This is a genomic window from Streptomyces sp. NPDC056600, assembly GCF_042792855.1.
Classification (GTDB): domain Bacteria; phylum Actinomycetota; class Actinomycetes; order Streptomycetales; family Streptomycetaceae; genus Streptomyces.
In genome coordinates, this window is the sequence record NZ_JBHTVQ010000015.1 from 1 (window position 1) to 55,322 (window position 55,322).

The window sequence follows — 55,322 nt, forward strand, 5'->3', positions numbered from 1 at the left end:
GCCGCGGCGGGACGTTCGGCCCTCTCGTCCGCCGCGGCAGGGCCGCAGGGCGGTGGGAGTCCCCGGCATGGGGCCGAGTGCGCGGGGCGGCGGGCGCACCAGCGCGACGCCGGCCCGCGCCGCGGCGGGTTCCGGTGCCGGGGATGTGGGAGCGGACCGGATGACCAGGACCACGGACGAGCCGGCCAGGACCGAGGTCCCCACCGGCTCGAGGTGGGACGGCGGAGCTCCGCGGCCGAGGAGCCGCGTGGGTTCGCGGGGCCGTCGCCGCGGGGCGGCACGGGACGGCGCGGCGGGGCGGCAGGGCGGCGGGGCCTGACGCCGACGCCCACGTCCGTCCGTCACCGCCGCCCTGGGTGGGCCGATGCCGCAGCCCGGGACGGGCCGTCACCGGCGCCCGGGACGGGCCGGGCCGTCACCGGGAACCGTCCGACACCGCACCCCAGGACGGTCGGGCACCGCTCCCCCGGGACCGCTGAGCACGCTGACCGGGGCGGTGCGGCACCGGCACCGGCGCCCGGGACGGTCGGGCACGCCGGCCCAGGGCGGACCCGACCTGCACCCGCACTCGCACTCGCACTCGCACCCGCATCTGCCGGGCAGCGCAGCCGGTGACGGCCCCGACTCCGGTGCCGGGGGCCGGAGTCGGGGCCGTGGCCGGAGGCGGGTCAGCCGTGGGGGACGACGGCGACGGGGCAGGGGACGTGGTGCAGGGCGGCGTGGGCGACGGGGCCCAGGTGGGCGCCCAGGCGCTGCCCGCCGCGGCGTCCCACCACCAGGAGCCCCGCGTCGTGGGCCTCGTGCACCAGCACCGACGCCGCCCGGCCCTCGACGACCGTCCAGGTCACCGGGACCTCCGGGTACTTGTCGCGCCAGGCGTGGGCCACCGCGGCCACCGTGTGCTCCGCGTCGGCCCGGGCCTGGGCGGCCGCCTCGGCCACCGGTCCCGTCGCCAGGCGTTCGGTGGCCGGGACCGCGATGACCAGCGAGGAGTCGGTCACGGCCCGCAGCGGGGTGCGGAAGGCGTGCACCACCCGCAGCCCGGTGCCGCGCAGCCGGGCCGCCTCGAAGGCGAACCCGACGGTCTCGTCGCACGGCTCGCCGGTGTCCAGCCCGAGCACCACCTCGCGGTAGGGCGTCCGCGGGATCTCCTCGGGCGCGATCCCGTCCGTGGCGGGCAGGTGGTCGTCACTCGTGCCGCGCCCTGCCCGGACCAGCACCACGGGCCCCTCGGCGCGGGCGACCACCCGTTGGGAGACGGAGCCCGTCACGAACCCGCCGAACGCGCCGAGGCCGAGCGACCCCAGGACCAGCAGGTCACTGCCGGCGACTGCCGAGGTGAGGGCGCCGACCGGGGAGTCGCACACCAGCCGCTCGGTGATCCGCAGTCCGGGGTGGGCGGCCCGCAGGCCGCGCGCCGCCTCCCCGAGGACCGTGCGGGCCCACTCGTACTCGCTGGTCCCGGTGGGTACGTCGGACCCGGGGCGGACGTGACGGTGCCAGGTGTGCAGCACGGTCAGGCCGGTCCCCCGGCGGCCGGCCTCCGCGGCCGCCCAGTGGGCGGCGGCCAGGCTCGCGGCCGATCCGTCGACCCCCACGGTGATGTCGTGCTGCATGACGCGTCCTCTCCAGGGCCGTTGCCTACTCTCGGTACCGCAACCGTGCTCCCGTGACGGGCCGCCGGCCGAGGGGCCGGGCGGCCCTCGAAGGGGTCTCTTCGGCCCCCGCCCGGGGACGGAAGGGCCCTGGCCGGCGACCCGGCGGCGGGCGCACGCTCCTGTCACCACCTCGACGAGGCCAAGGGAGCGAAGCTCATGACTGCCAAGGACACCGGTGTCCGTCACCTGACCGACGCCGTGCTGGTGCGTGCCGACGGCGCGGTGGACGAGGAGTCCCTCGCCTACGTCCGCGAGAAGGTGTCGGCCGCGCTGGGCCGGCCCGGACTGCCGGAGGCGGTCGGCGAGGTGCGCGTCGTCAGGGCGTCGGCGCACCATGTCGAGCGGCCCTGGTGGGCGGGGGCGGACCTGCAGGTGGGCGAGGACCTGGTCGTCGTCCACGTCCGTGAGGCGACCGTCCGGGAGCTGGCCGACCGTCTCCACGACAAGCTGCGCGCCCGGGTGGAACGCGCGGCGCACCGCGAGGAGCGGACCCGCCGGGCGGCCGTACCGCCGCCGTGGCGCGGGGGTCCGGGCCGCTGAACCGGACGCCGGCCTCGCGGTGCGCGGGCCGGGCGGGCGCAGGCCGAGGAGCGGGACCGGTACCGGCGGTCCCGCTCCTCGGCCATTCCCGCTCCCCGGCAGCTGTCCGCCCCAGGAGGGCCGAGGGTCCCGGGGCGGACAGGGACGTCCGGTCCCGGTCGGGGCCGTCCGGCACCGGGCCCCGAACTTCCTTACGCAGCACAGTGGTTGGCGGAAGCAGGGCCGCACGGCTCCGCTCCCCCGACGCCGCCGGACGTACCGGCGGCCCCGATCACGGAGGCGGACCACCATGACCCGACAGGACGCGCCGAGCAGGGCCAGGGCCGGCGCCGAGGCGGCGCCGTCGGATGCCGCGGTCGCCGTCGACCGGCTCGTCGAGGGAGGCCTGAAGGCCCTCGCCGACTACGAGTCGCTCACCCAGGAGCAGGTCGACCACATCGTCAGGAAGGCGTCCGTGGCCGCCCTGGACCAGCACACGGCGCTCGCCCGCCTGGCCGTCGAGGAGACCGGCCGCGGGGTGTTCGAGGACAAGGCCGTCAAGAACATGTTCGCCTGCGAGCACGTCACCCACAGCATGGGCGGCATGAAGACGGTCGGCGTCGTCGCCCGCGACGACATCGAGGACATGGTCGAGATCGCCGAGCCGGTGGGCGTGGTGGCAGCGGTCACCCCCGTCACCAACCCGACCTCCACCACGATCTTCAAGGCGTTGATGGCGCTGAAGACCCGCAACCCGGTGGTGTTCGCCTTCCACCCGTCCGCCCAGCGGTGCAGCACCGAGGCGGCGCGCGTGGTCCGCGACGCGGCCGTCGCGGCGGGGGCGCCGGAGAACTGCGTGCAGTGGATCGAGGAGCCGTCGGTCGAGGCGACCGGCGTCCTGATGAAGCACCCCGGTATCGCGCTGATCCTCGCCACCGGCGGCAACGCCATGGTGAAGGCCGCCTACTCGGCGGGCAAACCGGCGCTCGGCGTGGGCGCGGGCAACGTCCCGGCCTACGTGCACCGCAGCGCCAAGCTGGCGCGGGCGGTCAACGATCTCGTCCTGTCGAAGTCGTTCGACAACGGCATGATCTGCGCCTCCGAGCAGGCCGTGATCCTCGACGCGGAGATCTACGACGCGGCGCTCGCCGAGTTCCGCACCCTGCACGCCCACCTGGCGACCGCCGAGGAGAAGGCGAAGCTGGAGGCGTTCCTCTTCCCGGCGGGCCGCGCCCCGGGCGGCGGCTGCGAACCGAAGGTGAACGCCGCCGCGGTCGGGCAGAGCCCCGTGTGGATCGCCGAGCAGGCCGGTTTCGGCGTGCCGGAGGGCACCTCGCTCATCCTGGTGGAGGCCGCACGGGTCGGCCCGGACGAGCCGCTGACCCGGGAGAAGCTGTGCCCGGTGCTGGCCGTGCTGCGGGCCGAGGACGAGCGGCAGGGCTTCGGCCTGGCCGCCGACATGGTCGCCTTCCACGGCCAGGGCCACAGCGCCGTCGTCCACACCGAGGACCGCGCGGTCGCCGAGGCGTACGGCAGGCGGATGAAGACGGTCCGCGTCATCGTCAACTCCCCGTCCTCGCAAGGTGCGATCGGCGGCGTCTACAACGGCCTGCTGCCCTCGCTGACGCTGGGCTGCGGCTCCTGGGGGAGCACCTCGGTGTCGAACAACGTGTCCGCCCCGCAGCTGCTCAACGTCAAGCGGGTCTCCGCCCGCCGCAACAACCTGCAGTGGTTCAAGGTGCCGCCGAAGATCTACTTCGAGCCGCAGTCGATCCGGTACCTGGCCTCGATGCCGGACGTCCACCGCGTCACCGTCGTCACCGACGCGACGATGACCCGGCTCGGCTTCGTCGACCGGATCAGCCGGGTCCTGCGGCGGCGCCGTGAGCCGGTGGTGCTGCAGATCATCGACAACGTCCAGCCGGAGCCCAGCATCGACTCGGTGCGCGACGGCGCCCGCCTGATGGGCGACTTCCGCCCGGACACGATCATCGCGCTGGGCGGCGGCTCCCCGATGGACGCCGCGAAGGTGATGTGGTTGCTGTACGAGCAGCACGCGGCCGGTGTGGAGGTCGACTTCGCGGACATGCGGCAGAAGTTCTCCGACATCCGCAAGCGCGCGTTCCGCTTCCCGGAGCTGGGCCGGCTGGCCCGACTGGTGTGCGTGCCGACCACCTCGGGCACCGGCGCGGAGGTCACCCCGTTCGCCGTCATCTCCGACCCGGCCACCGGCAAGAAGTACCCGCTGGCCGACTACGCGCTCACCCCGAGCGTCGCCATCGTCGACCCGCTGCTCACCGCGGCGCTGCCGCCGGCGCTCGCCGCGGACAGCGGCTTCGACGCCCTCACCCACGCGATCGAGGCGTACGTCTCCGTCTACGCCAACGACTTCACCGACGGCCTCGCCCTGCACGCGATCAGGCTGATCTTCGGCAACATCGAGGCGGCGGTGAACGACCGCGCCGGGGCGCCGGAGGCCCGGGAGAAGATGCACAACGCCGGCACCATCGCGGGCATGGCCTTCGGCAACGCCTTCCTGGGCATCGTGCACGCCATGTCGCACACCCTCGGCGCCACCTTCCACATCGCGCACGGACGGACCAACGCGGTGCTGCTGCCGCACGTGATCCGGTACAACGGCACGGTGCCGGCGAAGCTCACCGGGTGGCCCAAGTACGAGAGCTACCGGGCGCCCGAGCGCTTCCAGGAGATCGCGCGGGCCCTCGGCCTGCCCACCGCCACCCCGGCCGAGGGCGTGGAGTCCCTGGCCGTCGCCGTCGAGCGGCTGCGCGAGGCCGTCGGCATCGAGCCCTCGTTCCGGGCGCTGGGCGTCGACGAGCAGGCGTTCCTGGCCGCCCTGCCGCAGCAGGCGCTGAACGCCTACGAGGACCAGTGCGCGCCGGCCAACCCGCGCATGCCGATGCTGGACGACATGCGGCGCCTCATGCGGGACGCGTACGACGGCTGACGGCCCCGGCCGGCTCCGGGACACGACGGAGGCCGGGCGGAACCTGTCACAGGGTCCGCCCGGCCTCCGTCGTGCCGTGGGGTGAGTCCCTGCAGGTCGGGCTCAGTCCGTCCCCTCTTCCGCGTCTTCCGCGCGGGCGGGCACGTCGGCCTCGGGGGACGGGAGCGGCAGACGGATGCCGTAGGCGCTGCGGCCGCCGACCAGTTCGCGGCCGGTGACCCGTTGCGGGGCGATGCGCAGGAACACCTCCTGTGGCCAAGGCACCCAGGAGGCGGGCCCGGTGCGGGTCAGGCGCTGGTGCTCGGCCGGGTCGGTCACGACGCTCGCCGTCCCGGTGACGACGACGCTCCAGCCGGAGTGGGCGGCCCCGTCGACCGCGTCGGCCTCGAAGGCGACGACCTCGCCGTCGACGGCCCGGACCAGCTCGGAGGCGGCCGAGGTACGCAGCAGGACGCCGCCGTGGTCGAGGGCGAAGTTGACGGGGAGCACGGAGGGGAGCGCCTGCCGGGTGTGCACGACACGGCCCACCGTGGCGGTCGCCAGCCGCCGCAGGCTCTCCTCGCGGTCCAGTTCGCGGAATCCGTCGTTTCGGTACATGCGTGCCGTGCCTCTCTCGGTGTCGGGCGTTCACGTGGCGGCGGGTGGCGGGCGGCGGTCGTCCGCCGGTCGGTGCGGGGCGTGGGGCCGTGGCGATCCGGGGGTGGGTCACGGCCCGACGGCCGCCCCCCTCCACCCCCCGTGTCCGTCCGCCCCCTGGCCCTCCGCCCCGTGTGCGTCCGTACCGTGTCGTCAGGGCCGGGCGGGTGTCAGAGCCGGCGCAGCCAGTCGTCGGCGACCCCGTGCACGGCCGCCGGTTCGGGCTTGATCCGGGTGTCGTCGGTCCGGTGGCCGAGTTCGTCGACGACGGCGACGACTCCGGCGATCTTCCGGGTCATCGACACGGCGGCCTCCGCCTCGCTGCGGCGTTCCGTCACGCCCCGCAGGGTGACGACGCCCTGGCTGACGGAGACCTCCACGCTCCGCGGCGACAGCCACAGCCCACGGCCCAGCACCTCGCGGAGGACCTCCTCGCGCAGGCCCTCGTCGGTGCGCAGGAAGACCCGCAGCAGGTCGTGCCGGGTGACGATGCCGACCAGCCGGTCCTCCTCGTCGATCACCGGCAGCCGGTCCACGTGCCGCCGCACCATGGTGCGGGCGGCCTGGACGACGCTGTCCTCGGCGTGCACGGTGACCGGCGAGGCGGTCATCAGACCGCCCGCGGTGCGCGCCCGGCCCTTGGCGGCGTACCGGCGCGCGGTCGGCGTCATCGAGGGGAGCCGGGGCTTCGGCGTCGGCGGTTCCCAGCCGTCGGGGGCCTGCGCCTGGTGGACCATCAGGTCCGTCCCGGAGACGACGCCGACCACGTGGTCCTCGTCGTCCACGACGGGCAGCCCGCTGATCCGGTGCTCGGCGAGCAGCCGGGCGACCTCCTTGAACGGGGTGTCGTGCCGGGCCCGGACGACGTCGGTGGTCATCACGGCACCGACCTTGGTCTGCTTCATGGCGCTTCCTCCTCGGTACAGCGGGCGCGGTACAGCGGGCGCGGGCACGACCCTGGCACCGGAGCGGCGCCGGACGTGTCGGCGGTGGGGCTCGGCGTTCCCGCCGGCGGGCGGGGACGGTGGTGGGGCGGCCGCCCGGGTGGGGCGGCCGAGGTGCGGAACGAGCGAGGTGCGGAACGTGCGAGGTGTGAAGGGCCGTGGGGCGCGCCCGTTCAGGCGTCGGGGACGACCACGACGGGGCAGTCGCCGTGTTGCAGGACCCGATGGGCGACGCGCCCGAGATGGGGCCCGAGGTGCTTGGGGTCACGGCGGCCGATGACCAGCAGTCCGGCCTCCTTCGAGGCGTCGAGCAGCACCTGGCCGGGCGGGCCCTCGGCGGTCCGCCGTTCCAGGTCGAGGTGCGGCGGCGCGTCGGTGAGGGCGGCCTCCAGTTCGGCCGCGGCCCGCGCGGCGTGCATGTGCTCCGGATCGCCGGTGAGCAGCGGGTGGTCGAGGGGGTCGTGCGAGGGGCAGCGCCAGGCGCGGACGGCGGTCAGCGGGACCCGGCGCCGGGCGGCCTCCTCGCAGGCGAAGCGCATCGCGGCGGTCGGCGCCTCGGCCGCGCCCACGACGATCCGGTCCCGGCCGGGACCTGGTGTCCGGCCTTCCGGACCGCGGACCACGACGACCGGGCAGCGCGCGCGGGTGGCGACGGTCAGGCTCACCGAGCCGAGCAGGGCGTGGGCGAGGGCGCCGCGGCCCCGCGTGCCGACGACCACGGCCGAGGACCGGCGGCCCTCGCGGAGCAGGACGTACTCGGGTTCCTCGGGCACCACGTCGGTGGTGACGTCGAGGTCCGCCCGGCGGTACCGGGCCCGCAGGGCGGCGGCGCGCAGGATGTCCTCGCCGCTCGCCTGGCCGGCCGGTCCGCCGAACTCGTCGGCGAGGGCGGGGCCTTCGTACCGCTCCCACCGGGAGGCGTGGACAAGCCGCAGCGGGACGCCGTGCAGGGCGGCCTCGTCGGCCGCCCAGTCGACGGCCCGCAGGCTGTGCTCGGAGCCGTCGACGCCGACGACCAGGGGCAGACGCACGGTGCTCATCCCTCCCGGGTGAGGTCGAAGACGATGCGGGCCTTGACGTCGCCGCGCAGGACCTCGTCGACGGCCTCGTTGACCGCGGCGAGCGGCCGGGTCTCGTGGACGACCCGGGTGCGGCCCGCGGCGTGCAGCCGGAAGACCTCGTCGAGGTCCTGGCGGGTGCCGACGATGGAGCCGATCACCGAGGTGCCGTTGAGGACGGTGTCGAAGATCGGGATCTCCAGGGTGCTGTGGGCCGGCAGGGCCACCATGACGAGCTTCCCGCCGCGCCGCAGCCCGGCGTTGACGGCCGCGAAGGCGGCCGGGTCCACGGCGAGGGCGAGAGCCGCGTGGGCCCCTCCGTGCCGCCTGAGTTCGGCGGCGACGTCCTGGGTGCGGGCGTCGACGACGATGTCCGCGCCCAGTTCACGGGCGAGTGCGAGCTTGTCGTCGGTGACGTCGATCGCGACGACGGTGGCGCCGGCGATCTTCGCGTACTGGACGGCGAGGTGGCCGAGGCCGCCCACCCCGGAGATCGCGACGAGTTGGGCGGGGCCGACGCCGGCGACCTTCAGCGCCTTGTAGGTGGTGACGCCCGCGCAGGTCAGCGGGGCGGCGTCGACGGCGCTGACGCCCTCGGGCACGCGCTGTGCGAAGTCGGCGCGGGCCAGCATCTTCTCGGCGTACCCGCCGTCGCAGCCGTAGCCGGTGTTGACCTGGCTCTCGCAGAGCGTCTCCCAGCCGGACAGGCAGTGCTCGCAGCGTCCGCAGGCGCTGCCCAGCCAGGGCACGGCGACCCGGTCGCCGACCGACAGGTGGGTGACGCCCTCGCCGAGCTTCTCGACCAGGCCGACGCCCTCGTGTCCGGGCACGAAGGGCGGTACCGGCTTGACCGGCCAGTCGCCGTGCGCGGCGTGGATGTCGGTGTGACACAGTCCGGACGCCTCGACGCGGATGCGGACCTGGCCCGGGCCGGGCTCGGGGTCGGGGCGCTCCTCGATGACGAGCGGGGCGCCGAACTCCTCGACCACTGCTGCCTTCATCGTTCTCTCTTCTCTCCTCGGCCGGCCTTCTCCTCGGCCGGCGCCGCGTCAGTCGTGGGCGACGACCGCGACGGGGGCGGTGGCATGGTGCATGACCGCCTGGGCGACGGACCCGATGTGGGTGCCGAGCGGGTTGCGGCGGACGCGGCGGCCGACGACGACCAGCGAGGCCTCGCGGGAGGCGTCGACCAGGTGGTCGGCGGGGCTGCCGAGACGGCACGCCTCGACGACCTCGGCCCGCGGGTACTTCTCCCGCCAGGGCCGCAGCGCCTCGGCGAGTTCGGCGGCGGCCTCACGGGCGAGCTCGTCACGGGGGCTGACGCCGGCCGCCAGGTCGTACACGGCGTAGGGCGGCAGGTACCAGCTGCTGCTGACGACCAGCGGGGTGTCGCGGCGCAGCGCCTCCTCGAAGGCGAACGCGATGAGCGTGCCGTCGGGGTGGCCGGCGTCGAGGCCGAGGACGACGGGCCGGAAGCGGGTCCCGGTGGACGGGGCGCCCTGGGCGTCCTCGACGTGTTCGTCGGCGGCCTTCTCCCCGGCGCGGACGAGGACGACGGGGACCTGGGCCCGGGACACCACGGCCCGGCCGACGGATCCGACCAGGAAGCCGCCGACACCGCTGAGCGCCCGGGAGCCGAGGACCAGCAGTTCGGCGTCGCGGGCGGCGTCCAGCAGGCCCTGGGCGGAGGCGTCGTCGACGTGCTGGACGCCGACCTCCAGGCCGGGGTGACGCTCCCTCAGCCGGGAGGCGGCCTCACGCGGTATGCGCTCGGTCCAGTGGCGGCGGGTCTCGGCGGTCACGAGCATGCCTTCGCCCATCGGTTGCGGCATCGACTGCCAGACGTGGACCAGCTGGACGGCGGAGCCCCGCAGCCGGGCCTCGCGGGCGGCCCAGTCGGCCGCGGCGCGGCTCTCGGCCGAGCCGTCGAATCCAACGATGATCGTGCCGGTCATGGCACCCACCTCCAGGGGGTGTTCGTCAACGGGCGGTACGGGCGGTGCTGGCTGTGCGGGTTCGGACGTCCGGCGCCGTCTTCGCGTCCGGCGCCGTCTTCGCGTCCGGCGCCGTCTTCGGGTGGCGCGGAGGGCGGCGGGACCGGGCGGGCCAGGCGGGCCGCCCGGTCGCTTCCGGTGGGTCGCTGTGCGGTCGGGGCCCCCGGTCAGTCGTGCGGGACGACGGCCACCGGCGCGGCGCCGTGGTGCAGCAGCGCCTGGACGACCGGGCCGATGTGGGCGCCGACCGCCGACCGGCGGATCCTGCGGCCGACGACGACCAGCGCCGCGTCGGCCGACGCCTCGATCAGGTGGGAGCCGGCTCCGCCGACCACGGCCTGCGCGATCACCTCGACCTCGGGGAACTTCTCCCGCCAGGGCGCCAGCACCTCGGCCAGCTCCTGCGGCGCCCGCGCGGCCAGGTCCTCGCGCAGCTCGGGCATGAGGTCGCCGCCGTAGTAGTAGGGGGGAACGGTCCGGCCGTGCACGACCCGCAGGGGCGCGCCGCCGCGGGAGGCGGCCTCGAAGGCATAGGCGATCACTTCGTCACCGGGCTTCTCCAGGTCGAGGCCGAGGACGATCTCCCGGGCGGCCGGGGCCCCGTCGCCGGCCGGCCGCTCCACCGCAGCCTCGCCGTGCACGCCGGGCCGCACGACGACCACCGGCCGCTCGCTGCGGGCCAGCACCGCCTGGGAGAAGGAGCCGATCAGGAACCCGGCGATCCTGCCGAGGCCGCGTGAGCCCAGCACCAGCAGCTCGGACTCCTCCGCGGCCCGGAGCAGCGCCGTGACGGGCTGCCCGGTGAGTTCCTGGGACTCGACCCTCAGCTCGGGGTGACGGTGCGCGAGGTGGGTCCGCGCCTCGTCCAGGAGGCGTGCCGACCACTCCTGTCGCAGGTCGCTCGGCGGCAGCGGTGCGGCGAGGGTGGCGGAGACGTAGACGGCGGGCTGCCAGTCGGCGGCGTTGACCAGCCGCAGGGGCAGGTCCCGCAGGAAGGCTTCGCGGGCGGCCCAGTCGGCGGCGGCGAGGCTTTCCGGCGAGCCGTCCAGGCCGACGGTGATGGTGCGGGTCATGGGGAACCTCCTTCAGGCTCCTCCGAGTCTTCGCCCCGCGCCCCTTCCCCGGCAGAGGCCGCTGGTCCCACCGCCGCGGCCGAGGGTCCCGGGCCCGGGGCCCGACGGTCCCGGCCGGCCCGGGACGGCCGGTCCCTGGTCGGGCGGGTGCGCTCAGTCGGTTTGCTGCCGCAGGCGGTCCTTCGCCTGGGTGGCGATCACGGCCGCCTGGATGCGCCGCTCGACGCCCAGCTTCGCCAGCAGACGGGAGATGTGGTTCTTCACCGTCTTCTCCGCGAGGTACAGCCGCAGGCCGATCTGCCGGTTGGTGAGGCCCTCGCCGATGAGGGCCAGGATCTCCCGCTCCCGCTCGGTGAGCCCCGTCAGCTCGTCCTGCTGCTCCTCCTTCTCCGGTCCGCCCCGCAGGCGGGCCATCAGCCTCGCCGTGGCGCTCGGGTCGAGCAGCGACTCGCCCCGGGCCACCGCGCGCACGGCCGACACCAGGTCGGAGCCCTGGATCTGCTTCAGCACGTACCCGGAGGCGCCGGCCATGATCGAGTCGAGCAGCGCCTCCTCGTCGTCGAAGGAGGTCAGCATCAGGCAGGCCAACTCCGGCATCCGCGACCGCAGTTCGCGGCACACGCTCACGCCGTCGCCGTCCGGGAGGCGCACGTCGAGCACCGCGACGTGCGGGCGCAGGGCGGGTATGCGGATCAGCGCCTGTTCGACCGTGCCGGCCTCCCCGACCACGGTGAGGTCCGGTTCGTCGTCGAGCAGGTCGTGCACTCCCCGCCGGACCACCTCGTGGTCGTCCAGCAGGAAGACCCGGATCGGCTCGTCCTGCCCGGGCCGCTCGCCGTCCGTCATGTGCTGCTCCTCTTTCCTCGGGTTTCCTCGGGCCGAACCGACTGGCCAGGCTACCGGCCGACCGGACATCCTCTCCGATCCGGTTCCAGGTGGCCACCCCCGGCTGCCGGCCAGGTCCGCGGTCAGGCGTCGCCGGCCGGCTCGACCAGGACCTCGTGCGCGCCGGGCGCCAGGAAGGCGAGCAGGGCGGCGCCCTCCCGCTCCACCTCCTCGCGTTCCCGCGCGCCCAGCGCGGCGTAGGGGGTGACGACCAGCCGGGCGGCCCGGCGGCCCTTCTTCTCCTTGCGCCAGACGCCGCGCACGAAGCCGTCGACCAGGAGTGTGCCGGGGATCACGGCGTTGCGGGTCATCATCCGGCGTTGGCTCCCGGGACTGACGATCCGGGAACGGTCGGCGTGCGAGAGGACCGCGTTGTCGTACTCGGCGAGGAAGCGCACCGGGGCGGGGGTGTCCGGGTCGGGGCGCGGCGCGTCGGGGAGGTCGAAGAGTTCGGTCCCCCTCTCGTCCGTGAAGACCAGGAGCTCCTCCCGCAGGCCGTCCAGGGTCTGCCGCTGGCGGGTCAGCCCGGACCAGGTCTGCACGTCCGCCACCGAGGCCGGGCCGAAGGCGGCGAGGTAGCGGCGCACCAGCAGTTCCGGGTCGGGGGCCGGCGCCATGGGGGCCGACAGCCAGGTCTCGGCGGTGGCGAACACCGGCTGTCCCGAGCGGCCCCACAGACCGCGCGGCGGGAGCTGCACCAGGGGCACCGCGGCGCGCAGCGCGACCACCAGCAGGGAGACGTCCAGACCGGGCCACCGCCCGGCCAGCAGCCGCGACAGCTCGGCCGAGCTGCGCGGCTGCTCGTCCAACCAGGCCCGCCCGGTGGCCTCCAGCTCGGCGGGGTCGACGCCGTCCAGCTGCCGCCACACGCGCGGCCCGACGGCACGCTCGATGCCGGGCCGCAGGGTGGGGCGCAGCAAGCGGCAGTCCTCGGCGGTGACCAGGTGGACGGTGCTGCGCTGCAGGGCGAGACGCACCGCGGACCGCTCCAGCAGCAGGGTCGACAGTTCCTCGGCGTCGAAGTCGCGCATCCTGGTCCACAGGCCGACGTAGGGGGCCTGCGGGTCCTGCGCCTGCAGGCCGGCGAGGTGCTCGACGACCGCGTGCGCGGACGACGGGACGCGCTCCAGGAGGAGCTGGCGGGCCAGGAAGGCCCGGTTGAGCGCCCGGCGGGTCAGGGTGGCCGGTCGCGTGGAGGTGAGCGCCATTCAAGTGCCGTCCTTGTTGAGGTCGGAGGCCGGAGGCCGGGGAGTCGGGGGCGGGGAGGCAGGAGCCGGGAGGCGGGGAGGCGGCTCGTGACCTCACGGTAGAGGCCATTGCGGACGGTTTCCGTCCTCAATGCAGTCATTGGCCGCACTGGACCCCCGTGGCTCCTGTCCCGTCGACGCGAAGGCGCCGAGGCGGTTCTGCGGGGGTTCCGCGGGGCTGCCGAACCGTTCCTCGGCCGCCGCGCCCGGCGTGGCGTCCGGCGTCGCCCGGTGTCCGGCGCGATGCTCGGCCGGACGGGTCCGGCGGGGCCGCGCCCGTTCCACCGCCTCACCGAACCTGGAGCGACGACATGACCGTGGCGGTCGTCCTGTTCACCGCCGACCTGCGGCTGCACGACCACCCTCCGCTGGCCGCCGCCCTCGCCGCGGCCGACGAGGTGGTGCCGCTGTTCGTCCGCGACCCGGGGGTGCACGCCGTCGGGTTCGACGTCCCCAACCGCGCCGCCTTCCTCGCAGCGTGCCTGGCCGACCTCGACGCGTCCTTGCGCGGGCGCGGTGGACGCCTGGTGGTGCGGTCCGGGCCGGTGGAACGGGAGGTCGCGGCGGTCGCCGGGGAGTGCGGGGCCGACGAGGTGCACCTGGCCGCGGGGGTCACCGGGTACGCCCACCGGCGGGAGGAGCGGCTGCGGGAGGCGCTGCGCGGGCGGGGTGTGGAGGTGCGGACCCACGACGCGGTGATCACCGCCGTGACGCCGGGCGCGGTCACCCCGGCGAAGACCGACCACTTCGCCGTGTTCTCCCCCTACTTCCGCCGCTGGTCCCAGGAGCGGCTGCGCGACCCGCTCCCGGCGCCCCGCGCCGTGCGGGTGCCCGAGGCGGCGCGCGGGGAGGCGCTGCCGCCCCGCGACGGGCGGGACGGGATCTCGCCGGGGCTGCTCCCCGGCGGGGAGAGCGCGGGGCGTGGGCGGCTGAACGACTGGCTGCGGTCGGGCATCGACGCCTACGACGAGGGGCAGGACGACCTGGCGGGCGACGTGACCTCCCGGCTGTCGCCGTACCTGCACTTCGGCGCGCTGTCGCCGGTGGAGCTGGTCCGGCGGGCCCGTGAGCACGGGGGTGCGGGGGCGGAGGCGTTCGTGCGGCAGTTGTGCTGGCGGGACTTCCACCACCAGGTGCTGGCGGCCCGCCCCGACGCGTCCGTGCGGGACTACCGCACCCGGGACGACCACTGGCGCGGGGAGGACGCGGCACACGAGGAGATCACCGCGTGGCGGGAGGGCCGCACCGGGTATCCCATGGTGGACGCGGCGATGCGGCAACTGGCCCACGAGGGCTGGATGCACAACCGGGGGCGGCTGCTGGCGGCCAGCTTCCTGACCAAGACCCTGTACGTGGACTGGCGGATCGGCGCGCGGCACTTCCTCGACCTGCTGGTGGACGGGGACGTCGTCAACAACCAGCTGAACTGGCAGTGGGTGGCCGGCACGGGGACGGACACCCGGCCGCACCGGGTGCTCAACCCGGTGGTCCAGGGCAAGCGGTTCGATCCCCGCGGCGCGTACGTCCGGCGGTGGGTGCCGGAGTTGCGGGACGTGGCGGACCGGTTCGTGCACGAGCCGTGGCGGCTGCCGGAGGAGGAACGGGCGGCTCTCGGGTATCCCCCGCCGCTGGTCGACCTCGCGGACGGGCTGGCCCGGTTCCGCCACGCCCGGGGACGGGACCGGGCCGACGGCTGACCCTGCCCCGTGCGTCGCGGGGCCTCCGCCGAGGGACCGTACGCCGCAGTGCGGGTCTCGCGCGTACGGCGCCGTCGCCTGCGCGCGGTGGGGCGAGCCGCCCGCCGCGGAAGCGCCCCCGTGCCCTCATGCCCGGCCGCCCGGCCGCCCGGCCGCCCGGCCGCCCGCAGGAAAGGCAGGCACAGACCGCGCTGCGAGGTCAGGCGGAGGCGCGATGGACGAGGCGGGTCGGCATGATGACGGGGGTGAAGGGGGTGCGGTCGACGGCCTCGCCGGCGGCGCAGTCCGCGATGTGGTCGAGGAGGGTCCGGGCCATCAGCCGCCCCAGTTCCTCCGCGTCCTGGTTGACGGTCGTCAGCGGTGGGTCCGTGGCCTCGGCGATGGCGGGGATGTCGTCGAACCCCACCACGGCGACGTCTTCGGGCACCCTGCGCCCGCGCTCCCTCAGCACCCGCAGCGCCCCGGCCGCCATCAGGTCGGAGGCGACGAACACCGCGTCCACGTCCGGGTTCCTCTCGAGCAGACGGCGCATCGCAGCAGCGCCGCCCGCCTCGGTGAAGTCGCCCTCGACCACCATCTCCGGCGCCGCGTCGGGCAGCACGTCGCGGTAGCCGCGCAGCCGGTCCACCGCCGCGGTCTGCTCCATCGCCCCGGTGATCGTCGCCACGGCGCGGCGGCCGAGCCCCACCAGGTGCCGGACCGCCTCGCGCGCGCCGCCACGATTGTCCGAGTTGACGTACAGGTAGCGGTCCGACTCGGCCCGGCCGGACGGCGGCCGTCGGCCGACGCACACGGCGGGCAGCGCGAGCCGGTCCGTCATGTCGGGCAGCGGGTCGTCGGCGCGCAGCGAGAGCAGCAGCGCCCCGTCGACGTGCCCGCGGCTGAGGAAGTCCTCGACCCGCGCGTAGTCCTCGGGCTCCTCGATGAAGAGCAGCACCGGGTACGAGCCCCGCTCGACGAGCTCCCGCCGGATGCCGTGCTGCTGCAGGGAGAAGTACGGGTCGACGAAGAGCCGGTGCTGCGGCTCGGTGATCACCACGGCGACCGTGTCGCTGCGCCGGGTCACCAGGCTCCTGGCGTTCTGGTTCGGCACGTAGCCGAGCTCGCGCACCACCTCGCGCACCCGCCGCACGGCGTCCGGGCTCACCGCCGGCTGCCCGTTGATCACCCGGGAGACGGTGGACCGCGAGACCCCCGCCCTGCGGGCGACGGCTTCCAGCGTGGGCCGCCCCGCGGCACTCCGGTCGGTCGTCACCTCACCACTCCCTCACGCGAACCGCACCGGTCGAAACCTCGGCCGGCAGTGATCACACTAACCGCCGCCGAGCCCGCTCCGGGCCACTCGGGCACGCACCGTGACACCTGTCATCCGACGTCAACAGGCCCGTCACCTGTCCGACTCGCACGCCGCGCCCGCAGCCGGCCGCCGCGCCGTGCGGAGGTGCCGCGAGGACCTTCCGCAGCCGTCCGGTGACGCACCGCATCGCCCGTCCGCCCGCCCTGCGTTCGCGTCGCCGTGGGAGCACACTGGAATCGGCACTACTTCCTCACTGGAGGCGATCATGATCCTCCTCGGAGTCATTCTGCTGATCATCGGCGCCATCGCAGGCCTGTCGGTCCTCTGGACGATCGGCATCATCCTCGTGGTCATCGGTGCGGCGCTGTGGATCGCGGGCGCGCTGGGTCACGCAGTGGGCGGACGCAAGCACTACTTCTGACCCGTGTTCCGTCACCACGTGTCCGGTCATCACGCCCGAGCGGGCGTTCAGCTCACCGCCGGTGACAGGTACGGCGTCAGCGCGGTGACCGTGCCGCCCGCGGAGGTGAGGAACAGCGCGACGCCGACGGCGCCCGGGTCGGGCACGTCGGTGGCGCGCTCCCGCAGGTAGGCGGCGCGGCCCAGCCGGGCCCGGAGCCCCGCGGTGTCCCGTACGCCCTGCCAGGCGGCCTCGGCGGCGTGCCGCAGGGCCACGTCCGGCGGGGTCGCGGCGTCGGCGGCGGCGAGCGTCCCGGCGGCCGGGTGGAGCGCGTCGACCAGCGTCTTGTCACCGGGTTCCGCCTCGCCGACCCGGCGGATGGCGGCGAGGCCCTCGGCGATGCCCTCGGCCAGGGCGGGCGTCGTCAGCATGGGGGCCTCGGCGGCGGCCGCTGCGGCGAGCGACTGGAGGAGCAGGCCGAACAGAGGGCCGCTGGTGCCGCCGACCTCGTCGAGGAAGGCGGTGGCCGCGGCGTCCAGCGGTGCCGCGGCCGGAAGCTCCCCGGCACCGGTGTCGAGGGCGTCGAGCCGGAGCAGCGCGGCGCGGGTGCCCGCGTTGAGGTTGACGCCGAAGTCGCCGTCGCCGGACTGCTGGTCGAGCGCGGTGAGTTCGGGCTCGGCGGCCCGCGCGGACTCGGCGAAGCGGCGCATCCACCCGTCGGTGAAGGCGCCGTCGAACGGGACGGTGTGCGTGGTCATCGTGGGCCTCCGACGATCCTGGGAAAGGTGCTGGTCACCAGTGGAGCGCGGCGGTCCGCACGGGCGCGTCGTACCGCTCGAGCACCAGGGGGTCGGCCACCATCAGCGTGATCGAGAACCCCCGCATGTCCAGCGCCGTCACGTAGTCGCCGACCAGGGAGCGCGCGAGGACCAGCCCCCGGTCGTCCAGCAGCCGGGCCAGCTCCCCGAAGACGCCGTACAGCTCCAGCGGTGTGACCGATCCCAGGCCGTTGACCAGGGCGATCACAGGGTCGCCCGGTGCCGGGGCGAGCGCCTCGAGGAGTGCCCCGGTCATCTCGGCGACCAGTTCGCGCGACGGGCCGTGGACGCGGGCCCGGTCGGCCCGCTCGCCGTGGATGCCGACGCCGAACTCGAGTTGTCCGGGGTCGAGTTCGAAGGCGGGGTGGTCGGTGCCGGGTGCGGTGTGGGCCCGCGAGGCGACCGCGAGGGTGCGGCAGCGGGCGACCAGGTCGTGACCGAGCTTGGCGAGTTCGTCCAGGCCGAGACCCCCGTCGGCGGCCGCGCCGAGGATCTTCTCGACCAGCACGGTGCCGCCGGTGCCGCGCCGTCCGGCGCGGATGTCCTCGGAGTCGGAGGCGAGGTCGTCGTCGACCAGCACCCGGGCGCACGGGATGCCGCGGTGGGCCAGGCGCTCGGCGGCGATGCCGAAGTTGATCCGGTCGCCGGTGTAGTTCTTGACGATGTGCAGCACACCGTCCTCGCGGGCGGCCGCCACGGACGCCTCGTAGAGGGAGCGGTTGTGCGGGGAGGCGAAGATCCGCCCGGGGACGGCCGCGTCGAGCATGCCGCGTCCGACGAACCCGGCGTGCAGGGGCTCGTGGCCCGAGCCGCCGCCGGAGAGCAGCCCGACCCGGCGTCCGGGTGCGGTGTCCCGGGCCAGCAGGTAGCCGTGTTCCGTGTCGTGGACCAGCAGGGACGCGTGGGCCCTGGCGAAGCCGGCCAGGCCGTCGGGCACCAGGTCATCGGCGGCGTTGCCGAAGTACGCGGCCATCGGTGGTCTCCCTCCTCGCGGTCCGTCCGCGGTGGTGCGCGGCCACCCGCGGCCGGACGGGCCCTACGGCGAGCCTGCCCGGACACGGCCGCCCCCATGCCGGGCGGGCGGCTTCACCACTCGTCCGGCACCGGCTTCGGCTCCCCCGTGCGGTCCCGCCGGGTCAGCAGCCGCTGGACGCGGGCCATGCCGCCCGGAAGGCCTCCGGGCAGGCGCCCGTGCAGCGCGGCGCGGGCGGCGTTGGCCCCGGGCGCGCCGTGCACTCCGCCGCCGGGATGGGCGGCGGCGGACGCCAGGAACAGGCGCCGCACGGCTGTCTCGGGGCGGCCCGTGCCGGGGAGGGGGCGGAAGAACAGCTGCTGGTGCATGGCGGTGGTGCCGCCGTTGATGGCGCCGTCGCGCAGGTTGGCGTCCATCGCCTGCAGGGTCGGCGGGGAGAGGATGCGGCGGGCCCGGATCCGGTCGCGGAAGCCGGGCGCGAAGCGTTCCACCTGGCGTTCCATGCGGTCCGCCATCCGCCGGGCCTCGTCGTCGTCCCAGGCGCCGGTGATGCCCTCCTCCCCGGCGTCGCCCCGCACCTCGTGCGGGACGTGGGTGTACGCCCACGCCGATTCGGTGCCGACCGGGGAGCGGGTGGGGTCGGCGGTGGTCATCTGGCCGAGGACGCAGAACGGGCGGTCGGGGATCCGGCCCATGGCGAGCTGCGCGGCGAAGCGGGTGAGCTCGTCCAGCCCGTCCGCGAGGTGCACCGTGCCGGCCAGGCCGGCCTCCGGCGACGACCAGGGGACAGGGCCGTCGAGCGCCCAGTCGACCTTGACGGTGCCGAAGTCCCACTGGAACCGCTTGAGGTCGTCGAGGAGCTGGGCGGGCAGGTGCTCGGGGGCGACGAGTTCGCCGTAGAGGGCCGGCACGGAGACGTCGGCGAGGACCGCCCGCCGGGCGTCCACGGTGTCCCCGGTCGCGGTGCGCACGGCGACCGCGGTGCCCTGCCGGACCACCACCTCCACCACGCGCTGCCCGCACCGCACGGCGCCGCCGCGTTCCTCCAGCCGCCGCACCAGCGCGGCGGTCAGCTGCCCGGCGCCGCCCTCGGGCACGGGGAAGCCGTAGGTCTGGCCGAGCATGGCCATCAGCCAGCCGAAGCCGCCGCTGCCGGCCGCCTCGGGCGGGAGGTCGGCGTGCAGGGCGTTGCCGGCCAGCAGCAGCCGGCCGCCCTCCTCCTGGAACTCCTCCTCCCCGAGCCGCCGCACCGGCAGCACCAGGCTGCGGGCCAGCCGCAGGCCGCCGGTGCCGCGTAGCTTCATGGCCAGCCGGGCGCCCGCCTTGACCGGCGGGAAGGGCGTGAACAGCGCGTCGAGAAGGTCGGGCCGCAGCCGGTCCCAGATGCGGTGCAGCTCGCGCCAGGACTCGCCGTCGCCCTCCGCGAAGCCCTCCAGCGAGGTGACGGTCTGCGGGAGGGTGCGGCCGAGGACGGCGCACCGTCCGTCGGTGAGCGGGTGCGCCACCACCCGGGGGGCCTGCCGCCAGCGCAGCCCGTACCGGTCGAGCCGCAGGCCCTCCACGATCGGCGAGGCGGCGGCGAGCGGGTAGAACGCGCTGAACAGGTCGTGCACGAAGTCGGGGTCGACGCCCCGGTCGTGCCGCACCGCCCCGCCCGGCTCGGGCTGCTCCTCCAGGACGACGACGCTCCAGCCGGCGTCAGCGAGCAGGTTGGCGGCGACCAGCCCGTTGGGGCCGGCGCCGATCACCACGGCATCGGGCATGTCCGTCTCCTCAGGCTCCGGCGGGCGCGGGGCTGCCGCCGGCCTGTCCGCTCCGTCCGTCGGCCGCGGCGGGGCGGCGCGCCTCCTCGCAGACCTCTTCCAGGCGCCGCAGCATCTCGCGGTGCCGCAGCTGGATCAGCGCCTCCACGCCCACGTTGTGGATCATTCCGCCGGCTCCGCGCAGCGGATGCTCGTCAACGACGACCAGGGTGTCGTCGCCCCAGGACCGGACGTCCAGCGCGATCCTGGCGGTGCCGAGCGGCCCCGCCTTGGCCTCGAGTTCCAGCTCCCGGCCGGGGACGCAGCGGCGCACCACGGTCTCGTTGTGCAGCCGCAGGGGGCCGAGACGGACCTCGTAGGCGATCGCCGCGCCCACCTCGGGCCAGGTGCCGCGCACGGGCTCGGAGCGGGCGGTGCCGACCACCCAGTCCGCGTAGCGCTCGCCGTCCGCGAGGATCTCCCAGACCGCCTCGGGCGTCGCCTTGATCAACCGGTGCCGTTTGGCCATGCCGTCTCCCGCGTCCGCGTCCCGGTCGGCGCCTCGCCGCCGAAGGTCGCGGGCCGGGTGCCCCGTCGCGCCCGGCCCGAACCCCGGGGCACGGGTTCGCGGGGCGGGGGCGTACGGGACAGGACGCTCGGCCGTCACCGGGTGACAGGAGCCCGGCGGCCGGGCGTCAGGAGGCTCAGGTGGGCCGGGGTGCGGCCGGGTGGGCGGCGCGGTCGGCGGCGCCGCCCGCGCCCAGCGGGCCGGTGGCCTCCAGCGGTCCCTCGGCCTCCAGCCGGGGCAGCTCGTGCCGGGCGACCGCGGTCACCACGGCGGGCATCGCCGCGCGGATCCCCTGGACGGCGCGCAGCCATACGGGGATGTAGGTGGCGGCGCGGCGCTTCTCCACCGCGTCACCGAGCCTTCGGGCGACGGTGGTGACGGGGTAGATCCGCCGGGCCGGCGGCGGCATGTGACCGCGCAGCTCCCGCAGCACGGGGTACTTGTCGCCGTCCCGGATCATGTCGGTGTCGGTCCAGTTCAGGTAGCCGATGCCCACGCCCACCTTCCGGTGCGCCATCTCCGCGCGCAGCGAGTGGGCGAAGGCCTCCACGCCGGCCTTGGAGGCGCAGTACGCGCTCATCATGGGCGCGGAGCCGAACGAGGCCAGCGAGGCGACCTGAAGGAAGTATCCGTGGGTGCGCAGCAGGTCGGGCAGGAACACCCGTGCGGTGACCGCGCTCCCGGTGAGGTTGACGTCGATGACCCGCCGCCACAGCGCGGGGTCGGAGTCGACGAAGGGCCCGCCCTCGGCGATGCCCGCGTTCGCCACCACCGCGGAGGGCGGTCCGAGCCTCTCCCGCACCGTGCGGGCGGCCTGGGCCATGGCTTCATCGTCGGTGACGTCCACCGCCACGGACAGCGCCCGGGTGGGCAGTTGCGCCGCCACGGCCTCCAGGCGAGCCTGTCCGTGGCCCAGCAGGGCGACGACGGCCCCGCGCCCGGCGAGGTCCCGCGCCAGCGCGGCCCCCACTCCCCGGGCGGCTCCGGTCACCACCACGACCCTGCCCTCGAGCGGCCGGCGTCCTGCGGACATGTGCTTTCTCAGCTGCGTGAACTGACCCACGGGCCTCGCCTCCGCCGCCCGGGTCCCCAGGCGGCGACGGGTTACTCGCCCCGGGGGCCCGCCCGGGTGGCGGAGGCCGAGGGCCGGCCGCGCGAGGCCCGGGACCGCCGACGGGAGGATCACCGAACGGGCGCCGCTCCGGCGCCCCGGCGGCCATGATGTGGGGGCACCGCCCAGCCGTCGACGTCCGGGTGACAGGAGGCCTCCATGATCCGCGCAGCCGTCTTCGACGTCGGTGAGACGCTCATCGGCGACGACCGGTACTGGTCGGACTGGGCCGACTGGCTCGGGGTCCGCCGCCACACTCTCTCCGCGCTCGTCGGCGCGGTCGTCGCCCGGGGCGGGCACAACCAGGACGCGCTGCCGCTGGTGCGCCCGGGCATCGACGTGGCCGCCGAGTGGCGGGCCCGCGAGGCGGCCGGCCTGGGCGAGGTGATCGACGAGTCCGACCTGTACCCGGACGTCCGGGGCGCGCTGGCCGCCCTGCGGTCCTCGGGCGTGTGGGTCGGTATCGCCGGCAACCAGAGCAGCGGCGCGGGCCGCTGCCTGCGCGCCCTGGACCTTCCGTGCGACGCGCTGGCCGTCTCCGGCGACTGGGGGGTCGAGAAGCCCTCCCCCGCCTTCTTCGAGCGGCTCGCCGACTGGGTGCCCGCGGAGCCCGGGGAGACCGTGTACGTGGGCGACCACCCGGCCAACGACCTCCTGCCGGCACGCGAGGCGGGTTTCCGGACCGCGCACGTGCGGCGGGGCGCGCTGGGCCACTTCTGGGCCGGTACGCCGTCGGCGCGCGCGGACTGGAACGTGGACGGCCTGGACGACCTGGCGTCACACCTGACCGGCCGTCCCGCCGGGGAGGAGCGCCGATGAGCCCCGCCCCCGCCGCGCGCCCCGCCTCCGCCTCGCCCCCGGCGCCGGCCGCCCGTCTCCGGACGCTGGTGACCCTTCCGTTCCGACGCGACACCTGGCGGCACCTGCTGTACGCGCTGCTGCTGCCGCTCGTCGCCGTCCTGGTGGTGGCGCCGCAGCCGCTGATGCGGGCCGCGGACGACGGCGGGCGTCCCGCGCTGGGTCTGCTGGTGCTGCTGGCGGCGCTCCTGGTGGCCGGGGCCGCCGGTCCCGCCTTCGAGCGCCTGCGGCTGCGTCTCTTCTTCGGCGAGCACCTCGGCCCGCGCCGTACCGGCCGGGTCCGGGGCGCCGTCCTGCTCCTTCTCGTCGACCTGGTGCTGGCGACGCTGTCGTTCGCCGCGGCCGCCGGGTGGGTGGTCGTCTCGGTCCGCAACCTGACCTATCCCCTCTGGGGCTGGGAGCCGTACCCGACCGACGCCTGGGGCGGGCCGCATCCCGCCGGAGCGGTCGCGTTGCACTTCGCGGCCGGCGTCCTGGCCTTCTTCCTCCTGCCGTGGGTGGTCGTGCGCGTCACCGGCCGGCAGCGCGCCGCCGTGCGCCGGTTCGCCGCGGACCCGGGTCCGGGTCCGGACGCCGAAGGCTGACCGCGCCCGCTCTCCGCCCTCCGCCCCGCCCCCGCCGCCTCCGGGGCCCGCGGGCCGTCGTGGCAGGATCCGCGGCATGAGCATCGACGAAGCGGACCGCCCGGTCGCCCTGGTCACCGGGTCCACCTCGGGCATCGGGGAGGCCGTCGCGCGGCGGCTGGCCGCCGACGGGATGCGGGTGGTGGTGCACTCGCGGAGCAGCGCGCAGGCCGGGCGGGCGCTGGCGGCAGAGCTGGGCGGGGAGTACGTGCGGGCCGACCTGGAGGTCGAGGAGGAGGCCCGGGGCCTGGTCGCGACGGCGCTCGCGCGGTGCGGGCGGCTGGACGTGCTGGTGAACAACGCGGGCATCAGCTGGCCGATCCCGCACGACGACCTGGCCGCCGCGTCGCCCGCGGACTGGCGGCGGCTGATGGAGGTCAACCTGATCGCGCCGTGGGTGCTGTGCACGGAGGCCCTGCCGGCGCTGCGCGAGGCCTCCGCGGGCGGCAGCGTCGTCAACATCACCAGTCACGCCGGGGTGCGCCCCAAGGGTTCGTCGGTGCCGTACGCGGCGAGCAAGGCGGCGCTCAACCACGTGACCCGGCTGCTGGCGGCCGCGCTGGGCCCCCAGGTGCGCGTCAACGCGGTCGCGCCAGGGCTGGTGGACACCCCGATGACCAGGGACTGGGCGCAGGCGCACGAGCTGTGGCGGGAGCGCTCGCCGATGCGCAGGCCTGCCGGGCCCGAGGACGTGGCCGACCTGGTCGCGTCGGTGATCGGCAGCAGGTACCTCACCGGTGAGGTGATCGTCCTCGACGGCGGTTTGAACCTCACCTGAGCCGCCGCTGCTGTGACCGTTCACCCGGCGCGGGCGGCTGTGCCAGGCTGGGGCGATGACCACTGCCCTTACCGACTGGCCGTCGATCACGGCCGGCGGATTCCCCGTGCCCGAGGCCGTCCCGGCGTCCCGTCTCGCCGGGGAACTGTCGGCGATGCTGGTCTCGCCCGACCCGGTGGTCCGCGACGACCACGCCTACACGGCGGCCGCGCGCTGGATCAGGGAAGGGGTTCTCGACGACGTCCTCGATGAGCTCGGCGACCGCGCCGCCGAACGGTTCGCGCACCCCGAGGTACAGGCGCGGGCCTTCGCGCCGCTGCTCCTGAGCTGCGTGCTGACCCGTTCCGCCGCCGTTCCCGGCCTGGTGACGGAGGCGGCCACGGAGCGCTGGTACGCCGCCTTCAGCGCCTGGTACCCGGCGGAGGAGGACACCCGGGGCTGGGACGACACCCTGGGCTGGCTGCACGCGGTGGCCCACGGCGCGGACGCGGCCGCCGCGTTCGCGAAGGCGCTGCCCGGTCGCCGCACCGACCTGCTCGAGCTCTGCGCCCGCCGGATGACCGCCCCCGGGGCGGCCCACCGTTACGAGCAGTTGGAGGACGCACGGCTGGCCCGGGCGCTCACCCGTGTCCTCCAGGCCCCCGGGCTGCGGGCCGACGAGGCGACCGGCTGGCTGGACGTGGTGGCGGACGCCTTGGAGGGCGGCGGTCCCGGGCCGGTGCCGGTCTGGGCGTTCAACACCTTCGCCACGCTGCAGTCGCTCCACCTGCACCTGAACCGGGGCATCGCCGGTGAGGACGCGCCGCCGCACGCGGCGGCCGTGGCAGCGCGCGTCGTCGACCTGCTCCGGCTCCCCTGCTACTGGCTCGCCTGACGCGGCGCGGCCGGCCCACCTCGACGTCTCTCGTGCCTGGACCGGTCCCTCACGGCCGGCCGCCGAGGCACGGTGGGGGCGGTCAACTCCCGTCCCACGCGCCGCCCGTCGTCTCCCGGACGACGCGGCGCCACCCCTCGGTTCCGCCGGGCAGCGGCCAGGCCCAGGTGGGGCGGGTCGCCGTGCGCAGCTCCTCCAGCCGACGGGCCAGGACCGGGCCCGCGCTCCCGGCTCCGTCGGGGACCACGTCACCGTGGCGGACGCGGAGCGCGGCGAACCGCGCCAGTTCGGCCTCGTACCACTCCACGGCCCGGCGGGTGCCCGCCACCACCTCGTCCCCCGGGGCCGTGCGCACCAGGTGCAGCAGCGGCGGATCGACGGACTCGGCGAGGGCGGCGGCGAGCCGGGCGTGACCGTCGAGGACGACGTGGCAGTACAGACCGCTGACCCACCACAGCAGGACGGGCGGAAGGACGCCCTCGCGGGCCTGCTTGCGGTACGCCTTGACCCGGGCGTCGTCCTCGCCGGGCATCGGACGCAGCGGCAGGAGGGTCCAGTCACCGTGGAAGGAGAACCAGTCGACGGATCCGTCGGGATGGCCCTCGACGATCATCTCGCCCCAGTACTCCGTCGGCGGGCGGGACCCGCGGTTCCAGTGCGGCGGGCCCTGCGGCGTCAGCAGCCACCGCCCGTCGTGCAGCGGGCCGCCCGGCGTCGCGGCCAGGCCTTCCGCGAAGCGGTGCGCCCAGCGGTCGGGCCGCCCGGCCAGGTCGCGCGCGGTGTCGGCACGCCAGGGCGGGAGGACGGAACGGTAGGCGTCGGTGCGCCAGAACCTGACCTCGCAGTGGTCGCCGCTCACCGCGGCGAGGAGGACCGGCCGCGTCTCCTGGGTGAGCAGCATCCGCCCGTCGCCGGCGAACAGGCACAGGCCGGGGCGCGGGCGGCCCTCCGCCTCCAGGGCCAGGCCGGTCCAGGTCCCGTCGTCGGCCACGCGGTCCGTGCGTCTCATGCCGGGCACCCTATGCGGGTCCCCCCGGTCGCTCACCTGGATATATGGCTTGCCCGCCGCCCGCCGGCGTGCCAAGGTGGACGTCGTCCGCGATCACGCGGGCCACACTCACGGTGAGGAACGAAGTCCATGGTTGCGGCGCCCCTCAGCGGCCGCCGTCGGCACTGAGCACCCGCTTCACGCGGTCTCGGTCTGCCACGCCGTCTCCCACGGCGGCCCCACGTATCGGTGCCTTCGCGCACCGCCACTCCGCCGCGCCCTCAATTCGTCGCCCGTCACCGGGTTCGTCGTCGGCGCGGATCCAGCTGAGACTTCGTGAGGTCGATCACCACCATGGACAACCAGGTCCAGAGTTTTGCCGTAGCCAATCTCCGCCGCCGTCCCGAGGTCGTCGAGACCGGGGGTTTCGTCGCGGGCTTCATGCCCGGCACGGACAGCCCGTACCTCAACTACGCGACCCCGCTGCCCGGCGCGGAACCGACCAGGAGCGACGTCGCGTCGCTGACCGGCCTCTTCCGGGAGCGCGGCCTGCTGCCCCGGCTGGAGTTCGCGCCGCAGGCCGCACCCGCCGTCGAACCCGCTCTGCGCGCCGCCGGGTTCGGCACCGAGGCGGTGCACGAGTACCTCGTGTGCACGCCGGGCACGCTGGTCCTCCCCACGGCCGCCGGCTCCCCGCGCGTGGAGACGCCCGCCACCGACGAGGAGTTCGCGCAGCTCGACGCCGCGCTGGCCGAGGCGTTCGGCGGACTGTTCGGGTCCTCGAAGGAGGGCGCGGAGCGTCTGCGGAACACCGAACTCAACGGCGGCGCCGTGCGTTTCGTCCGCGATCCCGGGGCCGGGGTCCTCGGCGGGGCGTCCTGCTCCGCGCCGGCGGAGGGCACGGCCGAACTGTCCGGCGTCGGCACCCGCCCGGCCTTCCGCGGCCGCGGTGTCGCCGCCGCGGTGACCGCCGCGGTGGCGAAGGCGATGTTCGGCCGGGGCGCCGGATCCGTCTGGCTGGAGTACTCGGGCGAGGGGTCCCGCCGCGTCTACGAACGGGCCGGCTTCCGCCCGCAGGGCACCCGCCTGTACCTCTCCCTGCCGCCCACCCCGGAGCAGGCCGAACTCCTCTGACGGCACGACCCGGCCCGGGGGCGCCGCCCGCGCCCCCGGGCCCGCCGCATAGGGTGTCGCCGGACCTCGGCAGGAGAACCCGGGCGCCGGGTCGGTGACGAGGAGGCGGCGATGACGGTGGTGCGGGCGGCGGCGGTGGTGCTGCTCACCTGGGTGGTGCTGTTCCTCCTCCTGGTCGCGCCGTCGCTGCTGCCGCCCCGGTGGCAGTACTACGTGTACTCACCGGCGAGCGTGGGCCTGTGGATGCTCTCCCTGCTGGTCGCCCCCTTCGTCACCTGCGCCTTCGCGTGGCGGTGGATCAGGTCGGGCCGCCGATGAGCACCGCACCCACGACCGCCGGCCTCGCACCGGCCCGGCTGGCCCTCCATGTCGCGGTGCCGCCCCTCGGAACCTCACAGGGAGCCGTGGAGTGCCGGCCGGTCGTCGACGGCCGGGACCTCCTGGCCGGCGTGTTCGACAAGGGCCCCGCGGAGGACCCGGGCCGACTGCTGGGGCCGGACTCGCCGCTGTTCGCGACCGGCACCCCGCGCCGGGTCCGGATCGCGGAGGCGGAGTGCTCGGAGGGCTGCTGCGGGGCCGTGTACGTCACCGTCCGGCGCGAAGGCGGGCAGGTCGTACGGAGCGACTGGCGCGACCCGGACGACGCCTCCTTCACCCTCCCCGAACTCCGCTTCGCGCTCGACCAGTACGAGGCGGAGATCCGCCGCGCCTCGGCGGACCACCGCTGGGAGTGGCCGGCCCGGACGGTCGCCCGGCTCCTGGAGGAACGGCTCCGGGGCCACGCCGACCGGCCCGGCCGGTTCGCGTGCGAACTGGGAAGCGTCTCCGCCTGGCACCGGGAGCCCGACCGGATCACCCTCCTGCTGTTCCACCCGGGCCGGTCCGCGTTGCGGGAGGGCCGTCCCTGGCTGCGGTTCCGCCTCGCCCTCCCGGTCACCGACGAGGCTCCGGCCGACCAGGTCCCGCGCCTGGAGGACCTGCTGACGGCCGAGGATCCGCGCCGGGCCGGCGACGTGTGCGGCGGTTCCCGTGAGTTCGCCGAGGCCCTCGGATACTCCTGGCCGGGGCGGTGACCTCGCGGGGCCGCGACCGCCGCGCGTGTCCTCACCCTCCCTGCCGCTCCAGGGGGCGGGGCGCCGGCCCGGGTTCCGGGCGGGGCGTCGTCGGCAGGTCGCGGGTGCGGCCGACGGGTGAGAAGAGCAGGACGAGCGCGGCCAGCGGCACACCGGCCGTGGTAATCCACAGGGCGGTGCGCAGGTCGAGGACGGTACCCAGCCAGCCGCCGAGCAGGGCGCCCACCGGCAGCGTCCCGAAGTTGAGGAACGCGGTGCTCGCGGTGAGCCGGCCGAGGAGGCGGGGCGGGCAGTAGCGCTGCTGGAAACTCGCCTTGACGACGTTCCCGGCCACCACACCCGCCGAGACGCAGAAGCCGCCCGCCACGAAGAGCGCCAGCCCCGCTCCGGCGTGGGTGGCCGGGACGAGCAACACGAGTCCGGCGAGCCCCAGTTCGAAGACCAGCATCGCCCGGGCGGTGCCGATCCGGGCGGCGATCCGGCGGGCGACGAACGCGCCCGCGACGCCTCCCGCGCTGGTGGCGGCGATGAGTCCGCCGACCGCTCCCGGCGTCAGGCCCACGGTGTCGACCAGGAAGACGACCTGGATCGTCTGGTAGGCCATCAGGGCGAGGTTGGAGGTGGCGCCGAAGAGCGTGAGACTGCGGAGCCACCGGTCGCCCGCGACCAGCCGCAGGCCTTCCCCGACCTCCTGCAGCAGCGCCTTCGGCCGGGCGGTGGCCGGCTCGGGGCGGGGTTCGCGGTGCCGGATGCCGGCCAGGCACAGCAGCGACACGAGGAAGGTCGCCGCGTTGGCGAACATCGCGTTGACCGCGCCCGCCACCTGCCCGATCAGACCGGCCGAGCCCAGCCCCGCGATCTGTGCGGCGGACGCGCTGCCGTGCAGCTTCGCGTTGCCCTCGGGCTGGTCCTCCGGGGCGAGGATGCTGGGAAGGTAGGCGCTGTAGGCGGTCTGGAAGAAGACGGCGGCGGTGCCGGTCAGCAGCGCGACGACGATCAGCAGCCCGACGCTCAGCAAGCCGGCCCACGCCGCGAGCGGGACCGCCAGGAAGAGCAGGAAGGACACCGCGGCGGCCGTCAGCATGACCGGCCTGCGCCGCATCCGGTCGACCCACGCCCCGACCGGCAGACCGATGACCAGCCACGGCAGCCAGGCGGAGGCGCCGAGCAGCCCGACCTCGAAGGCGCCGGCCTCCAGGGTCGAGACGGCCACCAGGGGCATCGCCACGGAGGTGACGGACGAGCCGAACTTGCCGGCCGTCTCCCCGCACCACAGCAGACGGAAGTCGCGGTGCCGCCGCAGCAGGCCGGGACCTGCCGCCCGGCTCACGCCGTGCCCCGCTCTTTGCGCGGGAACGACTGGAGCTGCACGACGACGGGCAGCGCGCCGGGCTCCGGCCGCTCGCCCGGTGCGGGGGCGTGGCGGGCGATCACGTCCAGCAACTCGGCGTTCATCGCCGTGAGTTGCTGCGCCGTCAGCCGCAGGTCCCGCCGGTCGGAGAGGGTGCCGGCCCCCTGCCACTCCTCGTCCCAGCTCTCGCTCAGGTAGGTGGTGACCCGGTTGAAGTACTGCTGCACCACCTCGTGCAGGTAGACGGAGAGCGCGCCCCGGGTGGCGGGGTCGTCGCGGAACTCGGCGGTCTCCAGCACCTTGGTCTCGTCCACGACCCTCCACCAGCGTTCCCGCTTGGTGCCCCGGCCGGTCTCCTCCTCGATGAAGCCGTGCTCGGCGAGGTGCCGCAGGTGCCAGCTCACGGTGCCGGTGTTCTCCCCGAGCCGCGCCGCCAGGGCCGTACCGGTGGCAGGACCGTCGAGGGTCAGCAGTTCGAGGATGCTCATCCGCAGGGGATGCGCCAGGCCGCGCAGGCTGCGCGCGTCGAGGCGGCGCACGGGTTTGCCCGGGGCGGGCTGCGGGGTGCCGCTCATGTCGTCGCTCATGCAGCCGAAGCTATCTTGCAGAGGGTCCTCTGCAAAGGGTTCTCTGCATGATGGCCGATATGCGCCGCCCACGCGCAGGAACCGGCCACCGCGATCGCCGTCACCGGGGTCGGCAGACCGTCAACTGCCGGGTGTGCGTGGGCTACAGGGCGGTGATCCAGGGGTGTTCCGGGTGTGCGCGGGCGAGCAGCGCGGCCAGGTGCGCGCGCCCTGTGGCGGTCAGGTGGGGGACGGTCGCCTCGAAGTCGGCCTGGTCCTTCGGGCGGGTGTGCCCGGCCTTGAACAGCAGGACCAGCTCGGGCGCCAGATACGGGATGCCGTCCGGGGTGCGGCGGACGACGTCGGCGTAGGGAAGCCGGATCCGCTCGTCGCGCCGGTAGATCCACGTGTCGCCGTCGTGCGGTTCGCGGAACACGTCGAGCAGGTAGTCGCCGGTGGCTGGTTCGCGAAGCCACGTCTGGTGGACGGCGGCCAGCGCCTCCGGCGGGGCGCCCTCCCAGACGCGGCCGCCGCCCACCGCGTCGAAGACGTGGCCGGGGAAGCGGCGTCGGACCTCGGGGAAGCCGGCCGCCGGGATCGCGATCTCGATGTCTCCGTGCGCACGCGTCCGCTCGCCGCGGAACAGGTCCAGCGCCCACCCGGCTGCCACGCACCAGGGCGTGCCGATCCCGGCCAGCCGCCGCGCGACCTCCCAGGGGGTCCAGCAGGACGACCACCTGGCGTGCAGGGCCTCGATCTCGTCGGGCGACAACTCGGCGCCACCGCTGGGCAGCTGATCCTCCACCGTCGGAATCTGACAGCGGAGCCGGAGGCGGCCCGCCGGAAGCGGCGTCGCCGCACCGGGCCCGCTCACCGGGGCCGCTCATCCGGGCCGCTCACCTGGGCCGCCCGAGGGTCTGCTTCACCTCCCGGTGCAGGGCCCACGCGTCGGCGACGGGGCCGAGGTGGCGGAGCTTGTCCGGGTTGATCACGCAGCGGATCGCCTGGATCCGCCCGTCGAGGATGTCGAGGACGAGGGCGTGCAGGACCCTGCCGCCACGGTCCCGGAAGACCGCGCCCGCCTGCCCGTTGATCTCGTGCTCCTCACCGGTGATCCCGGCCTCGGCCATCGGCGGGTACACGGAGGCGAAGAGGCGTGCCACCCGGTCCGCCCCGACGACGGCCCTGGCGAGCTGCGGCGCCTTGCCGCCGCCGTCCCCGACCGACTGGACGTCTGCCGAGAGCAGGGTCCGCAGCCCGTCCACGTCTCCCTGGGACAGGGCCTCGAAGAACCGCGCAGCGAGCGCCTGCCGTTCCCGGCGGTCGGCCTCGAAGCGGGGCCGTCCCTCGTTCATGTGCCGGCGCGCCCGCACCAGCAGTTGCCGGCACGCCGCCTCCGAGCGGCCCACCGCCTCGGCGATCTCGCCGAACCCGAACGCGAACACCTCCCGCAGCACGAACACCGACCGCTCCAGCGGGGTGAGCCGCTCCAGGAGCAGCAACGCGGCCATGGACACCGAGTCGGACAGCTCCGCCGCGCGTTCCGGGTCCTCGTAGGGGTCGTTCAGCAGCGGCTCGGGCAGCCACGGCCCCACGTACTCCTCGCGGCGCACCCGGGCCGAGCGCAGCACGTCGATGGCGAGCCGGGTCACCGTGGTGGACAGGTACGCCTTGACCGAGTCGGGGCGGGTGGCGGAGGCGTCGTAGCGGAGCCAGGTCTCCTGGACCGCGTCCTCCGCCTCCCCCACGCTGCCGAGGATCCGGTAGGCGATCGAGAACAGCAGGGGCCGCAGCTCCTCGAACTCCTCGACCTTGTTCACGGGCGCTCTCCTCGCGGGTTCTGCGGACGGGACACTCAGTGGAACTGACCGGCCTGGTAGTCGCCGCCGGGCTGCCGGGCGATGATGTTCAGCCGGTTCGCCGTGTTCATGAACGCGACCAGCAGGACCAGCGCGGCGAGCTGGTCCTCGTCGTGGTGGCGGGCGGCGCGCTCCCAGACCTCGTCGCTGACCCCCTCACCCGCGTCGGCGACCCGGGTGCCCTGTTCCGCGAGTGCCAGGGCGGCCCGCTCGGCCTCGGTGAAGACGGTCGCCTCCCGCCAGGCCGCCACCAGGTGCAGCCGCGGCGCCGTCTCGCCCGCCGCCTCCGCCTCCTTGGTGTGCATGTCGACGCAGGCGGCGCACCCGTTGATCTGGCTGACCCGCAGGGACACCAGCTCGTGCGTGGCCGCGGGCAGCGCCGACTCCTTGAGGGTCCTGCCCACGGCCATGAACTGCTTGAGTGCCTTCCCGGCGGTGGGGCTCGCGAAGTAGTTGAGCCGTGCGTCCATGGTGTGCTCCTTCGTCCTGGCGGCTGCGTTCCTTCATCCCCTGGGACGAGACGGCCCTCGTCCCTGTGACACGGCGGGGGTGTGGCCGCCAGGCCCGCGGGGGCCGCCATGTCCGCGGGGGGCCGCCGGTCCGCGGGCCGCCCACGCGAAGGGGGACGACGGCGCCCCTCGCGCAACTGCCGCGCCGGGCCCCGTCCGCAGGGCGGAAACCCTCTCGCGCCGCCCCGCGCCCGCCGCTAGCCTGCCCACTCGTGCAGACCACCTCGATCCTCCTCGACCGCCTTCACGACGCCGGACTGACCGACGTCACCTCCGTGGAACCGGTGGAGGGCGGCATGGCCGCGGTCGCCGGCCTCGCCGTCCGTCCGGGCGCCCCGCCGCTCTTCGTGAAGTCGTTCGCGGACATCCCGGCCGACGACCTGTTCGCGGCGGAGGCCGAAGGACTCGGCGCGCTGCGGGAGCGCGGCGCGTTGGCCACCCCTGACGTGGTGCTGGCGACCCGTGAGCTGCTGGTGCTGTCCGCGCTGGGTGAGCGCCCGGCCGGGGACGAGGCCTTCTGGGAGCGGCTGGCCCACGAGGTGGCGCGGCTGCACACCTCGACCGTGCACGACCGGTTCGGCTGGGAACGTGACAACTGGCTGGGGCGCTACCGCCAGGAGAACGCGTGGACCGACGACGGCTACGAGTTCTTCGCCCGGCGCCGGCTGCTGCGGTGGCTGCCGGAGCGCCGCGTCGAGGCGGCCCTGGGACCGGAGGACCGGCGGGCGCTGGAGCGGCTGTGCGAGCGGCTGCCCGAGTTGCTGCCGCCCCGGCCCGCCTGCCTGACCCACGGCGACCTCTGGGCGCAGAACGTCCTCGCCACCGGGGACGGCCGCCCCGCGCTGATCGACCCGGCCGTCTCCTACACGTGGGCCGAGGTCGACCTGGCGCACCTGTGGTGCTCCCCGCATCCGCCGGAGGCCGCGCGGTTCTTCGACGTGTACGCGGAGCTGACCGGGCTGGACGCCGGGTGGCGTGCCCGGATGCCGCTGATCCAGCTGCGGCAGTCCCTGGCCCTCGTCGCGATGTTCGACCACGACTGGGGCGCCGCGGACCAGATCCGCGCCCTGATCAAGCCGTTCCGCCACTGAGGTCCGGTTCGGCGTCGCGAGCCGGGTCGCGGGTCTTGCCCTCGGTCCGTGGCCTGGCGACGCCGTCGACCGCCACGCAGATGCCGAAGACCCGGTCGTGGCTTGTCCAGCCGTTGACGCGGCCGCGGTTGTTGCTGATCTGCACCCGCTTCCTGGCGGGGTCCACGGAGGACACCAGGTGGAGGTACACCGTCCCGGCGACGCGGGCGAGGACGACGTCCCCGACCTCGACCCTCGCCGGGTCGACCGGTGCGACGACCACCTGCTGACGGTTCCGTATCAGCGGCGTCATCGAGGCCCCGCTGGGCCGGAACGTCACGGTGGCCCCGCCTGCGACCCTCTGCGCGACGGCGTCCAATGCACCCATCCGAGGATCGTGGCAGGTTCCGCCACCGCGGCCCAGCGAATTGTTCACCATGGGGGCATGGAGACCGCCGGACGGATCATCGTCGCCCTGGACCACGACAACCGCGAGGACGCACGACGTGTCGTCGACACGCTCGGGGCCGAGTGCCGCTTCTACAAGGTGGGGCTCGAGCTGCTCACCACCGTGGGGCCCGATGTCGTGCGGGAGCTCGTCGCGCGGGGCAACGACGTGTTCCTGGACCTCAAGCTGTTCGAGATCCCGCACTCCGTGGCCGGAGCGGTCCGCGCCGCGGGAAGGCTGGGCGTCTCCATGGTGACCGTGCACGGCATGGGAGGGGCGGGCATCATGGCCGCCGCCGTAGACGCGGCACGTGACTTCCCGCGGCTGCGGGTGCTGGCGCTGACCGTCGTCACCAGCATGACCGACGCCGACCTCGCCGACGTCGGCGTGGCGGGCCCGACCGGTGGCCAGGTGCTCCGGCTGGCCCGCCTGGCCGAGCGGGCCGGATGCCACGGGGTGATCGCGTCGGCAGGTGAAGTGGCGGCCCTGCGCGCGTCGTTGCCCGACGACGCGCTGATCGTCACGCCGGGAGTGACGGTTCCCGGCGACGCTCCCGGCGACCACGCCCGGTCGGGCACGCCGGCCGCCGCGTTCGCCGCGGGCGCCTCCCACGTCGTCGTGGGGCGGGCCGTCACCCGAGCCGCTGACCCGGTGGCGGCCCTCCGCCGACTCCGGTCCCACTGACGGCCACCGCAGCCGGCGTACCGGCAACTCCCCTCACACCGCTCCGGGTTCCGCCGGGGACACCGGTCGCTCGAAGAAGGTCTCCAGGACCACCGTGGCCTGGGTCCCGCTGACCCCGTCGATCGCGTAGATCCGCCGCAGCACGTCCTGCAGCCCCTCGGTGGTGGCCGTCCTGACCTTCAGCAGCACCGACGCGCTGCCCGCGATGACGTGCGCCTCCACGACCTCGGGCAGCGCGGCGAAGGCCTCGGTCGAATCACCCATCCAGGAGGTCGAGTCGACCATCACGTAGGCCAGGATCCCGCTGCCCACCGCCGCCGGGTCCACCTCGACGGTGGTGCGCCGGATGACGCCTCGCTCCCGCAGCTTCCGCACGCGCTCGTGGGCCGCCCCGGCGGAGAGGCCGACGGCCTCCCCCAGCGCCGCGTAGGACCGGGTGGCGTCCTGCTGGAGCTGCGCCAGCAGCTGCCGATCGATGTGATCCACAACTCTCCATTCGACACCTTCTTGTGCTCACCATATCTGATCCTGCAATCATCGAACCAAGCCGAAAATGCTTCGGTCGGGCCGAGTGGCCCGGAGGGGGAGGACCAGCATGGCCAGTGAGCGCCCCGCGCTGTACGAGATGTTCGACGACCGGTTCCGCACCGGCCGGTGCATGAACGGTGACGCGGACCTGGAGGTCCTGTACACCGGCTGCCGCTGGGCCGAGGGCCCGGTCTACCTGCCCGCCTGGCGGCAGGTGATCTGGAGCGACATCCCCAACGACCGCATGCTGCGCTGGGACGAGGCGACCGGCGCCGTCGGCGTCTTCCGCAGCCCCGCCGGGCACGCCAACGGCAACACCCTCGACCGCGAGGGCCGGTTGATCTCCTGCGAGCAGGGCAACCGCCGGGTGACGCGGACCGAGCACGACGGCACGGTCACCGTCCTGGCCGACCGTTGGCAGGGCCGGCGTCTGAACAGTCCCAACGACGCGGCGGTCCGGTCCGACGGCTCCGTCTACTTCTCCGACCCCGACTTCGGCATCACGAGCGACTACGAGGGCCACCGCGCGGACAGCGAGATCGGCGCCCGCAACGTCTACCGCGTCGACCCGGACAGCGGGGAGGTGCGGCTGGTGGCCGACTGCTTCGGCGCGCCGAACGGTCTGGTGTTCTCGGCCGACGAGCGGCAGTTGTTCGTCTCGGACACCGGCGCCGGCTGCATCCGGGTCTTCGACGTCCGCGACGACGGTTCGCTGTCGGAGGGGCAGATCTTCGCCAAGGCCCAGGACCGGGAGAGCGCCCGTTTCGACAACCTCCGCTTCGACGACGAGGGCCGGCTCTGGGCCGCGGCGATGGACGACGGCGTGCACTGCTACGACCCGGACGGCACCCTGATCGGCCGGCTCGTCGTCCCCGAGGCGGTCTCCAACATCGCCTGGGGCGGGGCCAAGCGGAACCGCCTGTTCATCACCGCGGAGACCAGCCTCTACTCGGTGGTCATGGCCGTGACGGGCACCCACCCCACCGGCCCGGGGCGCCGGCCCTGGCCGGCGTCGGGGCGATAGTCCGGCACCCACGGGTCGGGGGCGACAGCCCGGCACCTCGCGCCCGGGCGACCACCCGGCGCCCTCCGGTCCGGGCCCGGAGCGTCGGCGCCCCAAGCCCGGGTCCAGGTCCGGGCCCGGGTCCAGGTCCGGGTCCGGGTCCGGGTCCGGGTCCGGCGGCTCAGACGTCTGCGGGGCGGCGGGACGCCGGCCTGCGCAGCAGCCACTGGCCCAAGGTACGGCGTGCCGGCCGCACCACGATCCGGCCGTGGGTCTTCTCCCCGACCAGCTCCACGCGCAGGACGGTCGGCACGCGCGCACCGGCCGGGTCCTGGCGGTGTACGACTCGGCAGTGGGCCAGCCGCATTCCGTCGGTGTCGACCTCGACCCCCGGCCTGGTGATCAGGGTCAGGGTCTTGCCCATCATCTTCACCTCGACGGACAGACGGTCGTGGGTGATCACCGCGTCGGTGAAGTCGAGGGTCAGGTGGCAGAAGGTCACCTCGAGTTCCATCCGGCGCGGCACCACCCAGCGACCCGTCCGCGAGATCGCGCCGCTGTGCACCTGCTTGATCCGGACGAGGTCCTTGGCCTCCTCCCCCACCGCGGCGCCGGCCGCGGTCGGCACGGGGGGCAGGTCGGCGGTGAGCGGGGCCAGGTCGCCGAGGGTCCGGGCGGAGAGGGCGATCTCCAGTCGCTCGTCCAGTTCCTCCGCCGTCAGCAGCCCGTCCCCCGCCGCGACGCGCAGCACGTCCACCACCCGGTCCCGGTCCGCGTGGGAGGCGCGCAGCTCGGGTGACGAGCCGGCTCCAAGGGGCTTTCCGGTGGGGGACATCTCACCCGACATGATCGCGTCCTGCTCCTGTCAGAAAGGGCCTCCGTCGCGAGACGCACAACGCCGCGACCGGAAGGCCAACGCTATAGCGCGACAGGGCCGGGGGTCACCGGGGCGGCCCCGGTCGACCGCGGCCGGGCCGGGCCGATCCCGTGATCACCGCAGCCACTTCCGCCCATGCCGTCCGTACCGTCCCGGTGGTGGCGCAATGCGCCTGTTGCGCGCTTCTCCTCGCTTGGTCACGTCCTGCGACGGTATCTACCGGGAGGTCCCCGGCCGCTGTACGATCCTCGCGGTGTCCACGGGCCGGGGGGTCCGGAGGCCGTGGGGGCTTCGACCGGGGGGTCATCGTGAGCGGTGGACGACGTGTGCGTGTACTGAGGCCCGGACAGCTCGGGGCGGAGGAGACCGAGACCTGGCGTGAGCTGCGGGCCACGTCGGGTGCGATCAGAAATCCCTTCATGGAGCCGGAGTTCGCCGTCGCCCTGGGGCAGGTCAGGCCCCAGGCCCGGGTGGCGGTGGTCGAGGAGAGGGACGGCGGAGGCGGAGACGGCGGGGAAATCGTCGGGTTCCTGCCCTTCGAACGCAGTCCGTGGAGCAGCGGACGGGCGCTGGGGCTCGGGGTCTCGGACCTCCAGGGGGCCGTGCTACGGCCCGGAACCGCCCTGGGCGCCGACGAGTTGTTGCGCGCCTGCTCGCTGAACAGTTTCACCTTCGACAACCTGGAGGACGGCCGGACGCCGTTCTCGGACCACGTCACCGCCTCCTACCCCTCCTTTGTCATTGATGTCGGGGAGGGCTACCCGGCCTATCTGGAGGTGCTGCGGGGCCGGTCTCCCAAGTTCCTGCGGACCACCCTGGCCAAGGAGCGCCGCCTGGGCCGGCAGATCGGGGATCTGCGGTTCGTCTTCGACGAACGGGACCCGCGGGCGCTGCGGACGCTGATGGCGTGGAAGTCGGCGCAGTACCGCCGGACCGGGCGGCGGGACCGGTTCGCGCAGGAATGGATCACCCGCCTGGTGCGGACACTGGCCGCGACCCGGGCGCGGGAGTGCGGGGGTGTGCTGTCGGTGCTCTACGCCGCCGACCGGCCGGTGGCCGCGCACTTCGGGCTGCGGTCCTCGACGGTGCTGGCGTGCTGGTTCCCGGCGTACGAACCGGAGTTGGCGAAGTACTCCCCGGGCCTGATCCTGCACCTGCGGATGGCCGAGGCGGCCGCCGGGGCGGGCATCGGGCTGCTGGACATGGGGCGGGGGGCCGCCGAGTACAAGGACGCGCTGAGGACGGGTGAGTCGACGGTCCACGAGGGGACCGTGATCCGGCCCGGGGTGGGGGCGGCGCTGCACTGGCTGGGGCACGAACCGGCCCGCCGGGCACACGGCTTCGTGCGGCGGCGTCCCCGGCTGCAGGCGCTGGCCGCGCGGAGCCTGAGGACGGTCGGAAGGCTGCGGGGCTGACGGCTCGCGCTCAGGCGGCCGCAGCGAGGAGCGACGACAAGGGGGACGCGCGTGACCCGTACGACCCAGCGGGAGATCGACAGATTCCTGGCCGTCCGCCCCGTCCAGGTGGTGGAGCTGGAACTGGGTGCGGAGGCGGAGACCGGCGACGGGGCCGCTCCGCCGCTGCTCCGCCCCGGCCCGGGCAGCCCGCCGCCCGGCCCCGGGGAGGTGTTCGCCCTGGTCCGGCACGGCGGCGTGCCGGTGGGAACACTGCTGGTGACGGTGGCGGAGGGCGCCGACCCGCGGGACGTGGTCGCCGAGGCCGCGCGACGGCTGCCGTCACCGCCGCCGGAGGAGTCACCTCCGCCGGAGAACGGTCTCCCGCCGGGCCGGCCGCCCCGCACCACCGTGGTCGTCGCCACGCGGGAGCGGGCGGAGCAGCTGGCCAGGGCGGTGGACTCGCTGCTCGCGCAGGACCACCCGGACTTCGACGTCGTCGTGGTGGACAACGCGCCCGTCACCGCGGCCACCCGGGAATTGGTCGAGGGGAGGTACAAGGAGCGCGTGCGGTACGTACGCGAACCCGTGCCGGGTCTGGCCCGGGCGCACAACGCCGGTCTGGCCGCGGCCTCGGGCGACGTGGTGGCGTTCACCGACGACGACGTGGTCGCCGACCCGCGCTGGCTGACGGAGCTGACCGCCCCGTTCTCCGCCGACTCCGCACTCGGCTGCACGACGGGGCTGATCCTCCCCGCCCGGCTGCGCACCCCGGCCCAAGTGCTGCTGGAGAGCAACGGCGGCTTCGCGAAGGGGTTCACGCCACGCGTGTACGACCCGGCCGACCCGCCCGCCGACGAGCCCTTGTTCCCGTTCACCGCGGGGAGGTTCGGCTCTGGTGCGGCCATGGCGTTCCGCACCACCGTGCTGCGCGCCGTCGGCGGCTTCGACCCGGCGACCGGTACCGGCACGCGGGCGAAGGGCGGCGACGACCTGTACGCCTTCGTGCGGGTGCTCGCCGAGGGCCACCGGTTGCGGTACGTGCCACGGGCGCTGGTCTGGCACCACCACCGGGAGACCTGGCGCGACCTGGAGAACCAGGCGTTCGGCTACGGCGCCGGGCTGACCGCCTACCTCACGGCGGTACTGGTCCGCCGCCCCGCTCTCCTGCCCGCGCTGCTGCGCCGGCTACCCGCCGGCCTCGCGTACGCCCGGCAGCTCACCGCCGCCCGCGACACGGGCGGCGGCACGGAGGGCGGCGGCTCGGACGGCTGGGGACCGGGCCGCGGGGACAGGGAGGGCGGCGGCGGCACGGAGAGGGCCGGTGCCGCGCCGGGCGGGCACGACGGGCGCGACCATCCCTGGCCCGGGCGGCTCTCCCGGCTTCAGCGCCGGGGCATGCTGTACGGGCCGCTGGGTTACGTCCGGGCCCGCCGCGCGCTGCGGCGGGCGGTGACCGCCCGGTGAGCCCGGCGCCGGCTCCGCGGACGGACGCCGTCCCGGTGCTGCTCTACCACGCGGTGATGGACGACCCACCCGGGTGGATCGCCGAATTCACCGTCTCCCCAGAGCAGTTCGCGGCGCACCTGCACGCCGTCGTGGACAGCGGCCGGACCCCCGTGACGGTGAGCGCGCTCGCCGACCATCTGGCGGGGCGCGCGCCGCTGCCGCCGCGGCCGGTGGTCCTCACCTTCGACGACGGCTTCGCCGACCTGCCCGGCCCGACGGCGGCGGCGCTGGCCGCGCGGAGCCTGCCGGGCACCGCGTACCTCACCACGGGGGCGATCACCCCGTCCGGCCGCAGCCTGCTGCCGCCCGCGCCGATGATGCGGCTGAAGGAGGCTCCGCTGCTGGAGCAGGCGGGCCTGGAGGTGGGCGGCCACACGGTGACCCACGCCCAGCTGGACACCCTGGGCCGCGACGCCCTGGAGCGCGAACTGCGCGACTCCAAGCAGGTGTTGGAGGACACGCTGGGGCACCCGGTCCGCCACCTCGCCTACCCCCACGGCTACAACAGCCGGGCCGTCCGCCGGGCGGCGGCGCGCAGCGGCTACGAGACGGCGGCCGCGGTCCGCCACGCGTTGAGTTCGCAGCGGGACGAGCGGTACCGCGTGGCGCGGCTCATCGTGCGGCGGAGCCACACCGCCGCCGACGTCGAGGCGTGGATGCGCGGGGAGGGCGCCCGGGTCGCGCCGTACCGGGACGGGGTGCTCACCGTCGGCTGGCGTTGGTACCGCCGGGCCCGTGCTGCCGTGCGGGGGCCCGAGTTCGCCGGGTGACCGGCGCCGGGAGCGACGTCACCGCGCCGGCTGGTGGAGGTAGGGGTCCGAGGCCAGCCGCCGCATCGCGTCCCAGGCGTCCTGGTCGGCCAGGGAGAGGTCGCAGTGCGGTCCGGGGTCACGCGAGTTCCACTGGAGCGCGGCCTTCACCCCGTCCAGTTCCCTGAGGACGTCCGGCACCTCGCGGTACCAGTCCGCCTGCCGTGACGGCCTCTGCGTGTCGTAGGCGGAGCCGAACTCGGAGAGCATCAGCGGCTTCTCGTCGGACAGATGGGTGCGGATCCAGCGGTGCACCGACCTCTGCGTCTCCGCGAAGGACATCCACCGCGTGTCGTGGCAGGTGAAGTAGTTGTACTGGTTGTAGCCGATCCAGTCGACGTAGTCGTCGCCCGGGTAGAGCTTCTCGATCAGGTCGTGGTGCCCCGGGTACCCCGTGGTGATCCACGTCCAGACGACGTTGTCCACGCCCAACTGCCGGAAGCGGTCGTGGATATGACGCCACGCGGCGACGAACTCCCCGGCGGTGCCGTTCTCCGGGACCCGGGTGTCCATCTCCAGGTCGAAGGAGAGGAACACCTTCCGCCCGTCGCCGCCCTCGCCGTACTCCTTGATCCGGCGCGCCTGCACGTCGATCACCTCGGCGTCGTACGTCCCGGCGGCGATGTCCGCCCACCGGGGCTGCTCCGCCTTGGTGCCGCCCCACACCTTGCTCTCCCAGGAGAGCAGCAGCATGCGGTCCTCGCCGAGGAGCCGTTCCTGCTCGGTGAGGAGCTGCCCCTCCAGGCGGCCGGAGGTCACCTCGGACATGTCGTGGTACGTGTACACGATGTCCAGGCGGCGGCCGATGCGCCGCTCGTACGCCTCGACCTTCTCCCGCAGGTTCGACTTCTCGTGCGGCACGAACGCGCCGAACCAGGCGCCGCAGCGCGGCTCGAGGAGGCCGGTGGCGGGCCCGCGGCACTCCGGGCCGGTGTCGGGCCGGTCGGCGCCGGCCCTGACGGCCAGGGTGGTGAGCAGCGAGGCGCAGACCGCGGCGACGGCGAGGACGGACCACCGACGGCGTCCGCGCGGGCCGCTCCACCGCGGCCGTGCGTGACGCGGGCCACGGGCGCCCGCCGCCCCCGCGGCCGGGGTGGCGCCCACCCCCGCGGTCGTGTCCGCAGCCGGGGTCGCGCCCGCGGCCGGGGCGTTGTCGTCCGCCGCAGCGTTGTGGTCCGCGGGGACGGCGTCGTCCGCCGGGGCGTTGTCGTCCACAGCGGTGGCGGCGTCGGCCGCGGTGGTGTCGGCGGCCTGGGGTCGGGGGCGACGGGGGAACCTCACGGAACCGGCCTTCCTCGGGCGTCCTCGGGTCAGGACGGGCGCGTCCTCGGGCAGTACGCGGCGAGCATGGTCATCACGGTGAGCAGCAGCAGCACGCGCCGCCCGCTGAAGGCCTGCGCGGCCAGCAGGGTGGTGGCCGTGACGGTGACGACGGCGAGGCTCACCAGCGGCACCAGGAGCAACCGCTCCAGCAGACCGGACCGGCCGGCGAAGCGTGGGTCCCAGCTGTCCTCCGGCCCCACGGCGGACGGGACGCGCAGCGCGGGCCACCAGATGCGCACCAGTGCGGCGCCGGGGCCGGCCGCGAGGAACACCGCCACGGCGGCGACACGTGCCGGGGAGCCGTCGGGCAGGGCGAGCGCGCCGACGGCCAGCCAGCCCGCGAAGGGCGGAAGCATCCGCGTCAGCAGTTCCCGCGCGGTCATCGGGCGTCCTCCTCGACAGCCCGGACGTCCAGCTCGTACACGGCGCCGGCCCGGTTGTGCGCCACCCGCCGGAAGTACGGGGAGGCGGCCACGGACTTCTCGACGCGCCGCCACTCGGCCTCGGTGAGCCGGCCGTTCATCTCGGCGTCGGCCCGCTGTCCCTGGGTGAGCAGGAGGTAGGCCCGGCCGGGTTCGGCGACGTCCTTCATGTCGAGGGCGAGCGTGCGGGCGGGCCGCGCGAGGATCCGCTCGACCTTCTCCCGGTCCTCCTCCAGGAACCAGTAGTGGTCGAGCCGCCAGTAATCCCCGTACGCGGACGGGTAGTTGCGGTTCGCGGCGGCGACCAGGGAGCCGTCGGGGGCGCTCTCGACGAGGTCGCCGACCAGAGCGGCCTCGGCGGGCGGGAAGTAGCTCAGCCGGTCCTTGCCCGCGTAGCTCGGCACGAAGGCGAGGGTGGCGGCCAGCACCACCGGCAGTGGCAGCCAGAGGAACCGCGCGGGTGCCGGGCGCGGCATCACCTCGCCCGGGACGCCGGTCCTGGGCAGCAGCGCGGCGGCAGCGAAGAGCACGGCGCCGGGCAGCATGAACATCAGCACCCGGAAGATCATCTCGCTGCCGTAGCCGTTGGCGGCGATCAGCAGCGGCGGGACGCCAGCGAGCAGCAGCAACGGCCGTGCGTGACGGCTCAGTTCGCGTCGGCGCAGCGCCCCGAGGAGCGCCAGCAGCAGCACCGTGCCGGACAGGCCGCGTGCCGCCCAGGAGGCGGTCACGGCTCCGGTCCCGGTGGGGGTGGTGCCGTAGCCGGTCTCGACGTTGGCGCCGATGTCGCCGACGGAGGCGAGCATCTCGGGCAGTGCGGCGGAGAGGAAGGGCAGCGAGGCGGTGAGGTTCCAGGCGGCGAAGAGGGCGACGGCGGCCAGGAACGGTACCCAGTCGCGGTGCCGGCGGGTGAGCGCGAGCACGCCGAGCGAAAGGATCAGGACCACCGGCGTGAGCTGGTGGGAGAGCACCACGGGGACCATGACGGTGATCAGCACCGTGGTCCACACGGCCTGCCGGGGGCCGCGCTGCCGCGCCCCGGGGAACCGGCGCAGCACCAGGGCGATCACCGTGAGGTGCAGGGTGAGGGCGAGGGACTGCGGCGAGAAGTAGTCCTGGCCGACCCAGTTGCCGACGCAGAAGAGCCAGACGCCGGTCCAGATCAGCCGCCGGTCCTGGGTGAACGTGCGGTAGATCAGCACCAGCGGGGCCAGTACGAGGACGCTGGAGACCAGCGGCCACCAGCTCATCAGGGTGAGCGTGTTCTCCACGCCGGCCAGGCGGACCGCGGCGGCCTGGGCGGCGAAGAAGCCGGGCCACTGGTCGTACACGGCCATGTCGCCGAGTTCGGCGCCGGTCCGCAGGCCGCCCTCGGTGAGCAGGTGACCGACGACGGCGTCGTGCTTCCACGCCCAGGCGTAGAGCGGGGTCGGGTAGACGAGGGCCTGGGTGGCGCGCTGCACGACCAGCAGGCCGAGCACGTACGCCAGGCACCAGCCGTCGGCGCGGTCGGGGCGGCGGACGGTGAACCAGAACCCGGCGGCCAGCACCGCGAGCCCCGCCCAGTAGGCCGGGTGCACGGCGGTGACCAGGCCGAAGTCGTCCAGTGCCGTCACGTCGGTGGCCCGCACGGCGTACACCCACAGTGCGAGCGCGGCGGCCAGGGGGCCGGCGGGCCACACGGCGCTCCACCGGCGGCGCGCGGTGGAGCGCGGGCCGGGACCGCCGGAGGGGCCCCGGGGGGCGGCCTCGGGGGCGCGGGGGTCCGTGCCGTCGGACGCGGCGGCCTCCACCGGGCTAGCGGCCCTCTTGGGGCCCCCGGCGCCTGCCGGGCCGCTGCCTCTGTCACGTCTGTCGTCCTCGGGGCCCGGCACGGCTGTCCGGCCCGTTGTCACTGTCGGTCGCACGGTCCCCCCGGCGGCTGTCGTCGGTGCGGCTTCTGTCGGCGTGGTGCTGGTCGTGCTGGTCGTGCTGGTCGGCGCGGCCATGGCCGGGCGCGGTTCCGGTGCCCCGCCCAGGCCGGGCCGGGCCGTTCCGCTCCGTTCCGGTGGCCGGCTCCCGCTGGTCGGCCTCGCCGGTGTTCCGTCCCGCCCGGTTGCGTCGGTCCGGGCCGGTGACGGCAGTGTGGCTCCGGGCGTCGTTGCGGACAGGTCGCGTCCGCCCGCTCGCCGTCGATTCCGGGCGCCGTCGATTCGGTCGCGGTCGCTCCGGTCACGTCGGTCGCCCCCGCCAACGTGTGGCCCCCCAACGTGTCGGTCCCGCCCCGTGGTTCAGTCGCCGCCTCTTCCCTGCCTGGGTATGCGCGGGGCGGGCGGTCCGGTGGCCGGGGGCCGGGCGCGGGCTCCGCGACGGGCGAGGGCGCCCGCCGCGGCGAAGAGCAGCAGGGCGGCGAGGAGTGCCGGCGCCACGGGGGCGAGGGCCTCACGCACCGCCCAGGTGAGGACCGCGGCCGGCCACAGCAGCCACCAGCAGGTCTCCGTCGGCAGCCGCAGCGCCCACCGCAGCACCAGCCACAGCGGAACCAGGCCGAGCACCAGGAAGGCGTACGGCGCCCAGAGCGACACCTCGCCGAGGGGGCCGTCGGACGGGCCTGGCCACCAGCCGGCGCGCACCGCGGGCGGTTCCGTGCCGAGCGCCACGGGCGCGGCGTGGAGCGCGAGGACCAGGGCGGCGAGCGCGGCGGCCGCGAGCGGGCCGTCGGCGGGGACGCGGAGGGTCAGCGCGGCGACGTACACCAGCAGCATCAGCACCGCGGCGGCCAGTGCGATGCCGGGCAGCGCGGCCAGCACCTCCCCCGCGGTGCGGTCGCCGTCGACGGTCCGGACCCGCCCGGCGCCGCGCGGGTCGTCCTCCAGCCACGGCAGGTGGCGCAGGGCGGCGGCGTAGAAGACCCCGGCGGAGCCCAGCAGCCACCACAGGGCGACCCGCAGCCCCCGCTCCCCCCGAGGCCCGGACGACGACGCCCGCACCAGCGCGACGGCCCTGCGGTGGGCGGCCCGCACGGCGGAGCGGGGCGCGGGGGACGGACGTTCACCCTCCTCGCCCCGCAACGCGGCCCGCAGCCCCGGCACGCACAGCAGCGCGACCGCGGTCATGCTCAGCAGCACGCCCCAGCCGGCGCCGTCGATGCCCGCCGGGGTGAGCAGGAGGGCGGCGGAGCCGAGGACCAGCACGCACATCACGCCCTGCACCAGGGCCAGCATCGCGGTGCGGCCGGCCACCCGCAGCACCCCGATGTACAGCTCGACGGCGACCCGGGGCAGCGCGGCGGCGGCCAGCAGCCGCAGCACCGTGGAGCCCCGGTCCGCGTAGTCCGCGCCGAACGGGGCGAGCACCAGCGGCGCGAAGAGGGCCAGCACGGCCACCACCGGCACCAGCAGCACGGCCATCCTCCGCAGCGCGCCCCGCACGCCGTCGGCGAGGGCGCGGGGGTCGCGGGAGGCGTGGGCGGTGAGCGAGGACGCCATGTTGATGGCGAGGAACTCCATGGTGCCGCCGACGGTGTAGGCGACGTAGAAGTAGCCGTTCTCGGCCGCGCTGAGGCGCACCGCCACCATCACCGGCAGCAGGTTGATCATCAGCAGGCTGAACATGGCGCCGACGGAGTCGCCGGCGATGAACCGCCCGACGGCCCGCAGGGTGGGCGGTGGGCGGTGACCGTCGGCGGCGGCCTGCCGCGGGATCAGCCGCCGGAACACCAGCCAGCCGAGCGGCACGGTGGACAGCGCGATCGCCGCGCCCCAGGAGACGAACACGCCGAGCACCGGCATCGTCCCGGCGAGGACGACCAGCAGCACCAGTTTGCCCAGCGAGAACACCGCGTTGCCGAGCGGCACCCAGACCGCCTCGCGCAGCCCGGTGAGCACCCCGTCCTGGAGGGTGAGGATCGCCCACGCGACGCACGAGGCGACGAAGAGGACCCCGGCCACCGGTGTGCCGAGCGGCGCGTACGAGGGCCCCCAGAGGTCGAGGGTGAGCAGGAAGACGACACCGGCGACGGTCACCACCAGTGAGCTGACGGCGTAGGCGCGCAGCACCAGGGATCCGGTGGCGCGTCCGGCGCGCGGCACGAAGCGGACCACGGCGCCGATCATGGTGGTGGCGGTGATGCTCGCGAGCAGGCGCATGGCGGCGACGGCGGCCGAGCCCTGGCCGACCGCCTCCTGGGAGTAGTGACGTGCCGCGACCAGCCAGAAGGCGAGGCCGAGCACGGCGGACACGCCCGTGCTGAGCATCAGGAAGTACGCGTTCCTGAACAGGGAGTCGCCGCCCGTCGCGTCGTGTTCCGGGCGCGGACGCCGCGAAGGCCACCGGGTCCGGCCGGGGTCCTCCGTGACGTCCGCCGCCTCCTGGATGTCAGCCACCGCCGCCCCCTGTTCCGGGGACCGCGTCGGGGCGCCCGGCGGCCGGCGTCCCGGCGGGTGCCACGCCGGCCCGCCGCAGTACGGCGATCGCCTCGGCGGCGCGCAGCGGGTCCACCGGCAGCGCGTGCCGGGCGAAACGGCGGGCGGGACCGGGCCGGGGCGAGAGACCGGTGAACTCGGAGCCCGCGTAGTCGTCCAGCGGGGGGTCATAGAGGTACCCGGTGACGATGCCGTGGCGGGCCAGCGCGGCGACGGCGGCGTCCCGGTCGTCGACCAGCAACGGCACCCGGAACAGCGGCTGGACGGGCCCCGTCGCGGTGCGCGGCGCGGCCCACTCGGTGTCCAGCAGCCGTGCGGCGCCCTCGCGGTGGGCGTGCAGCACCTCGTCGAGGCGGGCGAATCTTCGCGTGATGCGGCGGACGCGGAGCGGGCCGGGCGCGAGGCGGTAGTCGTGCATGTCGACCCGCACCCACGAGTGGTGCGCGGTGATCCCCGGGGCGCCGGCCGTCGCCCTCGCCAGTTCCCCGGCGCGCAGCGGCATCCGGATGCCGTCGCGTTCGCTCAGTCCGAGCATCCGCAGGGTGGCCCGGGCCGCCCGACGCAGCCCCAGTCCTCGCACCGTCGCCTCCGCGTACGGGCGTGCGGTGTAGGCGAGTTCGGCGGCCCAGCGGGACGGTTCCAGCAGCTCGTCGCGCGCCCGGACCAGTTCCTCGCGCAGCGCCGGGTCGTCGTCGAAGGCCAGGAAGCCCCCGGCCTTCGCGCCCACGTGCTTGGAGAGGCTGAACGCCGCCGCGGTGCCGAAGGACCCCACCGGCCGTCCGCCCACCTCGCTGCCGATCGCGTGCGCGGCGTCCTCGATCAGCGGGATGCCCGAACGGTCGCACCGCGCGCGGAGTGCGGGCGCCGGGTCCGGGTTCCCGTACAGGTTCGTGGTCAGCACGCCGGCCAGCCCGCGCCAGGTCTCCTCGTCGACCGCGGCCACGTCGAGGGATCCGTCACGCGGGTCCAACGGCGCCTGCACGGGCCGGAGTCCGGCCGCCAGCACGACGAAGAGGATGACGTCGTCGTTGACCGGCGACATCAGCACCCTGCCTCCTGGCCGGCACCAGCGCCGCAGCGCCAGGTACAGGCCGAGACGGCACGACGGAACGTAGATGCATTCACGGCCCAGACGTCTGCGCATCGCGTCTTCCAGCAGGTCCAGCCGGATACCCGATCGCGCCCCCGCCCCGCCGACCACCCCTATGGTCATGCGCCCCCCGGCGACGTGCCGCACGGGAAACCTCCCCTGGCCCCCTGGCACGACGCCAAGGCTCCCCCACGGGACCAACCCCGTCAAGAGCGCCCTATAAGGGCAACTCAGCTCTTATGCAGTGCAGTTGGGACAGTTGGAGCGGTCGGGGAACACGGGGCGCCGGTGACCCCCCGAGGGCCTCGGGGCCTCTCACCCGGTGGGATGCCTCGCGGAGGCGGACCGGGCCTCCGCGAGGCTCCGGTCACAGGGCGGAGACCCAGTACCGGTCGAAGGTGAACCGCCCGTTGCCACCGGCGCCGTTGCGCGTGCCGGTGGTCTCGCGCGCCAGGGTGTACCAGGCGTCCACGAAGTCGGCGTCGTCGGTCCAGAAGCTGGCCGGGATGGCGTCCACGACGGGGTCGACCAGCGGGATGTACGCCCCCAGGTCGGTGATGGTGAGCAGGGCCGCCGCGATCGCCTTGGCCAGGGAGGAGTAGTTGGTGTCCCCGTCGTCCTCCATCATCACGACGTCGGCCAGGTTGTACTTGTACTGCGACCAGTTGACCAGGATCTGGTTCGGGTAGTACGTGGTCTCCGCGTTGTCGAGGTACGGGTGGGTCACCGTGTCGACGCGGACCTTGCCGTCGAGGCCGAAGCCGCTGACGATGCTGAAGATCTCGGCGTCGCCCTTGATCCAGGTCTCCTTGTCGTCGGCGACGTACACCGACGTGATCCTGGACGTCCAGTAGCCCGTGGCGGCGGCCGAGGCCGCCCCGGTCGCCGAGACGGCCGCCGCCGCGTCGGCCGTGGTGACGCCGGCGGCGGCGAGTTCGCGCTCCAGCACCTCCAGCCCGGCCTCGACGGCCTTCTCCCCGTCGACGCCGACGACGTACACCGGGACGTCGGGGGCCTCGGTCGCGTCCAGGGTGTGCGCCCGGCCCGCGCTGTCGTAGGCGGTGACGGCGGCGGCCTCGTCGTCGGTGGGGGCGACGGCGACCAGCGGCGCGCGGCGGGAGCCGGGGTCACCGGCCGGAGTGACGGTGAGGAGGCCCCCCACGCCGGGGGGCAGCCCCTTCGCAGCGAGAACGGACCGGTCCGCACGCGCCACGTCGGCGGCGAGCGCGGCACCGGCACCGGTGCGCGAGCCGGCGGCAAGGGCCTTCAGCCCGATGTCGTCCCCATCCGCGACGGCCCGGCCCACTTCGGCCCGCCATGCGTCGTCGGTGAGGGAGCGCGCCAACGCCCGCGCGGCGGCGTCCTCGGCGGCGCGCACCGGCGAGACCTTCGCCCCGCCGCCCGGCGCGGGCGCCGCCGTCGCGATGCCCTGGGTGGTGGTGAGCACGAGGCCGGCGAGGGCCGCGCCGCACAGGACCGTACGCACCTGCTGTCTGACGGACAAGACGTCCTCCTGAGGGAGTGGGGCACCCTGGGACTCCAGGGCACGCCGGGGAGACCGGCCGCGTGAGGGGCGACCGGCACAGCGTGCGGGTGGATCGCGACCATGATGGGGCACAGGACGTCTACGCGTATAGACCGCACTTCCCAACGACCGCGTGAACAAGGCGTGTTGGCGCACCTCACATCGGCCCCGGCCGCGCCCACATCACGCTCCCGGCGCGCCCCGAGGTGTCCCCGGGCGACGGCGAACGCAGGCTGGTCGCCCACGGGCAGCAGACGTGATCCGCGTCCTAGCCGACATGCGGTGACCGTGCGAGTCATCGCCACGCGCTACGGCAGGACCCCCGGACCTCAATGAAGCCGGCATTCCCACGGCTCGAAGTCCGGCTCACCCGGGGGCAGGTGTCCGGTGCAGTACTTGTAGAGCCAGACCGCCGCCCGGTGCTCAGCGTGCTTCTCGTTGACCGCCTCTCCCCGCTCGTCCAGTTCGAGGACGTTGGCGAAGACGGCGAAGCAGATCTCCATCTGGGAGGGGGACGCGCGCAACTCCTCCCAGTAGTCGATCCCTTCCAGCATCGGGTGGCCCACCGAGCCACGGGCCACCCACCCGGCGAACCGGCGGATGGCCCCTGAGGCACCATGACTGAGGCGTGACGGCACGCACAGAATCTGGCCGCACCGTGCCCGGAAGGCAGCTCCGCCCCCGGGCTACGACGCGGGGCCGGCGACCGCCCGCACCCAGGTGCGGTCCTCGGTCAGGTAGCGGTCCACCCGCAGCCCCGCCTCGGCGAGCGCGTCCTCGAACTGCTGCCGCGTGAGCGGCCGGGACAGGAACGTCTGCGTCCACGTGGCGTCGGGGAACTCGTACTCCGCGCGCACCGAGTTCACGCCGTCGCCCACCGGCTCCGCCGACACCAGCCGCACGGTGAACCCGGCCGGGTCGACCCGCTCGCGCGGCACCCGCTCGTGGTAGTCCTCGCCCTCGCGCTGGATCAGCACGCAGCCGCCCTCCGCGAGGTGCCGGACGCAGGTGCGCAGCAGCCCGCGCCGCACCTCCAGGTCGCCCGCGTGCACGAGGAACGACGCGAGCATCACCACGTCGAACCGCTCGCCCAGGTCGAGGGCCTCGATCGGGCTGCGGACCGTGCGCGCCCCGCGGACCCGGTCGAGCATGGCCTGGGACTCGTCCACCGCGGTCACGGTGAAGCCCCTCTCCACCAGCGGGTGGGTCATCCGGCCCACCCCGCAGCCCAGTTCGAGGACGCGCGCGCCCTCCGGCACGGCCCCGGCGACGATGTCCGGCTCGTCGCCGACCGGCAGCCGGGTGTACAGCTCGACCGCGCACCCGTCCGGCGTGATCGGCCCCGGCCCGGTCCCCGCGTATCCCGCTCTCATGCTCACCGTCATGCCCGTCCAACGGACGACCGTCGGTCACCGTTCCACCACGGCCCCCACCACGGCCTCCGGCGCTTCGCCCCTCCCCACCGGGGTCGCCCGACGGCCCGGTGACGCCGCGGAGGAGAATCGGCGCATGCGCATCCTGATCGTCACCGCCGGTTCGCGGGGAGACGTCGCGCCCTTCACGGGTCTCGGACGACGGCTGCGGGACGCGGGACACGAGGTCTCCCTGGCCGCCCACCCGTCCTTCGCCTCGCTGATCGACGGGTGCGGCCTCGGCCTGCGGCCCGTCCCGGGAGACCCGCAGGAACTGCTCCGCGGCTGGTCACGAGCGGCCACGCGGGACGAGGCCAGGGCACTGACCAGGGCCTACGCGGACGGACTCGCCGAGGGCGTGGCGGATGCCGTGGCGGCCGGGACCGACCTGGTCCTCACCGCCCAGGGCCCGTCCCCGCTCAGCCGGACCGCCGGTGCGGCGTTCGGCGTGCCCGTCGTCGGCACCCACCTCGTACCGTCCGTCGCCACGGCCGAGTTCCGGCTGCCCGGCGCGCGCGGCGCCGACGGCCCGGAGCCCGAGGGCAACCTCGCCGCGGGCCGGGCGGTGGAGCGGCGGACGGAGGCCGCGTTCGCGGGCGCGGTGACGCGGGTGCGCGCCCACCTGGGCCTGCCGGAGACCGGTCACGGCGCTCCGGAGGACACCGGGCCGGTCTTCCACGGCTACAGCCCGCTGGTGATTCCCCGTCCCGCCGACTGGCCGTCCCGGGCCGAGGTGGTCGGCTACTGGTGGCCCGCCCGGCCGGACGAATGGCGGCCTCCGGCCGAGCTGGTCGACTTCCTCCAGGCCGGCCCGCCGCCGGTGTTCATCGGGTTCGGCAGCATGGCGCCGGGTGACGGCGAACGGCTCGGCGAGCTGGTGACCTCCGCGGTCGAGCGGGCGGGCGTACGCGCGGTGGTGCAGGCCGGGTGGGCCGGACTGGGCGGCAGCGGCCCCACCGGTCCCGACGTCCTGGCCGTCGGCGACCTCCCCCACGACTGGCTGTTCCCCCGTACCGCGGCTGTCGTCCACCACGCGGGGGCGGGCACCACCGGGGCCGGGCTACGGGCCGGAGTCCCCGCGCTGCCCGTGCCGGTCCTGACCGACCAGCCGTTCTGGGCCGCCCGCCTGCACGGCCTGGGCGTCGCCCCGCCGCCCCTGCCGTTCCGGGACCTCACCGCCGAGTCGCTGGCCGCCGGGATCACCGCCTGCCTCGCCGAACCGTCGTACCGCCGACGCGCGGCCGCCCTCGCCTCCCGCATGGCCGCCGAGGACGGCGCCGGCGCGGTCCTCGCCCATGTCTCCGCGATGGACACGAACCGGAGGGATCTGCTGTGAACCACCGCCGACGGAAGAAGCTGGCGAGGCGCCTGGTCAATGCCGCGACGTTCGGCGACGCCGACAGCGTCCGCGCCCTGCTGCGGAGCGGGGCCGACCCGAACGGCCCCGACACCGAGGGCACCATGCCCCTGTACGCGGCGTCGGTCGCGGGGGCTACGGTCAACGTCCTCACGCTGCTGGCCGTCGGCGCCTCCCCGGACGCCGAGAGCGGCCACGGCGCCGAGGGCACACCCTTGTGCGCGGCCTCCTGCTGGGGTCACACCGACACGGTCCGCGCCCTGCTGGCCCATGGCGCCGACCCCGGCCTCCGCGAGGACCACGGCACGGGCCGCTCCCCTCTGGAGTGGGCGAGGGCCGGGCCCTACCCGGAGACCGTCGCGGTGCTCCTCGCCGCGGGGGCCGGGGCGTGAGCGGGATTCGAGGCCGGGCGGCTGCCGTCAACGAGGGGGTCTCAGCGCCAGGTCACCCCAAGCGCTGATCCGGCCGACGGGCCGCCAACTCCCCCACCACGGCGACGTCGTGCGACTCTCCGTCCCGGCCGCCCCCGCACCGCCAGACCGGCGGACCGATGAGACCGGCGGCTCCGGGCTCCCCCGTGTCGTTGGTCCCCGCCGGACGGGAGTGGAGGCCCGTCCTGTGCTCCGGGCAGGTCGGCCAGACCTTCCACAGCAACTCCATGACGGTCTCCTGCGCCGCCTCCGCGACCACGGCCAGGACCGTCGACGGATCCTCCGGCTCCGGGTCCCGCGCGTTCACCTGGTCACCGTGCCAACGCCCGTCCGGCAGCGCCACGTAGACGTCTTCCCGGTCGTGTCCGTCAGGGCGCGGGGCATCACCGGAGGGCGCCACCACCAGGACCAGCTTGTCCTGTCCCGGCAAGGTCGCCGACAGGTCACGATTGACCACGGCGAGGGCGGCCTCCAGCCCGGGCCACCGTCCGGACTCCGCCCGCCTGGGCTCCACGGCACGCTGCCGGTCATGACCAGGTCCGGCACCGGCACCAGAGGAATAGTTCACGGGGGCCATCGTCCCAGCGAGGATGGGCAAGGCATCATCCGGGAGCCCAAGGGCACCCTCAACTCCATGACGACCGGGCAAGGTCAACTCGTACAGCCACAGCCCTCGCGGCGTCACCCGCACCGCCACGTCGGACTCGGCGCCCCGGCGGGTCGTTCCAGAGCCCTCATCCTGGCTCCGCACCGTACCGCAGGGAGGGGAAATGTTTCGTACCGCCTCGGAAGGCGCGGGATGGTGGATCCCGGAGGGATGGGGGCCCTATCTGTTCTTCGGGTCACTCGCCTGGGTGTTGGTCATCATCCTCTACTTCCGAAAGCGCCAGAGGTGAAGCCCTCGCGACGCACCGTCTGAGGCGTCCCGCTGTGCGCGGCGTTCGTGCTTTCCGTAGCACCACGTGGACGCGCCGATCCTGCCCGAGCCCACCGACAACGGCCCCGCTACGCCTACTTGGCGGCCGACGGCGCCGGCAGGGCCGCCGCGTCTGCCGCGTCCGCACCGGCCACCGCCCGCGGCAGCCGCCACGCGGCCAGGAGGCCGAGGGCGGTGAGGGCGGCCAGGACCAGCAGCGTGGAGCTCAGCGAGGAGAACGCCGTTCCGGCGACCCCGGCGGCGACGGCGATCCCGAGCGTGGGCCCGACGTTCATGGCCGTCTGCTTCAGGCCGCCCACCACCCCGGCGTACCCGGGCGGCGCGCCGGCGACCACGGTTCCGGTCGCGGTGACCATCACGGTGGCGCACCCGGCCCCGACCGCCGCGAAGGGCACGGCCATGCCCGCCCAGGTGCCCGCCGGACCGAGTACGGACAACGCCGCGATTCCCGTGACGACCAGCCCGGAGCCGGCGATCGCGGTGCCGCGCACCCCGAACCGCCGCATGGCGACGCTCGCCACGGGGGCGCCGAGGATCATGCACGCGGTCAACGGCACCAGCCGGAGCCCGGTGACGAGCGGGTCGAGATGGAGTTCGTCCTGCAGATGGAACGTGGCCCGGAAGAGCGTCCCGAACAGACCGGTGTTGGTGACGAGCAGCAGCGCGAGCGAGGCCGTCACCGGCACGGACCGCAGCACGACCGGCGGCAGGACAGGATCGGCCACCCGGCGTTCGTGCCGCGCGAACACGGCCCCCACCCCGGCGACGGCGAGGAGTTCGAGCAGCGTCGGGGCCGCCCACCACCCCCGCTCGGGCACTCCGGCCAGGGCGTGGACCAGGACCGCGAGGGCGACGGCGAGCAGCCCTGCCCCGGGAAGGTCCAGCCGCTCCGTCCGGGCCCTGTCCGGCGCCGGTGTCGGCGCCGGCACCGGCGTGCGCACGACGAGGACCAGGGCGGCGATGAGGAGCGCGACCGGCACGTTGATCCAGAACGCCGAACGCCAGCCCAGGTGGGCCACCAGGACACCCCCGAGGAGCGGTCCGGCCCCCGCGGCGACGGCGATGGCGCTGGTGCGGATCGCGACGGGCGCGCCGAGCCGGTCCGGCGGGTAGCTCAGCCGCAGCAACGCGAGCGTCGCGGGCTGCAACAGCGCGCCGCAGACGCCCTGTACCACGCGCAGGGCGATCACCCCGTCCACGCCCGGCACCAGCGCGATGCCCGCCGAGGCGGCCCCGAATCCGAGCACCCCCGCCAGCAGCAGGCGCCGGTGACCGTACCGGTCACCCAGCCGTCCCGCGACGACCAGGAAGGCGGCCACCGCGACGAGATAACCGGTGCTGGTCCACTGGACCTGTGCCACGCTCGCACCGAGATCCGCCGCCAGGCTCGGCTGCGCGACGAGCAGGACGCTGCCGTCCAGGGCGACGATCATCGCGCCGGCCACGCTGACCGCCAGGGCGAGCCGACGCCGCAGCGGCGTGGTCACCGCCGTCACGAGGTCACCGGTCCGAGGTGGGCGTCCAGCACCGCCATGACCAGCCGGTCGCGTTCCTTGGCCGCCAACCCTACCTCCCCGAGCACGAGTTGAAGGCTCCCCCACGCCCAGAGCTGCGCGACGCCGTGCAGGTTGGCCCACAGCGCGGCCGCGGTCACCTCCGCCTCCTGCTCCGGGCAGCACGTGGCGACCATCCGCGTGAAGTGCTGGAACATCGGCAGGGTCGCCTCGCGCAAGCGCGGCTGCTCCCCGGCCGCCTGCTGCAACGTGCTGTCCAGCAGTTCGTGGCGGAACATCAGCTCGAACATGCCGCGCCGCTCGAGCGCGTACCTGACGTAGGTCCGCGCGATCGCCTCCAACTGACCCCGTGGCGTGGGCTCGTCGGCCGCCGCCGCCACGAACC

54 protein-coding genes (1 of these 54 running past the window's edge) are annotated in these 55,322 nt (G+C 75.0%); 19 read left to right on the forward strand and 35 right to left on the reverse strand.

Annotated elements, in window-relative coordinates:
* Positions 1–668: 668 nt before the first annotated feature.
* Positions 669–1,616, reverse strand: a complete 948-nt coding sequence (locus tag ACFRAV_RS10335) for a universal stress protein (RefSeq protein ID WP_382553457.1) — start codon at positions 1,614–1,616, stop codon at positions 669–671.
* 198 nt (positions 1,617–1,814) lie between these two features.
* Between ACFRAV_RS10335 and ACFRAV_RS10340 the strand changes: the two genes are divergently transcribed.
* Together ACFRAV_RS10340 and adhE are read left to right on the forward strand one after the other, a co-directional pair.
* Positions 1,815–2,198 carry a hypothetical protein gene (locus tag ACFRAV_RS10340; protein ID WP_382553459.1) on the forward strand — a complete coding sequence of 128 codons (384 nt, stop codon included), beginning with the start codon at positions 1,815–1,817 and terminating at the stop codon, positions 2,196–2,198.
* 289 nt (positions 2,199–2,487) lie between these two features.
* Positions 2,488–5,145 (forward strand): bifunctional acetaldehyde-CoA/alcohol dehydrogenase, encoded by a 2,658-nt coding sequence (adhE, locus tag ACFRAV_RS10345; protein ID WP_382553461.1) that lies wholly within the window; start codon positions 2,488–2,490, stop codon positions 5,143–5,145.
* A 102-nt stretch (positions 5,146–5,247) separates the two neighbouring features.
* Here the strand turns inward: adhE and ACFRAV_RS10350 are convergent, their stop codons facing one another.
* The 8 genes from ACFRAV_RS10350 to ACFRAV_RS10385 all read right to left on the reverse strand — a co-directional run bounded on the left by ACFRAV_RS10350 (position 5,248) and on the right by ACFRAV_RS10385 (position 12,943).
* Positions 5,248–5,742, reverse strand: a complete 495-nt coding sequence (locus tag ACFRAV_RS10350) for a pyridoxamine 5'-phosphate oxidase family protein (protein WP_382553463.1) — start codon at positions 5,740–5,742, stop codon at positions 5,248–5,250.
* 209 nt (positions 5,743–5,951) lie between these two features.
* On the reverse strand, positions 5,952–6,686 hold the full coding sequence (locus ACFRAV_RS10355; protein WP_382553464.1) for a CBS domain-containing protein: 735 nt from the start codon (positions 6,684–6,686) through the stop codon (positions 5,952–5,954).
* A 212-nt stretch (positions 6,687–6,898) separates the two neighbouring features.
* Positions 6,899–7,756, reverse strand: coding sequence for a universal stress protein (locus ACFRAV_RS10360; RefSeq protein ID WP_382553662.1), 858 nt, complete (start codon positions 7,754–7,756; stop codon positions 6,899–6,901).
* A gap of 5 nt (positions 7,757–7,761) precedes the next feature.
* A complete protein-coding gene (adhP, locus tag ACFRAV_RS10365; protein WP_382553466.1) occupies positions 7,762–8,784 on the reverse strand; it encodes an alcohol dehydrogenase AdhP in 1,023 nt (340 codons plus the stop codon).
* Between the two features lie 48 nt (positions 8,785–8,832).
* Positions 8,833–9,738, reverse strand: coding sequence for a universal stress protein (locus ACFRAV_RS10370; RefSeq protein WP_382553468.1), 906 nt, complete (start codon positions 9,736–9,738; stop codon positions 8,833–8,835).
* 206 nt (positions 9,739–9,944) lie between these two features.
* On the reverse strand, positions 9,945–10,850 hold the full coding sequence (locus ACFRAV_RS10375; RefSeq protein WP_382553471.1) for a universal stress protein: 906 nt from the start codon (positions 10,848–10,850) through the stop codon (positions 9,945–9,947).
* A 153-nt stretch (positions 10,851–11,003) separates the two neighbouring features.
* The gene (locus tag ACFRAV_RS10380) at positions 11,004–11,696 is read right to left on the reverse strand and encodes a response regulator (protein ID WP_382553473.1); all 693 of its coding nucleotides are present in this window, start codon (positions 11,694–11,696) and stop codon (positions 11,004–11,006) included.
* A gap of 122 nt (positions 11,697–11,818) precedes the next feature.
* Positions 11,819–12,943 (reverse strand): winged helix DNA-binding domain-containing protein, encoded by a 1,125-nt coding sequence (locus tag ACFRAV_RS10385; RefSeq protein ID WP_382553474.1) that lies wholly within the window; start codon positions 12,941–12,943, stop codon positions 11,819–11,821.
* 350 nt (positions 12,944–13,293) lie between these two features.
* Here ACFRAV_RS10385 and ACFRAV_RS10390 point away from each other — a divergent pair, with 350 nt between their 5' ends.
* Positions 13,294–14,679 (forward strand): cryptochrome/photolyase family protein, encoded by a 1,386-nt coding sequence (locus ACFRAV_RS10390; RefSeq protein ID WP_382553476.1) that lies wholly within the window; start codon positions 13,294–13,296, stop codon positions 14,677–14,679.
* A 199-nt stretch (positions 14,680–14,878) separates the two neighbouring features.
* Here the strand turns inward: ACFRAV_RS10390 and ACFRAV_RS10395 are convergent, their stop codons facing one another.
* Positions 14,879–15,934, reverse strand: coding sequence for a LacI family DNA-binding transcriptional regulator (locus ACFRAV_RS10395; RefSeq protein ID WP_382553478.1), 1,056 nt, complete (start codon positions 15,932–15,934; stop codon positions 14,879–14,881).
* Positions 15,935–16,241: 307 nt separating this feature from the next.
* On the opposite strand from ACFRAV_RS10395, the gene ACFRAV_RS10400 reads away from it, so the two are divergent.
* Positions 16,242–16,397 (forward strand): DUF6131 family protein, encoded by a 156-nt coding sequence (locus ACFRAV_RS10400; RefSeq protein WP_351116706.1) that lies wholly within the window; start codon positions 16,242–16,244, stop codon positions 16,395–16,397.
* 47 nt (positions 16,398–16,444) lie between these two features.
* Here the strand turns inward: ACFRAV_RS10400 and ACFRAV_RS10405 are convergent, their stop codons facing one another.
* The 5 genes from ACFRAV_RS10405 to ACFRAV_RS10425 form a co-directional block, all read right to left on the reverse strand.
* Positions 16,445–17,134 carry a DAK2 domain-containing protein gene (locus ACFRAV_RS10405; protein ID WP_382553480.1) on the reverse strand — a complete coding sequence of 230 codons (690 nt, stop codon included), beginning with the start codon at positions 17,132–17,134 and terminating at the stop codon, positions 16,445–16,447.
* A gap of 34 nt (positions 17,135–17,168) precedes the next feature.
* Complete coding sequence (locus ACFRAV_RS10410) at positions 17,169–18,167, reverse strand: dihydroxyacetone kinase subunit DhaK (RefSeq protein ID WP_382553482.1); 999 nt, start codon at positions 18,165–18,167, stop codon at positions 17,169–17,171.
* Positions 18,168–18,280: 113 nt separating this feature from the next.
* On the reverse strand, positions 18,281–19,930 hold the full coding sequence (locus tag ACFRAV_RS10415) for a phytoene desaturase family protein (protein WP_382553485.1): 1,650 nt from the start codon (positions 19,928–19,930) through the stop codon (positions 18,281–18,283).
* Positions 19,931–19,940: 10 nt separating this feature from the next.
* Positions 19,941–20,438 carry an SRPBCC family protein gene (locus tag ACFRAV_RS10420; RefSeq protein WP_382553487.1) on the reverse strand — a complete coding sequence of 166 codons (498 nt, stop codon included), beginning with the start codon at positions 20,436–20,438 and terminating at the stop codon, positions 19,941–19,943.
* Between the two features lie 175 nt (positions 20,439–20,613).
* A complete protein-coding gene (locus tag ACFRAV_RS10425; protein WP_382553489.1) occupies positions 20,614–21,510 on the reverse strand; it encodes an SDR family oxidoreductase in 897 nt (298 codons plus the stop codon).
* Positions 21,511–21,747: 237 nt separating this feature from the next.
* On the opposite strand from ACFRAV_RS10425, the gene ACFRAV_RS10430 reads away from it, so the two are divergent.
* The 4 genes from ACFRAV_RS10430 to ACFRAV_RS10445 all read left to right on the forward strand — a co-directional run bounded on the left by ACFRAV_RS10430 (position 21,748) and on the right by ACFRAV_RS10445 (position 24,721).
* A complete protein-coding gene (locus tag ACFRAV_RS10430; RefSeq protein WP_382553492.1) occupies positions 21,748–22,407 on the forward strand; it encodes an HAD family hydrolase in 660 nt (219 codons plus the stop codon).
* Entirely contained in the window at positions 22,404–23,030 is a 627-nt protein-coding gene (locus tag ACFRAV_RS10435) for a hypothetical protein (RefSeq protein WP_382553494.1), read from the forward strand. Before ACFRAV_RS10430 ends, ACFRAV_RS10435 begins: the two co-directional genes overlap by 4 nt.
* Before the next feature lie 76 nt (positions 23,031–23,106).
* Positions 23,107–23,847, forward strand: coding sequence for an SDR family NAD(P)-dependent oxidoreductase (locus tag ACFRAV_RS10440; protein ID WP_382553497.1), 741 nt, complete (start codon positions 23,107–23,109; stop codon positions 23,845–23,847).
* A gap of 55 nt (positions 23,848–23,902) precedes the next feature.
* A complete protein-coding gene (locus ACFRAV_RS10445; protein ID WP_382553499.1) occupies positions 23,903–24,721 on the forward strand; it encodes a DUF2785 domain-containing protein in 819 nt (272 codons plus the stop codon).
* An 82-nt stretch (positions 24,722–24,803) separates the two neighbouring features.
* Here the strand turns inward: ACFRAV_RS10445 and ACFRAV_RS10450 are convergent, their stop codons facing one another.
* Positions 24,804–25,730, reverse strand: a complete 927-nt coding sequence (locus tag ACFRAV_RS10450; protein ID WP_382553502.1) for a hypothetical protein — start codon at positions 25,728–25,730, stop codon at positions 24,804–24,806.
* Between the two features lie 333 nt (positions 25,731–26,063).
* On the opposite strand from ACFRAV_RS10450, the gene ACFRAV_RS10455 reads away from it, so the two are divergent.
* The 3 genes from ACFRAV_RS10455 to ACFRAV_RS10465 all read left to right on the forward strand — a co-directional run bounded on the left by ACFRAV_RS10455 (position 26,064) and on the right by ACFRAV_RS10465 (position 27,916).
* Entirely contained in the window at positions 26,064–26,843 is a 780-nt protein-coding gene (locus ACFRAV_RS10455) for a GNAT family N-acetyltransferase (RefSeq protein ID WP_382553664.1), read from the forward strand.
* Between the two features lie 111 nt (positions 26,844–26,954).
* Positions 26,955–27,161 carry a hypothetical protein gene (locus tag ACFRAV_RS10460; RefSeq protein WP_382553505.1) on the forward strand — a complete coding sequence of 69 codons (207 nt, stop codon included), beginning with the start codon at positions 26,955–26,957 and terminating at the stop codon, positions 27,159–27,161.
* A complete protein-coding gene (locus ACFRAV_RS10465) occupies positions 27,158–27,916 on the forward strand; it encodes a hypothetical protein (protein ID WP_382553508.1) in 759 nt (252 codons plus the stop codon). Before ACFRAV_RS10460 ends, ACFRAV_RS10465 begins: the two co-directional genes overlap by 4 nt.
* A 31-nt stretch (positions 27,917–27,947) precedes the next feature.
* On the opposite strand, the gene ACFRAV_RS10470 is transcribed toward ACFRAV_RS10465, so the two are convergent.
* The 5 genes from ACFRAV_RS10470 to ACFRAV_RS10490 all read right to left on the reverse strand — a co-directional run bounded on the left by ACFRAV_RS10470 (position 27,948) and on the right by ACFRAV_RS10490 (position 32,162).
* Entirely contained in the window at positions 27,948–29,246 is a 1,299-nt protein-coding gene (locus tag ACFRAV_RS10470) for an MFS transporter (RefSeq protein WP_382553511.1), read from the reverse strand.
* A complete protein-coding gene (locus ACFRAV_RS10475; protein WP_382553513.1) occupies positions 29,243–29,854 on the reverse strand; it encodes a helix-turn-helix domain-containing protein in 612 nt (203 codons plus the stop codon). Before ACFRAV_RS10475 ends, ACFRAV_RS10470 begins: the two co-directional genes overlap by 4 nt.
* A gap of 142 nt (positions 29,855–29,996) precedes the next feature.
* Positions 29,997–30,638, reverse strand: a complete 642-nt coding sequence (locus ACFRAV_RS10480; protein ID WP_382553516.1) for a nucleotidyltransferase domain-containing protein — start codon at positions 30,636–30,638, stop codon at positions 29,997–29,999.
* Positions 30,639–30,729: 91 nt separating this feature from the next.
* Entirely contained in the window at positions 30,730–31,653 is a 924-nt protein-coding gene (locus ACFRAV_RS10485) for an RNA polymerase sigma-70 factor (protein WP_382553517.1), read from the reverse strand.
* 35 nt (positions 31,654–31,688) lie between these two features.
* Entirely contained in the window at positions 31,689–32,162 is a 474-nt protein-coding gene (locus ACFRAV_RS10490) for a carboxymuconolactone decarboxylase family protein (protein WP_382553519.1), read from the reverse strand.
* Positions 32,163–32,413: 251 nt separating this feature from the next.
* Here ACFRAV_RS10490 and ACFRAV_RS10495 point away from each other — a divergent pair, with 251 nt between their 5' ends.
* Positions 32,414–33,292, forward strand: a complete 879-nt coding sequence (locus ACFRAV_RS10495) for a fructosamine kinase family protein (RefSeq protein ID WP_382553521.1) — start codon at positions 32,414–32,416, stop codon at positions 33,290–33,292.
* Here ACFRAV_RS10495 and ACFRAV_RS10500 read toward each other — a convergent pair.
* Entirely contained in the window at positions 33,273–33,659 is a 387-nt protein-coding gene (locus ACFRAV_RS10500) for a S24/S26 family peptidase (RefSeq protein WP_382553524.1), read from the reverse strand. The two genes, ACFRAV_RS10495 and ACFRAV_RS10500, sit on opposite strands and share 20 nt — an antisense overlap.
* Before the next feature lie 57 nt (positions 33,660–33,716).
* Between ACFRAV_RS10500 and pyrF the strand changes: the two genes are divergently transcribed.
* The gene (gene pyrF, locus ACFRAV_RS10505) at positions 33,717–34,403 is read left to right on the forward strand and encodes an orotidine-5'-phosphate decarboxylase (RefSeq protein ID WP_382553526.1); all 687 of its coding nucleotides are present in this window, start codon (positions 33,717–33,719) and stop codon (positions 34,401–34,403) included.
* 33 nt (positions 34,404–34,436) lie between these two features.
* On the opposite strand, the gene ACFRAV_RS10510 is transcribed toward pyrF, so the two are convergent.
* Positions 34,437–34,889 (reverse strand): Lrp/AsnC family transcriptional regulator, encoded by a 453-nt coding sequence (locus ACFRAV_RS10510; protein WP_382553529.1) that lies wholly within the window; start codon positions 34,887–34,889, stop codon positions 34,437–34,439.
* A 109-nt stretch (positions 34,890–34,998) separates the two neighbouring features.
* On the opposite strand from ACFRAV_RS10510, the gene ACFRAV_RS10515 reads away from it, so the two are divergent.
* Positions 34,999–35,955, forward strand: a complete 957-nt coding sequence (locus tag ACFRAV_RS10515; RefSeq protein ID WP_382553531.1) for an SMP-30/gluconolactonase/LRE family protein — start codon at positions 34,999–35,001, stop codon at positions 35,953–35,955.
* A 160-nt stretch (positions 35,956–36,115) separates the two neighbouring features.
* On the opposite strand, the gene ACFRAV_RS10520 is transcribed toward ACFRAV_RS10515, so the two are convergent.
* On the reverse strand, positions 36,116–36,781 hold the full coding sequence (locus ACFRAV_RS10520) for a DUF1707 domain-containing protein (RefSeq protein WP_382553534.1): 666 nt from the start codon (positions 36,779–36,781) through the stop codon (positions 36,116–36,118).
* 356 nt (positions 36,782–37,137) lie between these two features.
* Between ACFRAV_RS10520 and ACFRAV_RS10525 the strand changes: the two genes are divergently transcribed.
* Genes ACFRAV_RS10525 through ACFRAV_RS10535 form a run of 3 tightly spaced genes read left to right on the forward strand, consistent with a single transcriptional unit; the run spans position 37,138 to position 40,484 of the window.
* On the forward strand, positions 37,138–38,226 hold the full coding sequence (locus ACFRAV_RS10525; RefSeq protein WP_382553536.1) for a GNAT family N-acetyltransferase: 1,089 nt from the start codon (positions 37,138–37,140) through the stop codon (positions 38,224–38,226).
* A gap of 51 nt (positions 38,227–38,277) precedes the next feature.
* Entirely contained in the window at positions 38,278–39,672 is a 1,395-nt protein-coding gene (locus tag ACFRAV_RS10530) for a glycosyltransferase (RefSeq protein WP_382553538.1), read from the forward strand.
* A gap of 56 nt (positions 39,673–39,728) precedes the next feature.
* Positions 39,729–40,484 (forward strand): polysaccharide deacetylase family protein, encoded by a 756-nt coding sequence (locus tag ACFRAV_RS10535; protein ID WP_382553666.1) that lies wholly within the window; start codon positions 39,729–39,731, stop codon positions 40,482–40,484.
* Between the two features lie 18 nt (positions 40,485–40,502).
* On the opposite strand, the gene ACFRAV_RS10540 is transcribed toward ACFRAV_RS10535, so the two are convergent.
* The 8 genes from ACFRAV_RS10540 to ACFRAV_RS10575 all read right to left on the reverse strand — a co-directional run bounded on the left by ACFRAV_RS10540 (position 40,503) and on the right by ACFRAV_RS10575 (position 50,659).
* Positions 40,503–41,804 carry a glycoside hydrolase family 26 protein gene (locus ACFRAV_RS10540; protein ID WP_382553541.1) on the reverse strand — a complete coding sequence of 434 codons (1,302 nt, stop codon included), beginning with the start codon at positions 41,802–41,804 and terminating at the stop codon, positions 40,503–40,505.
* Positions 41,805–41,833: 29 nt separating this feature from the next.
* Complete coding sequence (locus ACFRAV_RS10545) at positions 41,834–42,229, reverse strand: hypothetical protein (RefSeq protein WP_382553542.1); 396 nt, start codon at positions 42,227–42,229, stop codon at positions 41,834–41,836.
* Positions 42,226–44,061, reverse strand: a complete 1,836-nt coding sequence (locus ACFRAV_RS10550) for a glycosyltransferase (protein WP_382553545.1) — start codon at positions 44,059–44,061, stop codon at positions 42,226–42,228. Before ACFRAV_RS10550 ends, ACFRAV_RS10545 begins: the two co-directional genes overlap by 4 nt.
* A 477-nt stretch (positions 44,062–44,538) precedes the next feature.
* The gene (locus ACFRAV_RS10555; protein ID WP_382553668.1) at positions 44,539–46,503 is read right to left on the reverse strand and encodes a lipopolysaccharide biosynthesis protein; all 1,965 of its coding nucleotides are present in this window, start codon (positions 46,501–46,503) and stop codon (positions 44,539–44,541) included.
* Between the two features lie 121 nt (positions 46,504–46,624).
* Positions 46,625–47,884 carry a DegT/DnrJ/EryC1/StrS family aminotransferase gene (locus ACFRAV_RS10560; protein ID WP_382553547.1) on the reverse strand — a complete coding sequence of 420 codons (1,260 nt, stop codon included), beginning with the start codon at positions 47,882–47,884 and terminating at the stop codon, positions 46,625–46,627.
* Positions 47,885–48,128: 244 nt separating this feature from the next.
* Positions 48,129–49,265 carry a DUF3103 family protein gene (locus ACFRAV_RS10565; protein ID WP_382553550.1) on the reverse strand — a complete coding sequence of 379 codons (1,137 nt, stop codon included), beginning with the start codon at positions 49,263–49,265 and terminating at the stop codon, positions 48,129–48,131.
* Positions 49,266–49,615: 350 nt separating this feature from the next.
* On the reverse strand, positions 49,616–49,840 hold the full coding sequence (locus ACFRAV_RS10570) for a hypothetical protein (RefSeq protein WP_382553552.1): 225 nt from the start codon (positions 49,838–49,840) through the stop codon (positions 49,616–49,618).
* 132 nt (positions 49,841–49,972) lie between these two features.
* Positions 49,973–50,659 carry a class I SAM-dependent methyltransferase gene (locus ACFRAV_RS10575; RefSeq protein WP_382553554.1) on the reverse strand — a complete coding sequence of 229 codons (687 nt, stop codon included), beginning with the start codon at positions 50,657–50,659 and terminating at the stop codon, positions 49,973–49,975.
* 136 nt (positions 50,660–50,795) lie between these two features.
* Between ACFRAV_RS10575 and ACFRAV_RS10580 the strand changes: the two genes are divergently transcribed.
* Complete coding sequence (locus ACFRAV_RS10580) at positions 50,796–52,034, forward strand: glycosyltransferase (protein WP_382553557.1); 1,239 nt, start codon at positions 50,796–50,798, stop codon at positions 52,032–52,034.
* Positions 52,031–52,447, forward strand: a complete 417-nt coding sequence (locus ACFRAV_RS10585) for an ankyrin repeat domain-containing protein (protein ID WP_382553559.1) — start codon at positions 52,031–52,033, stop codon at positions 52,445–52,447. Before ACFRAV_RS10580 ends, ACFRAV_RS10585 begins: the two co-directional genes overlap by 4 nt.
* Positions 52,448–52,499: 52 nt before the next feature.
* Here the strand turns inward: ACFRAV_RS10585 and ACFRAV_RS10590 are convergent, their stop codons facing one another.
* From ACFRAV_RS10590 to ACFRAV_RS10600, 3 genes are all read right to left on the reverse strand, one after another.
* Positions 52,500–53,054, reverse strand: coding sequence for a hypothetical protein (locus tag ACFRAV_RS10590; protein WP_382553560.1), 555 nt, complete (start codon positions 53,052–53,054; stop codon positions 52,500–52,502).
* 443 nt (positions 53,055–53,497) lie between these two features.
* Positions 53,498–54,856, reverse strand: a complete 1,359-nt coding sequence (locus ACFRAV_RS10595; RefSeq protein WP_382553670.1) for an MFS transporter — start codon at positions 54,854–54,856, stop codon at positions 53,498–53,500.
* Between the two features lie 59 nt (positions 54,857–54,915).
* On the reverse strand, positions 54,916–55,322 hold the 3' portion of the coding sequence (locus ACFRAV_RS10600; RefSeq protein ID WP_382553562.1) for a TetR/AcrR family transcriptional regulator. It continues 202 nt past the right edge of the window; the window shows 407 of its 609 coding nt (coding positions 203–609); its start codon lies off the right edge, out of view — the gene reads right to left on this strand; its stop codon occupies positions 54,916–54,918.

Bases quoted from the DNA above. Each gene is read 5' to 3' on its own strand.
- ACFRAV_RS10335 (WP_382553457.1), bottom strand. From the start codon at position 1,616: ATGCAGCACGACATCACCGTGGGGGTCGACGGATCGGCCGCGAGCCTG.
- ACFRAV_RS10340 (WP_382553459.1), top strand. From the start codon at position 1,815: ATGACTGCCAAGGACACCGGTGTCCGTCACCTGACCGACGCCGTGCTG.
- adhE (WP_382553461.1), top strand. From the start codon at position 2,488: ATGACCCGACAGGACGCGCCGAGCAGGGCCAGGGCCGGCGCCGAGGCG.
- ACFRAV_RS10350 (WP_382553463.1), bottom strand. From the start codon at position 5,742: ATGTACCGAAACGACGGATTCCGCGAACTGGACCGCGAGGAGAGCCTG.
- ACFRAV_RS10355 (WP_382553464.1), bottom strand. From the start codon at position 6,686: ATGAAGCAGACCAAGGTCGGTGCCGTGATGACCACCGACGTCGTCCGG.
- adhP (WP_382553466.1), bottom strand. From the start codon at position 8,784: ATGAAGGCAGCAGTGGTCGAGGAGTTCGGCGCCCCGCTCGTCATCGAG.
- ACFRAV_RS10370 (WP_382553468.1), bottom strand. From the start codon at position 9,738: ATGACCGGCACGATCATCGTTGGATTCGACGGCTCGGCCGAGAGCCGC.
- ACFRAV_RS10375 (WP_382553471.1), bottom strand. From the start codon at position 10,850: ATGACCCGCACCATCACCGTCGGCCTGGACGGCTCGCCGGAAAGCCTC.
- ACFRAV_RS10380 (WP_382553473.1), bottom strand. From the start codon at position 11,696: ATGACGGACGGCGAGCGGCCCGGGCAGGACGAGCCGATCCGGGTCTTC.
- ACFRAV_RS10385 (WP_382553474.1), bottom strand. From the start codon at position 12,943: ATGGCGCTCACCTCCACGCGACCGGCCACCCTGACCCGCCGGGCGCTC.
- ACFRAV_RS10390 (WP_382553476.1), top strand. From the start codon at position 13,294: ATGACCGTGGCGGTCGTCCTGTTCACCGCCGACCTGCGGCTGCACGAC.
- ACFRAV_RS10400 (WP_351116706.1), top strand. From the start codon at position 16,242: ATGATCCTCCTCGGAGTCATTCTGCTGATCATCGGCGCCATCGCAGGC.
- ACFRAV_RS10405 (WP_382553480.1), bottom strand. From the start codon at position 17,134: ATGACCACGCACACCGTCCCGTTCGACGGCGCCTTCACCGACGGGTGG.
- ACFRAV_RS10410 (WP_382553482.1), bottom strand. From the start codon at position 18,167: ATGGCCGCGTACTTCGGCAACGCCGCCGATGACCTGGTGCCCGACGGC.
- ACFRAV_RS10415 (WP_382553485.1), bottom strand. From the start codon at position 19,930: ATGCCCGATGCCGTGGTGATCGGCGCCGGCCCCAACGGGCTGGTCGCC.
- ACFRAV_RS10420 (WP_382553487.1), bottom strand. From the start codon at position 20,438: ATGGCCAAACGGCACCGGTTGATCAAGGCGACGCCCGAGGCGGTCTGG.
- ACFRAV_RS10425 (WP_382553489.1), bottom strand. From the start codon at position 21,510: ATGTCCGCAGGACGCCGGCCGCTCGAGGGCAGGGTCGTGGTGGTGACC.
- ACFRAV_RS10430 (WP_382553492.1), top strand. From the start codon at position 21,748: ATGATCCGCGCAGCCGTCTTCGACGTCGGTGAGACGCTCATCGGCGAC.
- ACFRAV_RS10435 (WP_382553494.1), top strand. From the start codon at position 22,404: ATGAGCCCCGCCCCCGCCGCGCGCCCCGCCTCCGCCTCGCCCCCGGCG.
- ACFRAV_RS10440 (WP_382553497.1), top strand. From the start codon at position 23,107: ATGAGCATCGACGAAGCGGACCGCCCGGTCGCCCTGGTCACCGGGTCC.
- ACFRAV_RS10445 (WP_382553499.1), top strand. From the start codon at position 23,903: ATGACCACTGCCCTTACCGACTGGCCGTCGATCACGGCCGGCGGATTC.
- ACFRAV_RS10450 (WP_382553502.1), bottom strand. From the start codon at position 25,730: ATGAGACGCACGGACCGCGTGGCCGACGACGGGACCTGGACCGGCCTG.
- ACFRAV_RS10455 (WP_382553664.1), top strand. From the start codon at position 26,064: ATGGACAACCAGGTCCAGAGTTTTGCCGTAGCCAATCTCCGCCGCCGT.
- ACFRAV_RS10460 (WP_382553505.1), top strand. From the start codon at position 26,955: ATGACGGTGGTGCGGGCGGCGGCGGTGGTGCTGCTCACCTGGGTGGTG.
- ACFRAV_RS10465 (WP_382553508.1), top strand. From the start codon at position 27,158: ATGAGCACCGCACCCACGACCGCCGGCCTCGCACCGGCCCGGCTGGCC.
- ACFRAV_RS10475 (WP_382553513.1), bottom strand. From the start codon at position 29,854: ATGAGCGACGACATGAGCGGCACCCCGCAGCCCGCCCCGGGCAAACCC.
- ACFRAV_RS10490 (WP_382553519.1), bottom strand. From the start codon at position 32,162: ATGGACGCACGGCTCAACTACTTCGCGAGCCCCACCGCCGGGAAGGCA.
- ACFRAV_RS10500 (WP_382553524.1), bottom strand. From the start codon at position 33,659: ATGGGTGCATTGGACGCCGTCGCGCAGAGGGTCGCAGGCGGGGCCACC.
- pyrF (WP_382553526.1), top strand. From the start codon at position 33,717: ATGGAGACCGCCGGACGGATCATCGTCGCCCTGGACCACGACAACCGC.
- ACFRAV_RS10515 (WP_382553531.1), top strand. From the start codon at position 34,999: ATGGCCAGTGAGCGCCCCGCGCTGTACGAGATGTTCGACGACCGGTTC.
- ACFRAV_RS10520 (WP_382553534.1), bottom strand. From the start codon at position 36,781: ATGTCGGGTGAGATGTCCCCCACCGGAAAGCCCCTTGGAGCCGGCTCG.
- ACFRAV_RS10535 (WP_382553666.1), top strand. From the start codon at position 39,729: ATGGACGACCCACCCGGGTGGATCGCCGAATTCACCGTCTCCCCAGAG.
- ACFRAV_RS10545 (WP_382553542.1), bottom strand. From the start codon at position 42,229: ATGACCGCGCGGGAACTGCTGACGCGGATGCTTCCGCCCTTCGCGGGC.
- ACFRAV_RS10555 (WP_382553668.1), bottom strand. From the start codon at position 46,503: ATGCTCAGCACGGGCGTGTCCGCCGTGCTCGGCCTCGCCTTCTGGCTG.
- ACFRAV_RS10560 (WP_382553547.1), bottom strand. From the start codon at position 47,884: ATGACCATAGGGGTGGTCGGCGGGGCGGGGGCGCGATCGGGTATCCGG.
- ACFRAV_RS10570 (WP_382553552.1), bottom strand. From the start codon at position 49,840: ATGCTGGAAGGGATCGACTACTGGGAGGAGTTGCGCGCGTCCCCCTCC.
- ACFRAV_RS10575 (WP_382553554.1), bottom strand. From the start codon at position 50,659: ATGAGAGCGGGATACGCGGGGACCGGGCCGGGGCCGATCACGCCGGAC.
- ACFRAV_RS10580 (WP_382553557.1), top strand. From the start codon at position 50,796: ATGCGCATCCTGATCGTCACCGCCGGTTCGCGGGGAGACGTCGCGCCC.
- ACFRAV_RS10595 (WP_382553670.1), bottom strand. From the start codon at position 54,856: ATGATCGTCGCCCTGGACGGCAGCGTCCTGCTCGTCGCGCAGCCGAGC.